A 57,671-nucleotide genomic window follows, 5' to 3' on the forward strand; every position below is an offset into this window, starting at 1 on the left:
TGTCGTTTTCGTTGGCGATCGATGAGATTTCTAGCTTCTTCTCCTAACCGTTGGGATTGTAATAAGATATTATCAGCAATTAAGTCTTCTCCTTCTGCCCTTAAAATAGCTGCTAAACGTTTAATTAAAGGAAGAATATCAGGAGACGGTTGTATGGTTTGACCTGTTTCTGATGCAAACGTTTGAGGATTAGCTGCAACGGAAATAACGTCTTGTTCGGGTATAAATGATTTAACTCTTTCTTTGAGTTTTTGGATGATTTGATTTTCTTCTTCTTCAGTGTAAAGATCCACTTTATTGAAAACTAATAGCGATCGCTTACCAATATCTACCAAAATTTGTAAGGGTTTATATTCTGATTGTCTTAAATCATTATCCACTACAAATAAAAGTAAATCCGCCTCAGTTGCCAATTGTCTGGCCAACTGTTCTCTTTCCGTTCCTTCTATTCCTGCTTCAAGGATACCAGGAGTATCGGTAATTAATATTTCTCTAGATAAACCTTTTAATTTGAGACAATAGGTTTCTCCTATTTTTGTGGTTCCCATCGTCGCTTGAACTTGACCGATAATTTCCCCTAATAAGGCATTAACTAAGGATGTTTTTCCTGCTGAACCTGTACCAAAAATAACAACTTTTAACTCCCCTCTCGTTAAATTTTCGGCAATTTCTTGAGAACGATTTAATAGGGCTTTTTGAGCCACTTTATCTTGAATCGTTTCCAGTTGTCGACGAATTGCATTTAAGTTTTCTTGAGCAGCTTCTGTTTTTTGTTCAGGTAATTTGAGGTTAGTATAACGCTTATTACGATGACGAGACGCTTTACGCGAAGAAAAGATATTAAAATAATAAATAAAGGCATAAATTAGCAGTCCTAATAGTCCCATAATTAGAAAAATGAGAAAATTAGCTAATAGGGGAGCCGTAAAAGAAATTGATATATAAAGTCGATAAATAGAGTTAATTAACCAGATAATTAATCCAATAATTACACTTAAGCCAAGAATTAAAATAATTAAACGAGGAAGGGGCATAAAATAAGACCGACTAATTTATAATTGATGAAGTTAGTTGCTTATTTAGTTTAAATCTCTTCTGATTTATCATTCTTTTTTATTATATAACAAGACTTAAGTTTTTTGTATCAATAAGGAATCTCGATGATAAATTCGGTAATATCAGATGAGGTATTTTGAAGGGTTAACGTTCCTCCATGAGTATCCACAATTTCACGGGTTAATGATAGTCCCAAACCTGTTCCTTGTTGAAGGGGTTTAGTGGAAAAGAAGGGACGAAAAATTTGGTTTTGAATATCTGAAGGAATGCCAATACCATTATCACGGATGTAGATTTTGATCTGATTTCCTAGATTTTCTGTTTTTAGCCACAGTTGAGGTCGATATTCAATATTACTTTCAATACATTGTTGTTTACGTTTTTGCAGGGCATAAAAAGCATTGTCAATTAAATTAATAAAGGCACGACTCATTTTCCCACTAATTAACATAATTGTGCCGATGGTTTGATCATAATCTTTATGTATTTGTATGTTACTGATATTATCCTCAGTATTCTTGCTTTTATAAACTAATTTTAAAGCTTGATCTAATAAGGCGTTCAAATAAGTCGGTTGTTTTTCTGTTCCATTACTTCTTGACTGGGATAACATATCTTTAATGACATTTTCTGCGCGTTGAGCATTATTTGTGATGGTTAAAGCATTTTCTCGAAGCTCTCCTATCAGTTCATTAATATAATCTACTGTTGTTTCGTTAAGGTCAGATCCATTATTTTCAATCTCTTCTGAGAGATCATCAAGTAACTCAACAGAACCTTCTCCATAGTTTTTGACAAAATTGAGGGGATTTCTTAATTCATGAACAATTCCTGCGGTTAAAGCCCCTATTGTTGCTAATTTTTCTTGGTAAATTAATTGTTGTTGCGTTTTATTTAGTCTTTCTAGGGCTTCGGTAAGTTGCTGATTTTTTTGCTCAACGGTTTTAGATAAGTAACGTAACTGTAGATGGGTATTGATCCTTGCTATAACTTCTTCTGTTTCAAAGGGTTTGGTAATATAGTCAACCGCTCCTAAGGATAAACCTCTGACCTTATCGATGGTATCTGAAAGGGCAGTCATAAAGATAATTGGAATATCTTTAGTTTCAGGGTTAGCTTTAAGTTGCTTACAAGTTTCAAAGCCGTCTATTTCTGGCATGAGAACATCTAATAAAATGAGTTCTGGGGGATCATTCGCTACCTGCTGTAAGGCCATTTTTCCATTAGTCGCCACAGCAATATCTAACCCTGCTTCGGTTAAAGTCGTAGCTAAAACTTTTAGATTTGTAGGCTTATCATCTACGATTAAAATGTGTTTTCTCGACAAGTCTAGAATCATGAGTGAACAAAATTAAGAAATGTTAGGGTTAATTAATGAGAAAGTGAAATCTTAAGAAAATCAATAAAATATTTTTTTAAATCTTTCTGCTCTTATTAAAATTTAGATTTTGATTTTCATGATGGTATTTATAATAAATGGTTTTTCTCAATTAGGTTAGAATACTTGTCACAGTTTATAGAGATTAGGATCACAGAAACAATGAATTTAAGCAATATAATCATAAAAAAATGAAAATGATTTCTATTTGAATTGTATCAAATTGCTAATTATTTTGGTTTTGAAAAAAGAGCAATATTCAGCAAATTTACCTAAAACATCTCGTTCAATCTTGCTAAAACTTATCAATAAAATCCAGATCAACCCTTAATTCTTGATTGATTAATGTTATTTTGTTGAGTTGACCGATCCATTTGATCCAACTTTTAAAAGTAAACTAATTTATCAGTGATAATACTGATAATTAAGAATAAATCTTTACAAAATGAGGAAAATTATGCTAAGTATTTTCGATTCTTTTATTACTTTATTATTTTAATAGAGTATTATAATTAAGATTAGGTTAAAATGACTTTTTAAAAACGGGTAAAATTATGACAAAAATGAAGACAGATTCTTCCTTAACTCCCAAAATCTTAGTCGTGGATGATGAAATAGAATTAGAGCGTTTAATTAAACAACGTTTTAGGAAAAAAATTCGTGCCAAAGAATTTGATTTTGTCTTTGTTCATAATGGAGCAGAAGCCATTGAACATTTAACCGAAGAAGATCAAATTGATGTAGTTTTAACAGACATCAATATGCCAGAAATAGATGGCTTAACCCTCCTTGATTTATTACCCGATATTAACCAAACCCTTAAAGCAGTGGTGGTTTCAGCCTATAGTGATCTGAGTAACATTAGAACTGCCATGAATCGTGGGGCTTTTGATTTTCTCACCAAACCTATTGACTTTCAAGATTTAGAAATTACTCTCAAAAAAACCTTACAATATGTTAGAAAAATCAAAGAAACCCAAGAAAAATTAGAAAAAGCTCGGCTAAATTAGAATACGATGCTTTTCACGACGCTTTAACCAATCTTCCCAACCGAGCTTGGTTTGTTAATTTACTCAAACGTAATATTCAGTTGTCTCAACGATATTCTCGTTATTCCTATGCAGTCTTATTTATTGATCTTGATCATTTTAAAGTTGTCAATGATAGTTTAGGTCATTCTGCTGGAGATGAATTGCTCAAACAAGTGGCTCAAACATTGCAAAATCATTTACGAGCTTCAGATACAGTCGCTCGTTTTGGCGGGGATGAATTTGCCATTTTACTCGAAGAAGTAGAAGATATTCATGAAGTGATTCAAGTGACGCAACGTATTCAAGAAGCCTTGTCAGCCCCCTTTGAGTTAAATAACTATGAAATTCGTCCAGGAGGTAGTATTGGCATTGCCCTGAGTGATAGTAATTATAAACATCCAGAAGAAATATTACGAGATGCGGATGCTGCCATGTATCGTGCCAAAGCAGGGGGAAAAAACCGTTATGTGGTCTTTGATCCAACCATGCAAGCCAGCGTTTTAGAAAGATTAGCCTTAGAAACCGATCTACGCAGAGGGTTAGATTCTAATGAACTGTGCCTTCACTACCAGCCTATTTTTTCCTTGGCGGGGGATCAATTACAAGTTAGTAGCTTTGAAGCTTTAGCACGGTGGCAACATCCTGAACATGGTTGGATTTCTCCTGCAAAGTTTATTCCCCTTGCCGAAGAAACGGGATTAATTTCTCCTTTGGGGTTATTTGTTTTACAAGAAGCCTGTGATCAACTTAGGGTTTGGCAAAGTGAATTTGCCCATAATCTTTCATTGTCTATCAATGTTAATTTATCGGCAATTCAACTTAAACAAGTTGATTTAGTGAAGCAAATTAAAACCGTGTTAAAGAATACGAATATTGATCCTCGTTATTTAAAGTTAGAAATTACAGAAAGTTGTTTATTACAAAAAAATGGATCATCAGTGGAATTATTACACAATCTTAAGGCTTTGGGGATTCAACTTTGCGTAGATGATTTTGGGGTGGGTTATTCATCTTTAAGTCGTTTACATGAGTTTCCCATTGATACTTTAAAGATTGATCGTTCTTTTCTCAGACGTACTGAAGAGGCAAAAAATTGGGAAACGGTTAAGTTAGTGATTGCTTTAGCTCATAGTTTAGGAATGACAGTGGTTGCAGAGGGTATCGAAACAGAAAAGCAATTAGAACAACTGAAAGTTTTAGGCTGTGAGTATGGTCAGGGATATTTATTTTCTCCCCCAGTTGATAACCAGGCAACAAAACAATTTTTTGAGTAAAATATCTTTCAACTTTTAAAACCCATTAACAATGGGTTTTAATCAAGCATTTCTGCTAAAAATAAAATATTCTTATGATTTAAACAACACAAATTTTAAGGTTAAAAGTTAAACTAAAGATAGACAATGAAAATACAAATAAATCAGTATGAGAGATCAACCAGTTACCTTAGAAGGTTATCAACTCATTGAAGAAATTTATAATAGTCCCCGAACCCTTATTTATAGAGGTATATCAGAAGCAGACAAAAAACCTGTTATTATTAAACTACTTCATCGAGACTTTCCTTCTTTTTCCGAATTAGTCAGATTTCGTCATCAATATACGATTACGAAACATCTCAATCTTTCAGGGATTGTCCGTCCCCTTCATTTACATCCCTATGGTAATGGTTTAGCAATGGTCATGGAAGATGAAGGATTAATCGCTTTAAAAGAATTTTGGAAACTAGAAAATAATAGTAACTTTTTAGCACAATTTTTAACCATTGCGATTCAACTAGCGAACATCCTCGATGACTTACATCAACAGAGAATTATTCACAAAGATATCAATCCTGCGAATATTTTAGTTCATCCTCAAAGCTTACAAATTAAACTCATTGATTTTAGTATTGCTTCTCAACTTCCTCAAGAATATATTCAACTACAACCTCCAACCAATTTAGAAGGAACTCTCGCTTATATTGCACCTGAACAAACAGGAAGAATGAACCGAGGGGTAGATTATCGCAGTGATTTTTATGCCTTGGGAGTGACCTTTTATGAGTTATTAACAGGGACGCTACCTTTTACTTCTCAAGACCCTGCTGAATTGGTTTATTCTCACTTAGCTAAATCCCCGATTCCTCCTCAGCAAATTAATAATTCTATTCCTAAAATTCTTAGCAATCTGATTCTAAAATTAATGTCAAAAAACCCAGAAGAACGTTATCAAACTGCCTTTGGGTTACGGTATGATTTAGAGAAAATTCAAGCAACCGAAAAAGAGATTAAACCCTTTACATTAGGCGCAAAAGATATCAGCGATCGCTTTATTATTTCTGAAAAATTGTATGGAAGAGAAACAGAAGTTAAAACTTTATTAGCTGCCTTTGACAGAATTACTCAATCTCAATCTTTTGCCAACATAGAATTAATGTTAGTGACAGGATTTTCTGGCATTGGAAAAACTGTCTTAGTCAATGAAATTCATAAGCCCATTTACGACAAAAGGGCTACTTTATTAAGGGAAAATATGAGCAATTGCAACGAAATATTCCTTTTTTTGCTTTAGTTCAAGCTCTAAAAAATTGGGTTGAACAATTAATGTCCCAAAGTCAACAACAATTAAAGCAGTGGAAACAGCAAATATTAGAAGCATTAGGAGATAATGGACAAGTTCTTATCGATTTAATCCCTGAATTAGAACAAATTATCGGTCAGCAACCTGAAGCGATAGAATTAGTGGGAACAGCAGCCGAAAACCGCTTAAATCTATTATTCCAAAACTTAATTAAAGTGATTGCTACAAATGAGCATCCTTTAGTCATGTTTTTAGACGATTTGCAATGGATAGATGCAGCATCATTAAAATTATTTAAACACTTAATGAGTGAGTCGAAAGACTGTCATTTATTGTTAATTGGGGCGTATCGAGATAATGAAGTGTCGAACCTTCATCCCTTAATGTTAGCCATAGAAGAGATAAAAAAAACTGAGATTACGATTAATACCATTATTTTAACTCCTTTATCCAAAACAGCGTTAAATCATCTCGTTGCTGACATCTTAAATTGTCCCAAACGAAAAGCTCAACCTTTAAGCAAATTAATTTATCAAATAACTCAAGGAAATCCCTTCTTTGCTACTCAATTATTAAAATCGTTTTATGAAGATGGATTGATTCAATTTAATTCATCGGAAAGAGGATGGGAAAGTAATTTAGCACAAATTAAACAGTTAACCACCAGTGATAATGTGGTGGACTTTATGGGCAAACAATTAGAAAAGTTACCTAAAGTCACTCAAAATATTTTAAAATCAGCTGCTTGTATTGGTAATCAATTTGAATTAAAAACCTTATCAATTATTAATCAAAAAACAGAACAAGAAACAGCTAACGATTTATGGATAGCTTTAGAAAAAGGGTTAATTTTGCCCATAACAGATACTTATAAATTTTATCAAGATCGAGAGGTGATTTCTCAAGAATCCATTATTACTTCTTCAGTTACCACTTATAAATTTAGACACGATCGCATTCAACAGGCTGCTTATCATCTTATCCCAGAGCATCAAAAAAAAGCTACTCATTTTCAGATTGGCCAGTGTTTATTAGTCAATCTTTCTTCTACTGAAATAGATAACCAAATCTTTGCCATTGTTAATCAATTAAATTATGAAATTTCTCTGATTACTGAATCTGAAGAACGACAACAATTAAAACAATTAAATTTTCAAGCAGCTTGTAAAGCAAAAGAGGCGACTGCCTATGAAACAGCCCTCAATTACTTGAATAAAGGACTAGAACTATTACCCAATAATGCTTGGGAAACCGAATATGATTTGACTAAAAAATTATATGAAGAAACAACAGAAGTTGCTTTTTTAAATAGTGATTTCCAGCAGATGGAGGCTTGTATTCAAATTGTTTTAGACCATACCAATACGGTTATGGAAAAAGCAAACGTTTATACTGTCAAATTGCAAGCCTATCAAATACAAGGACAACACAGTGAAGCGGTTATCCTAGGTCGTGAAATTTTGCAACAACTTGAGGTGTTCCTTCCTAATTCTGTCACCCCTTCAGAGATTTATCAACAAGTTGAAAATACCCTGGCAAGTTTAACAGATAGGGAAATTGAAGATTTACTCAACTTGCCCATGATGGACGATTCTAAAGCATCAACAGCAATGCAAATTATGGCGAGTCTTGTCCCTTCAGTTTATCATGCTGCTCCCTATTTATATCCCATTATTAGTTGTCAAGTAGTTTCTCTATGTTTTCAGTATGGAAATACTCTTTTATCAGCCCCAGGTTATGCGGATTTTGGCATTGTAGTTAGTGCCGTTTTAAATAAATTGGAAGAAGGTTATCAATTTGGACAGTTAGCATTAAAAATGCTGGAAAGATTACCCAGTAAAACTGTCCGAAGTATGACGATGTTTAAAGTAGCAGGATTTCTTAGCTGTCATAAAGAACCGATTAAAAATACCCTTACTGCTTTAAAGAAATCTTACGAATTAGGGTTAGAGACAGGTGATATTCTTCACGCCACTGCATCTTTACGTTTTAAATTACTTTATGCTTATATCATCGGCACAGAAAACTTATCAAAACTATCAGCAGAAATTCAAGATGATTACAATAAGATTATTGCCAATAATAGCTTTATTCGTTGGGGAGCGATTATCAGCCAATCAATTCATAATTTAACAGAATTACGGCAGCACAGTTCAATCCATTTAACAGGACAATATTGTCATGAAAAACAATTACTCCCTGCTCTGATTAAAGATAAAGATAACTTGTCAATTCATATCTTTTTTCTAAGTCAATTAATGCTTAGTTATTTATTGGGAAACCTATCAGAAGCGATTGACTATGCCCATCGAGCAGAAGAACATCTGAACGCAACAACAGGAATGTTATCTGTTCCCATATTTTACTACTATGATTCTTTATGTCGCTTAGCTCGTTATCAAACGACTGCAATATCTCGACAAAATGAATTACTACTAAAAGTCAATAAAAATCAAGAAAAATTGTATTATTATTGTCAATCTTCACCTATTAATTTCCAGCATAAATATAATTTAGTAGAAGCTGAAAAAAATAGAATTTTAGACAATAAAGCAGCAGCTATTGAATATTACGATCTTGCTATTACTGAAGCCAAAAATAATAATCATCTTCAACACGAAGCTTTAGCCAATGAATTAGCTGCCAAATTTTATTTAGACTGGGGGAAGGAAAAAATTGCTCAAGTTTATCTCATTGAAGCGTATGAAGGTTACAGTCGTTGGGGTGCTAAAGCCAAAGTTGAAGATTTAAAACAACGTTATCCTAATTTACTAAATCCTGTTTTTAAGAGCGATCGCTCAATTCTTGAATTCACCAACAACACCTTAACCTTAACCCCAACAGATAGTTTTCGGTTATTAGATTGGTCGGCTCTAATACAATCAGCACAAGCTATTTCCGAAGAACTTAATATTAACGTCTTAATCAAAAAATTAATTAACGTTATTTTAGAAAATTCAGGGAGTCAAAAATGTGCATTAATTTTAGCTAAAGATAATCAATTAACTCTAGAAGCATTAGGTTATGCTTCTGATGAAGAAATCACCTTATTTTCTTCTTTAAAAATTTCTAAAACTCAAGAAATACCCCATAGTATTATTAATACCGTTGCTAACCAAAAACAACCTCTAATTTTAGATGATACGAGCCATAAAATTAAGTTTACTTCCGATAATTATATTATTAATAACCAACCCAAATCCATCGCTTGTTTGCCAATTCTGAAACAAAATAAACTCTTAGGTATTCTGTATTTAGAAAATAATCTCACCCCCCATGCTTTTACCCCTAATCGATTAGAAACCATTAAATTTATTTGTTCTCAAGGTGCGATCGCCTTAGACAATGCTTACCTGTATCAAGAATTAGAACAAAGAGTTGCAGAACGAACTAAGAAACTTCAAATAAGTCAACAAGAACTCTCCGATTTAAAATATTCTATCGATCAATCAGCTATTGTTGCCATAACAGATACCCAAGGAAAGATTACCTATGCTAACGATCACTTCTGTGAAGTCTTCCAATACAACAGAGAAGAACTGATCGGACAAACCCATCATTTGGTCAATTCTGGTTATCATTCTCCCGCATTCTTTCAAGAACTTTGGACAACCATTGGTCAAGGGAAAGTTTGGAAAGGAGAAATTAAAAATCAGGCCAAAGATGGATCTCACTATTGGGTCGATACAGTGATTGTGCCATTTCTTGATGAAGCAGGAAAACCCTTCCAATATATGGCCATTCGCTTTGAAATCACGCAGCGTAAACAAGCGGAAATCGCCCTACAAGAAAGTGAAGCCCGTTTCCGAGTCTTTTTTGAACACGCAGCCGTAGGCATTGCCCTAGCGTCAATGACAGGACAGTTTATCACTGTCAATCAAAAATTCTGTGACATTTTAGACTATCAAGAATCGGAATTGCGTGGCAAAACCTTCCAAGAAATTACCTATCCCGACGATTTACCCGACACTAAAACCTATGCACAGCAGTTAGTTAGCGGGGAAGTTAATGCTTATAGCGTTGAAAAACGCTATGTCAAACGGGATGGACAAATAACGTGGTCTAATACAACCGCTTCCTTAGTCCGAGATGCAACAGGAACCCCTCAATATTTTGTGGGGGTCATTGAAGATATAGAACAACGAAAAATTGCCGAACAAAAACTACAAGCCAGTGAACGCCGATATGCCACCTTAACAGAATTATCCCCCACAGGTATTTTTCGTACCGACCCCCAAGGAAATTGTTGTTACGTCAATACTCGTTGGTGCGAGATGGCGGGACTGACCCCAGAAGATGCCCAAGGACAGGGATGGGTAAACGCATTGCATCCCGATGACCGAGAACGGATGATGCAGGAATGGGATCAAGCAGCCCAAAACCGACAAATGCCTTTTAACACTGACTGTCGCTTTCAGAAGCCTGATGGAACGGTGATTTGGTTAGTGGTACAAGCAACGGAAGAAACCGACCATCAAGGTAACGTTACAGGGTATGTGGGAAGTATCACCGATATTAGCGATCGCAAACAAAAAGAAATCGCCCTACAAGAAAGTGAAGAACGCTTTCGTCAAGCCTTTGACTATGCCTCTATTGGTATGGGGTTAGTGTCGCCAGAAGGACAATGGTTAAAAGTGAATTCTAGTTTATGTGAGATTATTGGTTATTCCGAAGCAGAATTGCTCAATACTACTTTTCAAGACATTACCCATCCCGATGACTTAGACATCGATCTTAATTTCGTCAGACAGATGCTGGCTGGGGAAATTGTTACCTACAAGATGGAGAAGCGATACATTCATAAACAGGGAGATATTATCTGGATTTTGTTAAATGTTTCTCTCGTGCGAGATCATCAAGGAGAACCCCTCTATTTTATCTCTCAAATTCAGGATATCAGCGATCGCAAAGCTGCCGAACAAGCCCTACAAGACAGTGAACAATATGTTCGTACCCTCTTTGAAACTTCTCCCATTGGTCTATTGCTATGTCGCATGGATGGCAATTTTGTGGAACTTAACCCTGCCTTTGCTGCCATCATTGGTTATAGCCTGGCAGAAACCCAGCAATTAAGTTATTGGCAGATAACTCCAGAAAGCTACAGCGAACAGGAGCAAGTGATGCTCAAGCAGTTAGAAGAAACAGGGTATTATGGTCCTTATGAAAAAGAATACATTCATAAAGAGGGTTATTTAGTACCAGTACGTCTTTCTGGACGCATTATTGAACGTCATGGAGAGAAATTTATCTGGTCAAGTATTGAAGATATTACAGATCGCAAAACCGCCGAAAAACAATTACAGGACAGTGAAACCCGTTATCGCGGAATTGTACAAGATCAGACAGAATTTATTTCCCGTTTCCTCCCTGATGGGACAATTCTTTTTGTCAATGAAGCTTTTTGTCGTTATTTTGGAGTCAACGCTTCAGATATCATCGGTCAAAACTATCAACCCGTGATTTATGAACCCGACCGAGAACGGGTCATGCAACAAGTTAGCACTTTAAGCCCAGACAATCCCATTACCATTATTGAAAATCGGATCATCGTTAACGGTGAAATTCGTTGGACTCAATGGGTTAATCGCATCCTGTTTGACGATACAGGTAACTTCCTTGAGTATCAATCCGTTGGGCGAGATATTCAAGCCCGTAAAGAAGCAGAAATTGCGCTGCAACAATTGAACGAAGAACTAGAACAGCGTGTTTACGAACGTACCGAGGAATTAGCCCGATCTGAACAGGATTTACGCGCTATTTTTAACAATGTTTACGATGCCCTCTTTATCTATGATGGGGATGGGACACTCCTGGATGTAAATCATCGCGCCTTAGAATTACATGGTGTCACGCGAGAACAACTTCTCGCAGCTACGATGAATGATTTCAGGACTTCTAATAACGCCCTCGAACTCATTCCTGAATACTTAGAACGGTTACAACAGGGAGAAACAGTACAGTTTGAATGGGAAGGAAGACGGTTAGGCGATCGCACTTTATTCGATGCCGAAATATCCATGCGATCCCTCGCCCTCGGTAATCGTCCCGTGATTCTAGTCGGTGTCCGAGACATTAGCCAAAAGCAAGCAGCCTTCCGCGAACGTCAACAGGCACAAATCGCCTTACAAGAATCTCAAAGGTTCCTACAAACTGTTTTAGACACTTTCCCTCTCAACGTATTTTGGAAGGATCGTCAATCGAGATTTTTGGGGTGTAACCGTACATTTATGTTAGGGGCTGAGTTAGCTTCCCCTGAAGAAATTATCGGCAAAACTGACTACGATATGCCTTGGGCTTCAACAGAAGCGGATTTATATCGTGCTGATGATCGGCAAGTGATGGATTCTGGTCAAGCCAAATTAGGGATTATTGAGCCTCAATTAACGGCAGATGGTTCAACTATCTGGCTCGAAACCAATAAACTGCCCTTGCGTAACCTAGAAGGGGAAGTGATTGGTGTATTGGGAACCTATCAGGATATCAGCGATCGCAAACGCGCTGAAGCACAACTAGCCCAACAAGAACAATTTCTCCGCAGCATTTATGAAGGGGCAGAAATGCCAATTTTCGTCGTTGAAGTTCTTCCTGATAACCAATTCCGTTATGCAGGTTGGAATCTTGCCAGTGAGAAAATGTCAGGCTTGCGGGCTGTTGATGTGTTAGGGAAACACCCCGTCGAAGTTCTGGGAGAAGAAATAGGACAGCATTTTTGCCAAAATTATTGTCGTTGTTTGGAGACAGGGAAAGCCATCCAGTATGAAGAACATCTTGATTTACCCAATGGGGTCGTTTGGACGCTGACCACCTTAAATCCCTTGAAAAATTCAGAAGGGAATATTTACCGCATTGTTGGTACGGCCGTGGATATTAGCGATCGCAAAGAAGCTGAACAAGCATTAGAAGAATCTCGCAATATGTTTAAACTGGTGCTAGACACCATTCCTCAACGGGTCTTTTGGAAAGATCGCCAATCGAGATTTTTAGGCTGTAATCCCGCGTTTGCCAATGACTACCAACTGACCCATGCAGATATTGTTGGTAAAACTGATCTAGAATTACCCTGGGCAAAATGGGGCGATCTCTATCGCGCTGATGATGCCAGGGTGATGAATACACGCACCCCTCAATTAAATTATGAGGAGCCAACCAACAATTTAGCGGGTGAAAATATATGGATACGTAGTAGTAAAATTCCTTTAACCAATACCCAGGGAGAAGTGGTCGGGGTACTAGGTTGTTATGATGATGTCACCGAACGCAAACAAGCCGAGCAAGCCCTCGAAGAAAGTGAAGAACGCCTACGCTTAGCCCTCAAATCAGCCAATCAAGGACTTTATGATCTTAATTTAACCACAGGGAAAGCCATTGTTAGTGCTGAATATGCCACCATGTTAGGTTATGATCCCGCTACATTTGAAGAAACTAATGGGAAGTGGATTGAACGGTTACATCCCGATGATGTAGAAAGAGTGACCAATGTTTATTTAAACTATGTTGCAGGAACGATCACTGATTACCGAGTGGAATTCCGCCAACAAACTCAACAGGGTAAGTGGAAATGGATTTTATCCGTTGGCAAAATCGTTGCTTGGGATGAGTCAGGACAACCGTTGCGGATGTTAGGAACCCATACCGATATTAGCGATCGCAAGTCAATTGAAGAACAGCTAATAAAACGGGAAGAACAGTTGCGTGCAGCGTTAGATGCCTCTGAAACAGGGACGTTTCGCTGGTATATCGCTACGAAGCAGTTGGAATGGGATGATAACCTGAACCGTTTATTTGGCCTGCCTCTGGGAGCAACAGCCCATGAGTTGGATGAATTTATCACTTTAGTCCATCCTGATGATCGTCAGACGGTCATTGACGCTTGTAATCGTTCTCTACAAGAAGGGGTAGATTTTGAAGAAGAGTTTCGGGTCGTTTGGCCCGATGGCAGCATTCATTGGCTTTTTGATAAGGGTAAACTGTTCTGCGATCAGCAGGGTAATCCCTGTTACATGGCGGGGGCTTGTGTTGATATTACTCAACGCAAACAAACGGAACAAGAACTACAAGAAAGCAATATCATTTTGCGCTCAGTGATTGAAAGTACCCCTGATGTGGTTTTTGTTAAAGACTTACAAGGACGAATTGTGGTTGGCAATTCAACCTTTGCCGAAGTGTTTAATCAGCCTATTGAAACCCTTCTCGGAAAGAATAACGATGAGCGTTGGAGTCCTGATATTGCAGCCTACTTAAAAGAAAACGATCAGCGAATTATACAATTGGGTAGGTCAGAAACCTTTGAAGAAACCCTTCCTCATCCCCAAGGAATGCGAACCTATCTCACCACGAAAAGTCCTTGGTATGATCCTCAAGGTCAAATTATTGGTGTCATTGGTATTGCTAGAGATATCAGCGATCGCAAAGCAGCCGAAGCAGCTTTAAAGCGATCTGAACAGGATTTGCGGACTCTTTTCAACAACAGTTACGATGCCCTATTCATCCACGATTTAGACGGTCGTTTCCTCGATATTAATGATCGGGTTGTGGAACTACTAGGCACAAGTCGGGAAAACATCCTGGCTAGGTCCGTGGCTGATTTTGCTGCCGAGGAAGCACCTATTGACCAGTTAGCAGAAATCTTTAACAATGTCGCACAAGGGAAATCTCTGCGATTTGAATGGAAAGGCAAACGGTTTGATGATAATTCAACGTTTGATGCAGAAGTTGCTCTACGCAAAGTTTCGTTAGGAGAAAAAGATGTCATTTTAGCTGGGGTACGAGATATTAGCGATCGCAAAGCAGCAGAAAAAGCGTTACGTCAAAGTGAAGAATATAATCGTACCTTGTTTGAAACCTCTACCATTGGCTTAGTTCTCTGTCGCATGGATGGAACCCTTGTGGATGTTAATCCCGCCTATGCAGCTATTTTGGGTCGCACAGTGGAAGAAACCCTTAATTTAACCTATTGGGAAATCACTCCTGAAACATACGCTGAGGCTGAAGCAGCCCAGTTAGAAAGTATGGCCAAAACGGGACGATATGCCTTTGAAAAAGAATATATTCGCAAAGATGGTTCTTTGGTTCCTGTGGCTTTATCGGGGTTAATCGTAGAAAGAAATGGAGAACAGTATATCTGGTCGTGTGTAGAGGATATTAGCCAACGTAAACAAGCTGAAGTTGCGCTGAAGGAGGCCAATAACCAACTAGAACAAAGAGTGTTAGAACGTACCGCCCAATTGCAACAGGCCAAAGAACTAGCTGAAGAAGCTAACCAAGCCAAAAGTGCTTTTTTAGCCAATATGAGCCATGAATTGCGGACTCCACTCAACGGCATCATGGGTTATGCCCAAATTTTACAACGTTCCCCTCAATTATCCTCAGATCACAAAAGTAATATTCAAGTCATTTATCAATGTGGTTCTCATTTACTGACCTTAATTGAAGATATTTTAGATATTTCTAAAATTGAAGCAGGCAGAATGGAACTTTATTGCCAAGAATTTCCTCTCAATAGTTTTTTACAAGGAGTAGTGGAAATTTGTCGAATCAAAGCGGAACAAAAATCTCTGACTTTTACTTATGAAAGACCTTCGTCTTTACCAACAGTTATTAATACGGATCAAAAGCGGTTAAGACAAGTTTTACTCAATTTACTGGGCAATGCTATTAAATTTACTTCCTTAGGAAGTATCAAGTTTCGAGTTAGTTTCACAAGCTCACGAACTAATCATAACGGCTTTTTACAGTTTGAAATTGAAGATACTGGAGTTGGTATTTCTGCCGAACAACTCGATAGAATTTTTCTACCTTTTGAACAAGTTGGCTCTCTTTCTCAAAAGGCAGAAGGGACAGGATTAGGCTTAGCTATTAGTCAAAAACTGCTACAAATGATGGGGACTCAATTAACGGTTGAAAGTACCTTGGGAGTGGGTAGTATTTTTTCCTTTATTCTTCCCATTGCTTCATGGAGTCAAAATCAAACAATGACTGTAGAAACAGTTCCTCAATCTTCTGCAATTGTTGGTTATGAAGGGGAAAATAAAAAAATATTAGTGGTAGATGATCTGGCTGATAATCGGGCTGTGATCGTTAGTTTATTAGAACTTTTAGGATTTATTTGTGAAGAAGCCAGTAATGGAAAAGAAGGATTAAACAAAGTAATTGAGTGGCAACCTGATCTGATCATTGTTGATTTAATTATGCCAGAAATGAATGGTTGGGAAATGGTTAAACAGCTACGTCAATTACCTCAAGGACAAGATATTGTTGTGATTTCTTCTTCTGCTAATGTTTCTCAGAGCGATCGCCAAAAGTGTCAAGCGGTGGGGTGTGATGATTTTCTTCCTAAACCCATAGAAGCAGAAACGATGTTTCAACAGTTACAAATGCACCTAAATTTACAATGGATTTATGAGTCAAGTCCCGAAGCAAAATCGACTTCAGAATTAATTGTGCCTCCTGTTGAAATTATTAATCAACTGACTGATTTGGTCAATAAAGGACGGATTCTAGTTATTGCTGAAGTAGCCCAGCAATTAAAACAGCAAGATCCACAATGGACAGTCTTTGCTGAGCGTCTCACTGAATTAGCAGAAGCATTTGACCTTGAACAAATTCGTCGATTTTTAGCTCAATATTCGTCTTAAATTTTGAAGCAACTTAATATGATTTCAGGATAACTTTTTTATTAGATAATAAGCCTCGAACAATGATTATAAGAAACAAGATTATTTATGGATACGCAATTGTTTTAGGGATTTGTTTTGCTGAAACATTAATCGGACTTATGGTTGGCAACCATTATCAACAGCAAGCTTTAGAGTATAGAAAAGTTGCTTCCACAGAACGCAAACTCTTAGGAACTTTACAAGTTGATATCTTATATAATCGACCAGCAAAGCAGTTATCGCCCTATCTCAAACAACCCGAAATCTTTGACCAAGAGATGACTGCTTTAATGAGACGGGTTGAGCAAATTCGTCTTTTACTTGTTACATATAATAATTCAGGAAAACCAACTAAACTTGAAGGTTTGCAGGAGGCTTTAAAGCAATACGAAATCATCGTTACTCAATTTGCTCAAAAACTTACAAAATTCTCTAACCAAGTACAGCCTCTAACCACTACTCCAGAAAAAAATCGAGAGGCGGAAGAATTATTAGTCGAATTAGTCAAGAGTCCAGAATTCGTTGCCTTTATTGAATTTCCCGATCATCTAGAAAAATTTTATCACCAGGCTCAACAACAAGAAGAAAACGCTGAAGTTGAGCTTGAGAAAGCAGAAAACCTCCGCACCCAAATTATCATAGTGGGATTGAGTTTATCAATTGCTATTGCGATAATTCTGGCTATTTACACTAGCCAAACTATTGCCAGTCCCATTCAAACCTTAACTGAAATAGCAAAAACGGTAACCCAAGAATCTAATTTTGACCGACAAGCTAACATTAAAACGAAGGATGAAGTTGAGGTATTAGCGGACTCCTTCAATCAATTGTTGCGACGCATGAAAGAACTATTGCAAGAAAAACAGGAGTATACTGAGCAGTTAGAAAAAGCTAAAAAAATGGCCGATGAGGCGAACCAAGCCAAAAGCGACTTTCTCTCTAACATTAGCCATGAGTTGCGGACTCCCCTTAATGGTATTCTCGGCTACGCTCAAATACTAGAGCGCAATAGTAACCTAACCCCTTTACAAACTGATGGCTTAAGGATTATTCATAACAGTGGCAATCATCTATTGACTTTAATTAATGATCTTCTTGACCTATCTAAAATTGAAGCTCGGAAATTAGATTTGTATCCTACAGATATAGATTTTCATACTTTCTTAAATACGGTTGTAGAGATGATTCATACTAAGGCAAGACAAAAAGATATTGTCTTAGTCTATTTACCTGACCCAAATTTACCCAAAGCGGTTCAAGTTGACGAGAAACGATTACGTCAAATTCTTCTGAACCTCTTAGGCAATGGAGTTAAATTTACGGATCAGGGTAAGGTAATATTTAAAGTTCAAGTAACTCCCTTATCTTTAACGATTAATCAAACATTTCGTTTTGAAATTATTGATACAGGTGTAGGTATTAATGAAGAATATTTAGAAACAGTATTTAAACCTTTTGAACAAGTAGGAAATGTTCAACATCGTTCAGAAGGGACAGGTTTAGGCTTAGCTATCAGTAAGCAACTCATTGAGTTAATGGGGGGAGAATTAAAGGTTGAAAGTAAAGTAAATCAAGGATCAAAATTCTGGTTTGATATTGCCTTACCAGTGATAAAAACTAACTTAAAATTTCAATCTGATTTTTTAGAGACTATCAAAGGTTATCGAGGAAAAAAACGAAAAATTCTTATAGCAGATGATAATATTGATAATTGCTTAATCTTACAATATCTTCTTGAACCTATAGGGTTTGAAGTTATAATGGCTTACAATGGTCAACAAGAAGTAGACCTTGCTCAACAAATAAGCCCTGACTTGATTTTAACTGATATTATTATGCCTCTGAAAAGTGGCATAGAAGCCATTCAAGAAATACGAAAAATACCAGAACTTAAATGTATTCCAATTATTGCTCTTTCAGCTAGTGTTTCTAAGATGCAACAGCACGAAAGTTTAGAAGCAGGTTGTAACGAGTTTTTACCTAAACCTGTAGATACTAGATTATTATTATCTAACCTTCAAAAATATCTTCAATTGGAATGGATTTATGAGTCAATATTTAAGCCAGAAGAAACTTTAGAATTAATTGCTCCTCCTGTTGAAATCATTAATCAAATCACTGATCTAGTTAATAAAGGACGAATTTTAGCCATTGCTAAAGTTGCTCAACAATTAAAACACCAAGCTCCACAATGGGCTGTGTTTGCCGATCATCTCAATGAGTTAGCTGAAGCGTTTGATCTTGACGCAATTCGCAAATTTTTGAGTCAATTTTACCTGTGAAATTTTCGGAATGAGAAACTCCTTGCCAAAACTTACCGATTTCTGATATCGAAGTGACGTTAAATTAACTAAATAGGCTTTTGTTGCGATCGCCCTCTTGACAAATTACCCTAGTTCGAGTAATAAATAGAGTAAAGGAAAGTCAGCCTAGTTTCTTGATTCCCAAAATGGGAAGTTAAGAAAGCGGGGGAACCAACTTAGGGGGCGCATTTCTAGGGAAAAGCCATCTAGAAAGGGATAACTCTCAATCCTAGCCCGTCAGCTAACCTCGTCGGCAATGAGAGAGGACTGAAAAATCAGCATTTTGACCAACGGTCAGAGCAGGCTCCGTCGTTGTAAGGCGGAGTAATCTCTGACAAAATGCCTTGATTTCATTCAGTGACTCTGAGTTTGACGCTACTTTAACTTAGATTGTTGTTTTGAAATTGAGGCTAAAGGTATGAGAAGCACATAACAAAAAGAACTTAAAAACAAAATATAGGCATTTTTTAGCGATAGATAGCTGAAACCTATTTTGGTAGCTATTTAGCAAAAGAAATGGACTCAAACCACTAGGGGCGAACTGATGTTCGCCCTTAAAAAATAGGGTTATCAATAAAAATAAAGGATTAGTGAATGAAATTAAGATTTTCTGAGGATATTGAAACTTTACTTCATTGTTTGCTCCTGCATCCTCTGACTGTAAGAGAAATTCTCCTACAAACGTCAGAACGAGGTTTTTGTTTAACCATCAGTTTGCTGGTGTTACCGTTTTTATTTCCCATACCTCCTGGCTTTTCTAGCATTTTGGGGGGAGGTTGTTTACTGTTATCCCTGCAAATGGGTTTGGGACGGCGATCGCCTTGGCTACCCAAATTCGTGGCTAAATTCCAATTTCCTAGAAATTTTACAGCACAATTACTCAAAAATTTGAATAAAGTAACAAAAAACCTAGAAAAAGTCTGCTGTCCTCGCTTTTTCACCGTCGCTAACCATCCCCTTGTCTGGCGAAGCAATGGCTTCTGTATGGCCTGGTTAGCCCTATTACTGATGTTACCTATTCCCTTTACAAACCCTCTACCCACCATCGCTATTTTGATTTTAGCCGTGGCTACCCTCGAAAAAGACGGGCTTTTAATGTGTGTCGGTTATGGTTTAACCCTAGTAAATACCCTATTTTTTGGTTCTCTGGCTTATCTAGCTTGGCAAGATCCCCAATTTTTACCCAAAATCTTTCAATAATACTCTTAAATTAACTTCTATGACCTTTCCTACCACCTCGACTCCCTTATCTCCTGTTTTTCCCGAACTCAGTGACTCATGGCAGACCCTGTCTGTCGAAGTATCCCTAGAAAAATTACAAAGTGATGCTGACAAAGGGTTAAACCAGCAACAAATCCAACAACGTCAACAATACTTCGGTCCGAATGAACTCAAAGAAATGAGTGGCCGTTCCCTTTTAAAAATTTTATGGGAACAATTCACCAATATCATGCTGGTGATGTTGATGGCTGTCGCTTTAATTTCTGCTGTTCTCGATCTACGCAAAGGAGAATTCCCTAAAGATGCGGTGGCTATCTTTGCTATTGTTATCCTTAACGGATTATTAGGCTATTTTCAAGAAAGTCAAGCAGAAAAAGCTCTAGCAGCCTTGAAACGATTATCCTCTCCTAATGTACGAGTTATTCGTGCCAGTGAAATAGAAGAAATTTCAGCCACCGAACTCGTTCCAGGGGACATTATGTTATTGGAGGCTGGTGTCTCTATTGCAGCTGATGGCCGTTTAATCGAAAGCCAAAACCTACAAATTCGTGAATCTGCCTTAACCGGAGAAGCGGAAACCGTCAATAAACAAGCTAATATCATTTTAGGGGAAGGGGTTCCTTTAGGCGATCGCATCAATTTAGTGTTTCAAGGGACGGAAGTGGTTCAGGGACGGGGCAAAGTGCTAGTGACTCGCACTGGTATGGACACAGAGATCGGTCACATTGCTACCCTTATCCAAGGTGTTGAAGCAGAAGATACCCCCCTGCAACGAAGAATGTCCCAACTTGGCAATGTCTTAGTTAGTAGTTCTCTGGTGTTAGTGGTTTTAGTGGTATTTGTGGGGGTTTTGCGCTCAGGATGGCAAAATTTTGAAGAATTATTAGAGGTTTCCTTGAGTATGGCGGTGGCAGTGGTTCCCGAAGGGTTGCCGGCGGTAGTAACCGTAACCTTAGCCATTGGGACTCAGCGCATGGTACGTCGTCACGCTTTAATTCGTAAATTGCCGGCGGTGGAAACCTTGGGGTCCGTTACTACCATTTGTTCCGATAAAACTGGAACCCTAACCCAAAATAAAATGGTGGTTCAAAAGATTCATACAGGAACCGATACCTACGAAGTCACTGGGGAAGGATATGCCCCGCAAGGAGATTTTATCGTCCAGGATAGTGATGAGTATGAAATCAATACAGAATTAGAACAATTATTACGGGCTTGTGTGTTATGCAATGATGCTTTACTGCACAAAAAAGGTAAAAACTGGGAAATTTTAGGCGATCCCACTGAAGGGGCGTTATTGACCTTAGCCGGTAAAGGGGGATTTTATCGCGAAGATTTATGGTTAGAGATGCCCCGAATTGCTGAAATTCCCTTTTCTTCCGAACGCAAACGAATGTCAGTGGTGGTTCAGACGTTTCAAGAGAAAGGAGGAAACTCCTATGTTATGTATAGCAAGGGTTCCCCAGAAATTATTTTAGAACGATGCACCAAGGTTTATCGAAACAATCAAGCGGTTTCTCTAAATGGTGAACAACGAAAGCAAATTTTAGCCCAAAACGATCAATGGGCTGCCCAAGGATTACGGGTGTTAGGGTTAGGGATAAAACCCTTAGAGGAGATTCCCGAAGATAATGATTCAGAAAAAGCAGAAAACGAGCTAATTTGGTTGGGATTAGTGGCCATGATTGATGCCCCACGAAAAGAAGTTAAACAAGCGGTGTTAAATTGCCGTCAAGCTGGTATTCGCCCCGTTATGATTACAGGAGATCATCCCTTAACTGCCCAAGCGATCGCCACTGAGTTAGGTATTTCCCAACCCCATGATTCCATTGTCACAGGCCAAGAGTTACAGGCAATGAATACACTTGAACTGAGAAAAATTGTCTCAGACGTAAGTGTTTATGCTCGTGTTGCCCCGGAACATAAATTGCAAATTGTTCAGGCCTTGCAACACCAAGGGGAGTTTGTGGCCATGACAGGGGACGGGGTGAATGATGCTCCGGCACTCAAACAAGCAGATATTGGCATCGCGATGGGGATCACTGGAACCGATGTCAGTAAAGAGGCCAGCGATGCGATTTTACTGGATGATAACTTTGCTACCATTGTCGCTGCGACAGAAGAGGGACGGGTGGTTTACGACAATATTCGTCGCTTCATCAAATACATTTTAGGCAGTAATATCGGCGAAGTTTTGGTTATTGCTGCAGCCCCCCTCATTGGGTTGGGTGGAGTTCCCCTATCGCCGTTACAAATTCTCTGGATGAACCTTGTTACCGATGGTTTACCCGCTTTAGCCTTAGCCATGGAACCAGCAGAACCCAACGTGATGCAGCGTCCTCCTTATAGTCCCCGTGAAAGCATTTTTTCGAGGGGTTTGGGCTTATATATGGTGAGAATTGGGGTTATTTTTGCTATTTTGACGATTATTTTAATGGTATGGGCTTATGATCACGCTCATCAATCTGGTGATCCTAATCGCTGGAAAACTATGGTATTTACTACTTTGTGTTTAGCCCAGATGGGCCACGGGTTGGCAGTGCGATCGGATAGTCAGTTAACCATTAATCTCAATCCTTTTTCTAATCCCTACATTTTAGGGGCAGTCACTTTAACCACCTCTTTACAAATTTTGTTGATTTATGTTCCTCCGTTACAACAGTTTTTTGGCACTCATGTTTTGAGTTTTTCTGAATTGTTAATCTGTTTTGGATTTAGTGCGTTAATGTTTGTTTGGATTGAGCTAGAAAAGTTAGTTTCTCGGTGGTTTTTATCGAAAAAATCAAAGTCTAAATCTAACTTCAACCGCATTTAAACCAGGCTTTCTAAAATTCCCAGGATAGGCTGAAAACCTTACATTGCCTATCCACTATTCTCTGTTACCTAGGGCTAAGCTCTATAGTTAAATTAATGCAAATTTTTCTAACTGTTTCGATTATTATTATTGCTTTAGTTTTCTTTATATTTGAATGGTTATCGGCTGATTTAACTGCTTTGTCGGTGGCTGTTGTTTTAATTTTACTCAAGTTAGTGAGTCCAGAAGAAGGAATTTCAGGCTTTGCTAATAATGCCACTATTACGGTGATGGCTATGTTTATTTTAAGTGCAGGAATTACTCGTACAGGGGTTATACAAATTGTTCGCGATTTATTGATCAAATGGGGCGGAAAAAATGCCAGTCAACAAATTTTAGTGATGGGGTTAGTTATCGGTCCTATCAGTGCCTTTATTAATAATACGGCTGTTGTGGCGATTTTTTTACCTATTGTTGAAGCTTGGTGCAAACAACAGAAAATATCCGTTTCAAAATTATTAATTCCGTTATCTTTTGTAACTATTTTAGGCGGAATGTTAACCTTAATTGGCACATCTACTAATATTTTAGCTAGTGGGATTTCTAAACAGTTAGGTTACGGAGAATTTAGTTTATTTCAGTTTACAGGATTAGGAATGATTACTTTTGTTATTGGTTTAGTTTATTTAATGGTTTTTGCCCCTAAATTACTACCTGAAAGAATACCAGCAAAAAGTAATTTAATGAGTGAAAATTATAACTTAAAAGATTATGTTACAGAATTGATTATTTTACCGAGTTCTAGTTTAGTCAAACAAACATTAAGGCAAAGTGGGATACAACGTAAATTTGACATTGATGTCTTAGAATTAATCCATAATGATACCCATTTTTTACCCCCTTTTGCTGATAAAAAGTTATCCGTTGGAGACATATTATTAGTTAGAGGAAGTCGAGAAAGTTTACTAGAAATTAAAGATGAAAAAGGAGTCGAAATTTTTGCAGATTTTAAATTTAGTAACCTCGAACAAAATAATAAAGAAAATGAGGAAAAAATAGCGGAAGTTTTGGTCTTATCTAATTCTCGTTTAATTGGTTCAACCCTAAAAGATTTAAGGTTTCGACAACGGTATAATGGTACTATTTTAGCCATTCGCCGAGGGGAAGAATTAGTCAGAGAGAGACTCGGAAAAGTTCCCATTAAATTTGGAGATTTATTACTCATACAAGCACCAAAAGAGAGTTTTATTGGTCTACAAACAACTAGAGAATTATTAGTATTAGAAGAAAGAGACTTAGACACTCTAAGAACTGATAAAGCTTGGATAGCCTTAAGCATTATTTTAGGAGTTATTTTAATTGCTGCTTTTAATATTTTGTCTATCTTAGTTAGTAGTTTAGTTGGAGTGATTTTAATGGTCATTACTGGCTGTTTAAAACCAGGAGAAATTTATGGGGCAGTCCGTTGGGATATTATCTTTTTATTAGCAGGATTAATTCCTTTAGGGATTGCCATGGAAAACTCAGGAACAACTGAATGGTTAGCTAATTTTTTAGTCAATGTAGGAGGAGATTTATCAGGTTACTGGATTTTGACTTGTTTCTATATTGTCACTTCCTTGATGACAGAAATTTTATCCAATAATGCCAGTGTTGTTTTAATGATTCCTATTGCTGCTGAAGTCGCAAAAAGCTTAAGTTTAAATCCTGTGGCATTTATTTTTGCCGTTACTTTTGCTGCTTCTAATAGCTTTTTAACTCCTATTGGCTACCAAACAAACACAATGGTTTATGCACCAGGAGGCTATAAATTTTCAGATTTTGCAAAAATTGGTTTATGGCTCAATTTGCTATTTATGATAGTAACCCCGTTACTGATTACCTTAATTTATGGTCTGTAATTAAACAATTAAGGATGAACAACTATGTACTTACCCGCACTCATTTCTGTTTCTAGTTTTATCGGCGTAATGTTTATCATTATGACCGAAAGATTACACATCACTGCTGCTGCTTTTTTGGGGGCATTAATTCTTGTTTTTACCCATGTAATGACTTTACAAGAAGCTTTTGATTACATTAGTAAAAGTCATGGAACATTAGCCTTATTTTTTGGAGTAATGGTTCTAGTAAGAGCCTTTGAACCAACAAAAGTGTTTGAATATTTAGCCACTCAAATGGTATTAATGGCTAAAGGAAGTGGTAAACTTTTAGTTATCGGAATTATTGGTATTACTACTCCAATTTGTGCCGTTTTACCCAATGCTACAACAGTGATGCTTTTAGCTCCATTAATTCCGCCAATTGCTCAAGAAATCGGTGTGGATTTTGTTCCTTTGCTCATTTTAATGGTATTTGTTGCTAACAGTGCCGGGCTATTAACATTAGTCGGAGATCCCGCTACTTTTATTGTCGGTGACTCCATTAATTTAAGCTTTACAGACTATCTCACTCGACTCAGTTTAGGAGGAGCGATCGCAGTTATCACTATTTTAGTTATGGCCCCGTTTCTTTTTGCTAAAATATGGAACAAAAAATTTACTAATTTAGATCAGTTACCCCACCCAAAAATTAATCATCCCAAAGTATTAATGTTAGGGGGAATTATCATTGCTTTTGTTCTCTTATTCTTTGTCATTGGCGAGTCTTTACCGACTCCTATTCCCCCTGCCTCTGTTGCCTTATTTGGGGCTGTATTAGCTTTGATTTTAGCCCATCAAAGTAAAATTGATACCATCAATAATATCTTTCGAGATTTAGATTGGAGTACCCTATTATTTTTTATGTCCACCTTTGTTTTAATTGGAGGGTTACAAAAGACCGGAGTCACTAGCTATTTATCAAAATTACTCGCTGTTGTCATCGGTCAAAATATCATGTTAGGGGCATTAGTTCTCTTATTTTTAGTAGGAATTCTATCGAGTGTTGTCCCTAATATTCCCCTAGTTGTAGCAATGGTTCCTCTCTTAAAAGAGTATCTGGTTAACATTCATTTAGCCAGTCCTGATATCTTAAATCCTGACTTTTCGGGTCAGTTACCCCCCGAAGTTTTACCCTTATTTTATGCCATGATGTTCGGGGCAACTTTAGGAGGAAATGGTACCTTAGTGGGAGCTTCTTCTAATATTGTGGCTGCAGGAGTTTCTGAACAACATGGTAAACCGATTTCGTTTAAAACCTTTCTTAAATATGGTTTACCTGTAATGATGATGCAGTTAGTTGTCTCTGCTTTATACGTGGTGATTTTCTTGTTAAAGTAAGAGTAAATTGTAGAGGTAACTTATCACTTATCTCTACATTCACAAGATAAGAATAACTATTTTAACCATGTTTCGACCCCAAAAAATTGAACCAAAAGAAGGCCAAGAGTCAGTATGGGACTATCCTCGTCCCCCTCGTTTAGAACCCTGTAATAAACATATCAAAATCATTTTTAATGGTGTTACGATTGTTGATACAAAAAAAGCTTATCGCGTCTTAGAAACCTCTCATCCTCCGTCCTATTATATTCCCCCCGAAGACATCAAAATGGAATACTTACAACCGACGGGAAAACAATCTTTTTGCGAATGGAAAGGGGCAGGAAATTATTACACCCTTACCGTCAATGATAAACAAGCGGTTAACGTTGCTTGGTATTACCCCAACCCCACCCCAGACTTTACCGATATTAAAAATTATGTCGCTTTTTATCCCGATCCAATGGATGAATGTTTAGTGGATGGGGAAACCGTAACCCCTCAACCTGGAAACTTCTATGGAGGGTGGATAACCTCTGATATTGTTGGACCATTCAAAGGAAGTCTCGGTAGTTGGGGATGGTAATTAACTGTAAGTTTACAAAACCTTTTGATTCAAAGCCCAATTTTAAGATTACAATGCGGTCAATGGCAATATTAATGAGAAATTGTATTAGGAATCAATAGATATGGGTGAGTCAGAAAAAATATCAGTGGGAATCATTGGCGCTTCGGGATATGGCGGAGTCCAATTAGTTAGACTATTACAAGAACATCCTTTAGTAGAAATTGTCTATTTAGGGGGTAACAGTAGCGCAGGGCAAGCTTACGCTGAAATCTACCCCCATTTAGGTCATGCAGTAGATTTAACCATTGAACCCATTGATATAGAGGCGATCGCTTCTCGTTGTCAGGTGGTATTTTTAGGACTTCCCAATGGCCTCGCTTGCGATATTGCTCCTCCATTAATCGACAAAGGATGTAAAGTATTAGACTTATCAGCCGATTATCGCTTCAAAAATCTAGAAACCTATAGCAGTTGGTACAATAAAGACCGTAATGACCTAGATACAGCCAAAAAAGCGGTTTACGGACTCCCAGAATTATACCGCGAAGAAATTCAATCCGCTTCCCTCATCGGATGTCCCGGCTGTTACCCCACTGCTAGTTTAATGGCGTTATCTCCCTTACTCAAACAAGGGTTAATCTTACCCGAAACGACGATTATTGATGCTAAGTCAGGAACCTCTGGAGGCGGAAGACAGGCTAAAACCAATCTCTTACTAGCAGAAGCAGAAGGATCATTCGGGGCGTATGGGGTTGCTAAACATCGCCATACCCCAGAAATAGAGCAAATTTCGTCCGATTTAGCTGGCCATGAAGTTAGAGTCCAATTTACCCCCCATTTAATCCCAATGGTTCGAGGTATTTTGTCAACCGTTTATGCCACTCTCAGAGATCCAGGTCTGGTTAGAGACGATTTATTGACGATTTACAGTGCTTTTTATCGTTCTTCTCCTTTTGTCAAAATTTTGCCCAACGGCGTTTATCCGCAAACAAAATGGGCTTGTGGGACGAATTTGTGTTACCTGGGTATCGAAACCGATCCCCGTACCGATCGCGTTATTGTACTTTCTGCCATTGATAACCTAATTAAAGGCCAAGCTGGGCAAGCCGTGCAATGTCTGAACATTATGATGGGATGGGAAGAAACCACCGGATTACCTCAACTGTGTTTTTATCCTTAAATATTATTTCTTAACCCACATAATCCGGCGTAGGCAATAGCGATCGCATCGACACTATCATCGATGGGTAATTTATCTAAATTGAATAAAGTTGCAATCATTTCGGCAACTTCTTTCTTCTTAGCTTTTCCATTCCCTAAATGGCATTTCCAACTCGCTTGATGAAGAAAAATCGGCTCAATTTTAGCCTCTCGATAACAAACTAAATTAATCACCCCTAACCCTTGCATAACACCCCCTGCTGCTTTAATAGTGCGGTTAAAAAAGGGCATTTCGATGGCGATACCTTGAGGTTTAAATTCTGTTAATAATTCTCCTAAATCTTCTTCTATTTCTAAGAGTCTTTGGGAGGTAGATAATTGTTTATTAGTTTCAATGGTTCCATAGTCAATAATTAGAGGCAGTTGTTGCTCACTTTCTTGTAATATTGCCCATCCGACTATGGCTAATCCTGGATCAATTCCTAACCAAGTTTTTTGAGACATTTTTTATCATAAAAAATAACTGTTCACTGATTGCTGTTCACTGATAAATTCTAATCCCATAAAAATCGTGGAAATCGTTCCAGCGACACAAATTTCTCCAGACATAATTTTATCAATAACATCTGTCATCGGAACTAAAACCACTTCAATTTCTTCTGTGACATCTAGATCTATTTTTCCTGTTTTTTCAACATTTAATCCTAAAAAAATGTGAATTTTATTATCATCTTTAACAGGATTATCATAAATAGTTTTCAGAAAGAGCAATTCTTGAGCAATATATCCCGTTTCTTCTTCTAATTCTCGTTTCGCTGCCGTCAAACTATCCTCTTTTTTCGGGTCAAACGTCCCTGCTGGTAGTTCTAATAAAATTTCTTGCACCCCATGCCGATATTGACGTACAAAAACAATTTCTTTGTTAGGAGTAATCGGTAAAATCAAAGCAATTTCAGGACGAATATTAACAAAATAATCATCAATAATCGTGCCATCAGACAATTTAACCTGATCTTGTCTCACCCGACACCATTGATTGTCAATAATCAAATCAGACTTGAGAATTTTCCACTTTTGAAGCGTCATATTTTTAGTAATCTTTCTAGTGATGAAGATATTAAACAACAAAATTTCATCAAATTCTTAAATTAATGTTAAAAACTAGCATAAGTCAAAATACTCATGCTAGTTTCTAGAGGGAATTAAAGAGATGTTTTAACCATTAAGACTGACGCAAAATATTCTGTTGACGATTAAATTCTCTTTCTTCTAATGTCAATACTTGAGACTCAATCGGGGGTCGCATATCCCATTGTAATTCCGCTAATAAGAATAAACAACCCGCCATAATTAATCCAGTCAAGAGAAATTGCCATTGAACAAAATAGGTTAACAATTGTATTCCCAATAAATGAATCAATCCACTAATAATAAACGTTTGCGAACTCATCCCGATTCCCATGACAATATAGCCAATTGCACTTAATCCTAACCAAAGAGGACAAAGATTGATTAAAATAACCCCAATTCCCCCAAAAATGCCGACATTGGTGAGGACTAACCCCATTATCATTAATCCTATCCAGAAATAGACTATCCAGCGTAACCGTTCAACCGTGACCCAAAAATGGGTTAAGCAAGCCATAATAATACTACCAACTAGGGTAAGAATAGACCACAAGATTGCTTGAGAATGCCAACTAATAGGGAAAAAATGAGCCGTCATGAAAATAATACCTGTAATAATTCCCCACAGTAGAAATACTTGATCGATTCGTGTATAAAATCTATAAAATAGTGTTTTTTGACCAATTCGCCCGTAAATCTTTAAAAGTCCGCACAAGTCTTGAATATCGAGGTCTTTCTGTTTAAAACGAAGAATAGGTTGAGATATTTTAAACAAGGGCTTTTTTATTGAAATCAACTTTAATTATGCTTATAGTGTAACATTAATTTATGATTCTTAACATACAGTTCATAAAAAATACCGCCTATTATCACTAACAGGCGGTTATTGAAAAATCATCTTAAAGTTTTCAACTTCAGATAATAACGATCAACTTCTACATAGAAGATCCAATGCCAGCATAAGCACCGTAGAAGAAAAGACCAAGAACGGAAATGGCTCCCATACCAGCAATTAAACCGACAAGCCAAAGGGGAATTCTGCCTTCTGCAAACATGATTTTACCTCCTAGATAATACCCAAAAAAATGAATTAGTTAAAGAAATAGCTCGAAAAGAGAATACCAAGAACCGCAATTAAAAGTAATCCTAGATATAAGGATGTACGGTTCAGTTCTACGGGTTGACGGTTGGGGTTTTGATTTCTGTCCATAAATAAACTCCTATCTTTGAATGAACTGCATAGCAGCGATCGCACCAACAAAAAATACAGTAGGAACGGCTAAGGTATGAACGGCTAACCATCTTACGGTGAAAATGGGGTAAGATGTAGGCTGATTAGGGGTGTTGTTTACCATTGTTTTAAACCTCTTCTAGACTAAACTACTTATTAAATTCTTTGATTTGGTTTTTGGCTTCAAAACGGTCTTGAATAATGGGTAATTCTTGACGTTCTTGAGTAAAATACTGGTCAGGACGAGGAGTCCCGAACACATCATACGCTAAACCAGTGCTAACAAATAGCCAGCCAGCGATAAATAACATGGGAATGGTGATGCTATGAATAACCCAGTAACGAATACTGGTAACAATATCTGAAAACGGACGTTCTCCGGTAACACCTGACATTTTAAGTTTCTCCTCTGAAATTAATGACGAATGGCAAAATCTAGTCTACTACGATTTGCGAAACAGTTTTAAATAGGGAAGAATTAAGCTGCTTCGGATGTGGGTTCATATTTGAGTAAGATACCATCTTGTCCTAAGATAAAACCCTTTTCACGATTAACAAAAACGATTTTATAAAGGTTAGATGGAACGCTTTCAATGGCGCGGTCTTTCTTCCAGGTTTCCCCGCTATCAGAACTTACCAATAAGTTGCCACTACCACCGGCCACCCAAACTTCTTCGGGGGTGCGATAGGCTAAATCGAGTAAACCCCAACTGGTAGAGGGTTCAGGATAAACTACCTCTTGCCAGTCTTCTAAATCTTCTGGAGGCGTAAATTGAAGTTGACCCCCTCTGGCAATTAACCACAGACCTCCTTTTTCACTGTAACCCACCGCTTGTAATCTTCTCGATGAATTGCGGTTATGGGGAGTCCATTCGCTTTGTCCAGGTTCCCAGGTGGAATAGAAGTTACCCCGTGCAGAAACAGCGACGTAGCGACCATCAGGCGATCGCTGAATGTTACGGGCAACCCCAACAGCCCCCTCAACTAAGGCCGACCAAGTTTTTCCGCCGTTGTCGGTTTTGTAAATCGCACCTAGGTTGGTGACTATTTCAGCCGTTTCAGGTCCTAGGGCAATCACCCCATCGGGTGCGCCGGGCAGCTTTTCGCTTAGGGGAATGCGAGCCCAGTTTTCGCCACCATCTTCGGTATGTAATAGGATAGCAGGTTTTCCTGTGATCCAACCTTCATCCCCATTGAAACTTACCCCAGTGAAACTAACTTTTTCGTCACCGAGGTCGAGTTTTCGTGCTTCCCAGGTATCTCCGCCGTCGTTGGTTTCAAAGAGGGCTGCTTTTGTCCCCACTAACCAACCATGATCGGGATCATCGGTAAAGGCGATGTCGGCAAAGGTGACATCAGTTTCTAAGGAAAGGGTTTTCCAGGGATTATTAAGGGTAGACGGAACTTGACTGCAACTAATGCAAAATAAGGAAACGGCTATTAATATTACAAATTGTTTCAGTTTTCTCATAAACACAAGGTAAATAGGCTGATAAAAGTTCGATTTTGTTGGTCAACTCTGTTTAAAACAGTATTGAGGCAAGGGTTAACCTAATCCGTATAAACTGAGGAAAAACAGGAAACCTAAAGCCAATCCTCCAAAAATTAAGAGGTTTTTTTGATTCGGGGTCAGATTATTGACACCAAAGCCATAGTTTAGGTTTTGTTGAAACCCAGACGGGGCGTTGGTTGCGCCAATATTGACGAACTGATTGGGCTTTGCGCCACAGACGGGGCATTTCCAGCCATCAGGGAGTTCAGAAAAAGGGGTTCCAGGGGGAACGTTTCCCTTGCCATCGCCTTTGCTTGGCTCATATACATAGCCACAGAGACGACATTCGTGGTTAGCTGGTGCGAGTTCAGCTAGGGTTTTTTCTTCGGGTCGTTCAGCCATTGCTGTACTTTAAGCAAATCTTAATATCTATGTTACAAATTATCCCATAAACTTAACAATCTGAACAAATCTTGCTATAGAAAATGAGAGGTTAGGGGTTAAGAATGGTTAGAAAGAGAAGTTACTATTAATGAGTTAATCACATTTTCATCGAATAACCTGGGAAAAGAAACCGCTAATTTCTTTTCTATTAAGAAATCCAATTTGAGGTCAAATCGCTGGAAGTGTACTTTCATCAGATATTTAGCGATCGCAGTCTCCGAAAGTGACAAAAGAGAGATACATAAAAATCCTCAAAACTACTTCTCGGTTGTCACAAGAGATTCTTTATTGCGGTGAGCAGTTACTTTGTGGGTTGGGTAATTCAAGGAGGAAGCCTAAAACCTTAGTCAAAACTAATGTTTTTTCTAACTTTCCCTAATAGTTCTATTATTATTCTAGTTTTTCGGAGAGAATATCATCGCAGAGATGTCGATCGCTTTCACTAAGATTAGCACTGGAGTTATGTAAATAAGTCCATACCTTTTCACAACTGCGCTCTATTAAAGAGTTTAAATCTATATCCCAGAGTTTTATACTTTGATCGTCACTACCAGAAGCTAATATATTGCGCTTAGGGTTAAAACTAACGCCATTAACCGAATCAGAATGGTTGTTAAAACTATAGATTGAGTTTCCAGTATTTGAGTCCCAAATTTGAACTGTATTGCTGTTGCTATTACTACCGGAGGCTAGTATTTGACTATCTCGACTAAAATTTAGGCTAAGAATGGTTAAAAAAGTTTCAATAGCTCCTACGTTTCCATATGTTGTTATAGAAAAAATTTCTGTAAAAGATTCTTGTTTTTTGTTGCTCTTCCAAAGTTTTATGATACCTTGATCACTGCCAGAAGCTAGTATTTTATTATCAGGACTAAAACTAAGGCTTTGGATTGCAGTATCATGACCTACAAGAGGCTCAAGATATTTTTGTGTTTGAAGATTCCATATTTTGATAGTTTTACTATTTATCCCAGAAGCGGCAAGTAATTTACCGTTAGGACTAAAGCTAATGCTTACAATTGCCTCATTATAAGGATTAAGGGTGTGAATTAATTGTCCTTTTTCAACATCCCAAAGTTTAATAGTTCCGTCATCACCACCAGATGCTAATATCTTCCCCTCTGGACTAAAATTGATACGTCTAACCAAGCCAGTATGGTGATTAAGAGTATTAAGTAGTTCTGTTCTTTTCACATCCCAAAGTTTGATAGTTCCATCATCACCACTAGATGCTAATATCTTCCCATCTGGATTGAAAATAATATTCCAAACCGAGCCATTATCATGGTTAAAGGTATGGATGATTTCTCCTTTTTCGACATCCCAAAGTTTAATCGTTCCATCACGACCACCGGATGCTAATATCTTTCCATCTGGATGAAAACTAACGCTGTAAACTCCGTTGTCATGAGCTTTAGTGATAGAAACTGGTTGTCTGAGTTGTACATTCCAAAATTGAATTCTTCCATCATCACTACTAGATGCTAAGGTTTTGCTATCGGGACTAAAACTGACGCTTCTAACTCTGTCATTGTGTCCTTTAAGGGTCCGGATAAGTTCTCCTGTTTCAATATCCCAAAGTTTTACTGTGTTGTCATCACTACCAGAACCGGAAGCAAGGCTCTTGCCATCGGGACTGAAACTTACACTCCAAATTGTAACCTCTCGATTTTCAAGATTTTTAATTATTTGTCCTGTTTTGATATTCCACAATATTATACTTCCATTTTTACTTCCGTTACTCCCAGACGCAAGGAGTTGGCCATTTGGACTAAAACTAAGGCTAGTCACAAAACCAGAGTCATTGTGTCCTTTAAGAGTACGGATAAGTTCTCCTGTTTCAAGATTCCAAAGTTTTACTGTGTTGTCATCACTACCGGAAGCAAGGATCTTGCCATTGGGACTGAAACTTACGCTACTAATTGGCTCATTGTGTCCTTTAAGAGTATGGATAACTTCTCCTGTTTTGACATCCCAAAGTTTTATAGTGTTGTCATTACTACCAGAAGCAAGGGTCTTACCATCAAAACTAAAACTGACGCTTTGAACCCCTTCATTATGTTCTTTAAGAGTACGGATAACTTTTCCTGTTTCAAGATTCCATATTTCAATAATATTGTGATTTATACTGCTTGATGCAAGGATCTTGCTATTGCCATTAAAACTAATACTACTAATAGTATCATTTTGTCCTTTAAGAGTACGGATAAGTTCTCCTGTTTCGAGATTCCAAAGTTTAATAGTTCCATCACCACCACCAGATGCTAATATTTGACCGTTTGGATGAAAATCAATATTCATGACCCAATCACAATTACAATGGAATTGATTTTTTTCACTTCCTTCATAAACAGTCCTTATTAAAGCCCTCATTACGTCAGGATCGTTTATTTTGTGTTTTTGTAAGATTTTTCTAGCCCGAATCGCTTCTACGAAAGCATCCAATTCTTTTCCTTCATCAAACAAAGATAAAGACAAACGACCAAGGGAATTAGCTTTATTTAGTTCTGCAAATTTTTGCTGAGTAAGTCCAGCACCTATCAATCCACTTAACACTAACATAACTGCGATCACAATCCGTACTCGCCAACTACCATTTCGTCGCTTTTGTAGAACACTTGCCTGTATAAATTCTCTTTCAGCTTTATTTAACCAATTATCCTCTTCTTTAATTTCTTGATCCAAAACATCCAAATAAGGATTACTATTCCAAAGAAATTGTGTTGGTAATCTTCTTTGTTGTTCTTGAGAACGTTGTAACCGTCTTATTAAATAACCAGGTAATTTAAACAATAAATTTTCAACTAATAAAAATCCCCGATCTATACCATTAATAACTGGATTTGCCTTGTCAAACAGTCCTGTTTGATAATTTTCTTTTACTTGCTCCCATTCCATCGCAGCAGGAGTTAACCGTCGTTGCAAAATTAAGGTTTCTTCCTCTTCTTTTTTCCAAGTTAGTAACTTATCCCAACCTGTTACTAACGCATCATGTGCTGGTTCAACATACTCCCCTCTTTCGTCTTGATCGCTAATTAATAACCTCACCTCATCAAAACGCTTAATAAATGTCTTAACTCGTCCATATTCTGGTTCAGGATAGACTAACTCTTTTTGATAAACTCGTCGTCTTGCTAATTCTCCCCCAATAGCTACCATCCGCAGCATCACGTGACGGATAGTGATTGCATACGCAGCATCTTCTTTGACTAAAGCATTATATTCTTCATCGGCACGACGGGTTAAAGATTTAATCACACCTCCTAACTGATCATAATCTTGCCAAGTTATGACTCTATCAACTGTATCCCCTGTTTTTTGTCCTTCTAGGTAACGATGGGCTAATTTTAGATATAATTCGCTCAAAGCGAAAGATAATAAAGGTAAAGCTCCCGGCATATCCGCCACTTCATCAATTAAACGATCAACTAAATAGCCTTTATCTTCCAAAGATTCAAAATACACCATTTTTGCTGATGCTGGTTCTTCTATCACTTCCCGTAAGTCATTACGACTCATCGCAGGAACAATAAACCGTCCCTCTTGCCAATAGTCTGTTAAGAGTGTATTGCTAAACTGGGATTCAAAATCTGATCGCAATGTGATAACTATTCTTAATTGATTGTCATAAGTTGTTGCAAGATTGGCTAATATCTGCAAAAATTGTTCTCTTTCGCTTTCATCTCGACTCAGAGTAATTAATTCTTCTAATTGGTCAATTACCAATAATAATTTCTGATGAGGATGATTTCTAGACCAATTAGCGATCGCTTGATGTAAGGTTTTTGAATTATCGTCTAATTCCTTGATCAAAGTATTTAAACGATTTAACGGAAACTCCCCTGGACGAATGGGGGTCAAGGTTTTCCATTGAGGCAATGGGTCTAAATAAGCCATTAATCCGGCTTTAACTAAACTCGATTTTCCTGAACCAGATGCACCGAGAACCACAGTCAACGGACGAGCAGAATGACTAATAAATTCATAAAGTTGCTTAATTAAAGCGGTTCTACCAAAGAATAAATTACTATGTTTCTTTTCATAAGATTTTAAACCCCGATAAGGATTATTTTCTTCTAAATTATCTAAAGAGGGTGCAAAGGGTAAGTTTAAAGGATGACCAGGAATTAGGAAAATAAATTCCCCTTTATCATGCTTCTTTAAACTCCAAATTTGGGGAGTTTGACGCTTTTTTATAGCATAAGTAGGAACTTCTACGGAATCTCGTAAGTATAAATAAAGTTCTGTTGCGGTAATGATGCCATCGCCGGCAGGTTTTCCATTTTTAGCAGGGGGATAAACATCGGCATTTCCCCGTAATGCTTCCATTAACGCTGTAGCAAAGGGAGAATGGTTCGCCTGGTTTTTAGCAATTCCGCGATCGTTTTTGAGGTCTAAATTATCCAAAGCCGTTTGATCGTAGCCGGCGGAGGTGATTATTTGCCAGGCTGGATCTTGTATAAAGCGATCGTAACGTTCTTTATAGATCACTTCTGGTATAACCCCAATATCACGGGTACTAGACCAACGAAAAGCACCGGCAAAACAGCAATCTAAGATAACAAAACAATGACGACAAGAAAGCTTGCTTAAGGCTGCTTCTACTGTCTCCATAGGAAGATAAGTAGAAACATCCCCTAATTTGCCATCTTGGGGGATTAAGTAGCCTTGGGGACCTTCATCTCCATTGAGTGCAATACCATGACCAGCAAAGTAAAAAATAAGGCGACTAGATGAGGTTTGAATTAAGTTAGGTAAGTCAATGTTTAATAATTGTTCTAACTGTTGTTTTGTGGGTTGATAGTCAATAATAGGGTGCAGTTTATAATGATAATCTTGTTCTAAAATATCAGCGATCGCTATTGCATCTTGTTGGGCAGTTCCTAATGGGGGAATACCATTTTGATAGTTATTAATGCCAATAATAACAGCTATATTTTGTGTAAATTCATATTGAGACATTTGATTATTGCTTATTTTTACTCTTAATTTTCCTAAACTGGAGTTGAGACTCACTCCACCAAAATCATATTGTACAGTCGAGTCTAAGCAAAGATGGTATTTTCTCCCTTTTTCTTTAAGGCTAGTGAAGCTTATCTAAAAGGCTGCTTCTTGCTTCTAAGATATTCCCTATTGCACCCCCTACAAGCTAATTAAACCTATAAAAAAAAAGAAGCATCTTAAATTTAAGATGCTTCTAAAAACTATTCTAAGATAGTAATTACTTAGAATCAGACTCTGAAAATTCAGCATCAATGACATCATCGCCACCGTCAGAGGAACCACCACCAGGGGCTGCACCACCAGCACTATCCGTAGGTCCAGCACCGGCACCAGGCGCGCCACCAGCTTGTTGATAGACACTGCTACCAATACTGTAAAGCAGTTGTTGTAACTCTTCGGTTAAAGACTTGATTTGATCGTCATTATCTTGGGCGATCGCATCTTTGAGGTCTTTAATTAACCCTTCAGCCTTGGTTTTATCTCCAGCAGGAACTTTATCCCCTAACTCATTGAGTTGTTTTTCAGCTTGATAAACTAAAGAGTCAGCTTGGTTCTTACGGTCGATTTTTTCTCGACGTTCCTTGTCTGCGCTGGCGTTAGCTTCTGCTTCTTGCACCATGCGATCAACTTCGGTATCGGGTAAAGTAGAAGCTCCAGTAATACTGATAGACTGTTCTTTACCAGTTCCTTTGTCTTTGGCGGTAACGTTGAGAATACCGTTAGCATCAATATCAAAGGTTACTTCAATTTGAGGAACACCACGAGGTGCAGGGGGAATACCATCTAAGCGGAATAACCCTAAATCTTTGTTATCTTTGGCCATTTCCCGTTCCCCTTGAAGAACGTGAATTTCTACATTACTTTGACCATCAACCGCAGTCGAGAAGACCTCAGATTTTTTGGTAGGAATGGTGGTGTTACGAGGAATAATTTTGGTCATAACACCGCCGAGGGTTTCCACACCAAGAGACAGAGGGGTTACATCTAAGAGAAGGATATCTTTTACTTCACCGGCTAAGACACCCCCTTGAATGGCTGCACCCATCGCTACCACTTCGTCAGGGTTAACCCCTTTGTTGGGTTCTTTTCCTAAGATTTTTTGGACTAATTCTTGAACCGCAGGAATACGAGTTGAACCCCCAACTAATACCACTTCATCAATGTCGCTGTTGCTGAGTTTAGCGTCTTTCATCGCCTTTTCAACAGGGATGCGAGAGCGATCAATGAGATCAGAACAGAGTTCCTCAAATTTTGCCCGTGTTAAGGTTGTATCGAGGTGTTTGGGACCTTCTTGGGTAGCGGTGATAAAGGGTAGGTTAATCTCGCTTTGGGTAACGCTAGAAAGTTCAATTTTAGCTTTTTCGGCTGCTTCGGTTAACCGTTGCAGTGCTTGCTTATCTTTGCGAAGATCGATCCCTTCATTACTTTCAAATTGTTTAGCGAGAAAATCAACAATTTTTTTATCAAAGTCGTCACCCCCTAGGTGAGTATCTCCAGAAGTAGCCAATACTTCAAATACACCGTCACCCACTTCTAGGATAGATACGTCAAAGGTTCCACCCCCTAAGTCAAATACCAGGATAGTTTCGTTACTCTTTTTGTCTAACCCGTAGGCTAAAGACGCTGCCGTAGGCTCGTTAATAATCCGTTTTACTTCAATTCCGGCGATTTTACCTGCGTCTTTGGTTGCTTGACGTTGAGAGTCGTTAAAGTAAGCAGGAACAGTAATTACTGCTTCGGTAACGGTTTCGCCAAGGTATTTACTAGCATCTTCAACTAACTTACGTAATACCTGCGCTGAAATTTCTTCAGGTGCAAATTGTTTGCTTTGAGCAGGACAATCTAATTTAACATTACCGTTGCTGTCCCGTATTACTTTATAAGAAACTTCTGTTGCTTCGTTAGTGACTTCTTCGTGTTTGCGACCAATGAAACGTTTAACTGAATAAAAGGTATTTTCAGGGTTCATCACCGCTTGACGCTTAGCAATTTGTCCTACCAAGCGATCGCCATTTTTGGCATAAGCGACCACCGAAGGGGTGGTACGAAAGCCCTCTGCGTTAGCAATAACAGTAGGTTTACCCCCTTCCATTACCGCGACACAAGAGTTTGTAGTTCCTAAATCAATTCCGACAACTTTTCCCATATCCTATACTCCGTAATTACTATATGACTTACTCAATGCTGTTAGTTCAGCCTAAGTATTAATAATGGGTTTCTCTGAGTATTTTTCACTCATATCTATGGTGACGGGATAGGGGTTTTATAGGGTAGTGTAGGTTTCCGAACCTAGGGATGACGGTTTGAAGATTATTGTCACCTAAGTTAGAGGAAAATAAGAGATAATAAAGTCATTGATAAACTTCATTTTTATCAAAATTCTTACTGCTAACTTTTTCATCTTCTATTTTAATTTCTTCCAAAAGTTTATTAACAAGATTATTCATCAATTAATTACTATAATTTTTAGAAGCAGCCCTTTCAAGGTATTGTGATTATTCCCAATTTATAGTTAGGTAAAAGAATCTCTCTTGCTAAGAAAGGGAAGTAGGGAGAATGATTCTAGGGCAGGTATTTGAGCGTTTTGTTGAAGAAAGTCCAGCGTCGGTTATGGTTCGTGGACTGCTCGAAAAAATCTTATACCCTCAAAAACTCGACGCATTATTTGAGAGAAGTCCAGAAAATCAGTACACAAGAGAATTACTATTTTCTAGAGTAGTAGAGATGATGTCTATTTACATCACAGGTTTGGTAGAACCGAAAATTATAATTTTTTTGTAAGTGATGTTCTAATTCTCGTATGGTTTTAGGGAATGCAGTTGGGTCTGAATATGCTACTTTAATTTTCAAAGATATTGATAATGATGGGATTTCTAAATCTATTGTTTCTTCCGAGTTTTGGGGTAAATATGGGTTAGAATCTTGTGCAGCAGATCCTTGGGAAATAATAATTAAAGTTAGACTAAATAACCCACCAACTTTTGACATTGTAGAGATTAGAGATTTATGGGTAGATACATAACCTAGTAAAATAGATGAAGTCTTCAACTGTTCTACTTATGACTTCATCTCGTTATAAAGTTTGTATTACCCTTGGAACCCGTCCCGAAGCCATAAAACTTGCTCCTGTGATTCAAAAATTTCGTGACTCAGAGGCATTTGAAACCCATGTTATCTTAACCGGACAACATCGGGAAATGGTAGAACAGGTCATGCAACTGTTTGAAATAACAGCAGATGAAGACTTGAATATTATGCAGCCAAAACAAACCCTCACGGACATCACGTATCGCAGTTTACAAGGGTTAGAAAGCATTTTTAAAAGAATACAACCCCATTGTGTGATTGTCCAAGGGGATACCACAACAGCCTTTGCTGCCACTTTAGCTGCATTTTATCAACAAATTCCTATCGGTCACGTAGAAGCCGGTTTACGAACGGATAATATTTATAACCCCTATCCAGAAGAAGCTAACCGTCGCCTTATTTCCCAACTGGCCCAGTTACATTTTGCCCCGACTCAGTTGGCTGTAGAAAATTTAAACCGATCTAGTGTAACAGGAGAAGTCCATTTAACAGGAAATACCGTCATTGATGCGTTGTTAACTGTTGCTGATAAACAGCCTGAATGTAATGTTAAAGGGTTAGATTGGAATCAATATCGGGTGCTATTGGCTACCGTACATCGACGAGAGAACTGGGGAGAGCCTCTACAAGATATTTTAAGAGGGTTTCACCTCATTTTAGACAAATTTCCGAATACAGCCCTGTTACTGCCCATGCACCGTAACCCAACGGTAAGAGAACCAATAAAAGCATCTTTAGGCAACCATCCGAGAGTCTTTTTAACTGAACCCTTGGACTATGGGGAGTTAGTCGGTGCGATTCAACGCTGTTATCTATTATTAACCGATTCTGGCGGTTTACAAGAAGAAGCTCCTAGTTTGGGTAAACCGGTGTTAGTCTTACGGAAAACGACGGAACGCCCTGAAGCAGTGGACGCAGGAACGGCTAAATTAGTAGGTACAGATTATCAAGATATTGTTAGTAATAGTAGTGAATTATTAAGTAATAAAGTAGCTTATGAAAAGATGGCGAATGCAGTTAACCCTTTTGGAGATGGTCAGGCAAGCGATCGCATTTTAGAAATTGTGCAACATTATTTAGGAGAAAACCATTAACAATTTTGACTCATATTGGCGAACTAATCACAATAGATTCTAATAATAATCGTCAATTTTCCTTATTCACGCGCGGGGAAACCGCGCGTAGTAACCTCCGTTGCTTTTTTAGCAGAAATCCTGTCTAAGCAAGTAATCTTTAAGGATCAAGAATCCTCCACTACAACGTCAGCTTAGTGGTGGGAGTCAATTATCTTTTAACCAACTAAACATAGCCCGTAAATCTTTACCCACTTCTTCAATAGGGTGTTCAGCTTCTTGACGGCGCATTGCTGTAAACCCTGGTTTACCCGATTGATTTTCTAGAACAAATTCTCTTGCAAATTGACCGGATTGAATTTCCCCAAGAATTTGTTTCATTTCGGCGCGAGTTTCATCAGTGACGATACGGGGTCCCCTGGTTAAGTCTCCATATTCTGCCGTATTAGAGATACTATCGCGCATTTTAGCGAGTCCACCTTCTACGATCAAATCCACAATTAATTTGACTTCGTGCAGACATTCAAAATAAGCTAATTCAGGCTGATAACCGGCCGCGACAAGGGTTTCAAACCCTGATTTTATGAGTGCCGATAAACCACCGCAGAGTACCACCTGTTCCCCAAATAAATCCGTTTCGGTTTCTTCTCTGAAACTGGTTTCAAGAATACCGGCGCGAGTTCCTCCGATTCCTTTAGCATAGGCCATGGCGCGATCGCGAGCTTGTCCACTGGCATCTTGATAAACGGCGAATAAACAAGGAACCCCTTCCCCTTGTTCATAGGTACGGCGTACTAAATGTCCCGGTCCTTTGGGGGCAATCATTACCACGTCTACAGTTTCAGGGGGAACAATTTGACCAAAGTGAATGTTAAAGCCATGAGCAAAGGATAAGACCTTTCCATCCCTTAAATTGGGTTGGATTTCTTCTTGATAGACTGTTTTTTGAACTTCATCAGGCAACAAAATCATGATCCAATCAGCAGCACTGGCAGCATCGGCTACGCTGAGAACTTTTAGCCCTGCATCTTCAGCTTGTTTCCTTGATTTACTGCCTGGATACAGCCCCACTACCACATTGATGCCACTGTCTTTTAAATTAAGGGCGTGGGCATGACCTTGAGAACCATAACCAATAATGGCCACGGTTCTATCTGCTAATAAATCAAGGTTGGCATCTGCATCGTAATACATCCGAGCCATGAGGCTGTCTCCTAACTTTCTTACAAACTTTCCATTATATAATCTATAGTCCCTAAGGTGCGGATTTGGGGATTTTGTAATCTTTCTTTTGTCTTTGAGAATGAGAGGACTTTATGTCTTGCCATTAACTCGGATTGACCCACATTAAGGTTTGACCATATTCTACTGGTTCGCCGTTGGCTACTGCAATCTCCATCAGTTCTCCTGTAACTTCGGCTTCAATTTCATTCATCAATTTCATTGCTTCGATAATACAGACGGTTTGGGTATTACTGACGCGATCGCCCACGTCCACAAAGGGCGGTTCATCGGGGGCGGGGGCGCGATAGAAGGTTCCTACCATAGGAGAAGTAATGGCCACCCATTTTTTTTCTGCTGGAGATGGGGTTGTTTCTGGGGGTGGGGTGGGTATCGTAGGGGCTGATGAAGGTTGGGCTAAGGTTTCCGAAGCTATAGGGGCTACAGTTTGACCCTTGGTGGTAACGTCTCGGCGGACATTTAACTCAAACGTTTCTGTTTTTAGGCTAACTTCGGCAATATCAGTATGAGCGATCGCCCCTAATAAATCTCGTAGTTCATTAAAATTAATTGACACAGATTACCTATCCCATAATCGTTGATCAAATAGAGGTTGTCTCCCTAGGGACAACTCTTCAGGCTTTAATTTTCTCGTCCTAAATAGGAACCATCACGGGTATCGACTTTAATTTTTTCTCCAATGGAAATAAACAGAGGAACCATTACTTGCGCTCCGGTTTCGACAATAGCGGGTTTGGTTCCCCCGGTTGCGGTATCCCCTTTTACCCCTGGATCAGTGTCAGTTACTTCTAAAGTAACTGAGGTTGGCAATTGTACCTCTAAGATTTGATCGTTCCAGAAGAGGACATCAGCTTCCATTTCTTCTTTGATATAATTAACCGTTGTTCCCATTTGTTCAGGGCTTAAACGCACTTCTTCAAAGGTTTCCATATCCATAAAGACGTATTGTTCGCCTTCTTTATAGGTATGTTGCATGGTGCGTTTTTCTAGGTTCGCTTGAGGAACGGTTTCCCCTGCGCGAAAGGTTCGCTCAACCACGCTGCCAGTTTGAGCATTTTTTAGCTTGGTTCGTACAAAGGCAGAGCCTTTTCCCGGTTTAACGTGCAGGAATTCAACGACGCGCCACACTGAACCATCTAATTCAATGGTGACACCGCTCCGAAAATCATTACTAGAAATCATGAAAGGCTTTTAGAGCTTTAGAAAGTCAAGATTTATTTTACAAGAGTTTGGCAAACCTGAGGTTAATTACCTCATATCTATTAACATTATTGACATATTCTTGCTACGATCGCCCGATGACGGGGACTGATAGGGGTTATTTTCGGGGTGTCAAACCCTGCTTTTTCTAGGGCTGTTTCTACATCTAAGGCGAAATATTGATCGAGGTAGGGTTCGGTACTTTTGAGTAGAGTTAAGATGTAGGGAGGCATTTTTTCATAGGCTTCGGCGCGGGGATTCATGTCCATCATGGTGAAGTATCCCCCAGGTTTAAGGAGACGACGAGCTTCTTTGAAGATAGCGATCGCTGCTGTTTGGGGAAGTTCGTGGTACAACAAAAAGGCTGACACGAGATCAAAGGAGGTAGCTGGTAAGTTAGTTCTTTCGGCTGCCCCATGTACCCAGTCAATAGCTAGGTTTCGTTGTTGACTTCGGTACTGGGCGACGGCTAAATGATAGGCAGATAGATCTAATCCTGTTACCTTTGCGTTGGGGTAGAGTTCTTGTAGAGGGAAGGTACTCATACCGACACTACAACCGATGTCTAAAATTGTCTGGGGGGTCAAAGATAGTTGTTGTTTAAGAATTTCATGATAATTGTGCCGTAAACGGGGATCTCCCTTGACTCCAGCCGATGGCCAAATGCTCGCATGAACAGCATAAGCAGCAGATTCAACTTCTAGGGCAGATTCCCAACTCAAGTTGCCTGTTTCATAACCATGAAAGGAACAAACATAATAGTCAGGGTAGATAAGGTTCTGATTTTGAACTTTTTCTAGTTCTTCTTCCCAGTTATGAGCTTGCAGTTGGCGAACATTATCGCGCCAGGGAACCCCTATTTTTTCTGCTCGATTAATAATCATCTTTCGGGCTTGATATTTAGCTAGTTTCGCTAGAGGTTTGATAGATAAAATTCCATTGATGAGACGGGAGGCCAAACTGGGTTGGGATTTATAGGAGGTAACAGTCATACAATTCTCTTGATGTCGATTCTGACAGTAACCAAGTCGTATCGATGGTTACTCACTTGTTATCGTTCTTGATTTTACCAGTGAATAGTTAACAAAAGAAATAAAGGTTAGGTAAATTCAAAGTTCATACACTTCATCAATGGCAAGTGTCAATTGTTGGGTTGCTGTGACAGCTAAGCGATCGCATTGTTCATTTTCTGGGTGGCCTGCGTGACCTTTTACCCAGACAAATTTTACTTCATGTTTTTTACACAAATCTAACAGTTTTTGCCATAAATCAGGATTTTTTGCAGCTTCTTTGTTATTTCTTTTCCAACCGTTGGCTTGCCATTTTTTTGCCCATCCTTTAGTGATAGCATCAACTAAGTAACGAGAGTCTGTGTATAATGTCACCTCACAGGGGGTTTTTAAAGCTTCTAAACCAATGATAGCGGCCATCATTTCCATGCGATTATTAGTGGTTAAGCGATACCCTCCTGATAGTTCTTTTCGGTGTTCGTTATAGACTAAAATGATGCCATAACCCCCTTTTCCGGGATTACCAGAACAAGCCCCATCTGTGTAAATTTGTACTTTTTTCATCACTCACTAGATTGTTTTTAATTCTAAAACGCAAAATACAATTCACTGTAACTATAGCAGTATTAGAAACAATTAAAAGGGACGAAAACCTAAAGAATAAGTAATAGAAGAATGATCTCAATTTTAAATTATAAATCAAATAAAAATAGGTGAACTCTTAAAGCAATCATCTATTAATATTCAAATCAAGCAAGAATTAGGAATGTAGAAGGAACAAAAAAAATCAGGTTTGGTCATTAATTGTACTTTTTTGCTTTCTTTAGAATAAGGGTATGAAATTGATTAACGATTTCTTGTGTTAATTCACTTTCTGGTTTTACTGATTCTCGCTTCGATAAAATTTCCTTTATTTGAGTGGTTGATGTTTGACACAATTCAACTAACACTAATAAATCTTTGAATTATTGCTCTTGTTGCGCTTTATCTAGTTCTGATTTAATAATCATTTTATAGTTAGAAGCTATTTGATAAGTGAGGGCATAAATAATGTACTGATTAAGAGATGCCCCTTTAAAAAAAACTTTTACATTGATGATACGAATGCTCAAATTTATATTTGGAAAGTTGGAGAAGGTTATCCTATTTTACACCAAATTATTGATAGTAATAACAGTTGGGTAAGAGCGATCACCTCGACCATATGAGAACATAGATATTACAGGAGTCACTGGTTTAAACTCAGCACAAAAATACGCTTCAAAGAGTTTAGGTGCAATAGAAATGTAAAGAAATTTATAGATTATCTGTACATAATACAGTTATTAATAGTGATTTTTAATAATCAATCATTAAGCTATGGTTTATTTTAAGTTAAATAAGTTTTAACTCTAGCTTAAAATTTTTCATTATGGATAAAATATTCATTTTTATTCTTAAATTTTATAGAATCTATATATAAAAAATGATATAATCAGTGAATATACTGAACTAATTTAAAAAATTATTGTAAATTCCCTAAAAATTGGGATGTTATGACAAGGTAACTAAGACATAATTTAAGCATGATGTAACACTTTAAAAGGAGCAACTCAATGATTGGAAATATTCAAGAACGCCTTTTAGAATATGTCAGCAACGGACAAGAACTAAAATACATAGCTGATTTTTTAAATTTATCCAAATTAAGTTTAAAAAAGGAAATAGAAAACCTCGAAGAACGAGGATATTTACAAGTAGCAAACCATATTGATGGTAGTATTTATTCTTGTTGGTTGACCGATGAAGGTTGGTTGTATTTAGATGAACTATTTTAAAAAGAGTTATAATTTAAGCATTTTACTTAACAAGAATAAAAGTGAAAAAATAACACATCGTTGTTATCTTTATACGATTCTTCTCTATTCTCTGGGTCTTAATGACCCATTTTTTCTCCTTTAATTTTTAATCAAGTTAATATTTCTCCTCCCATTAACTTTTGATAACGGGTTTCTAATTCTTTTTTCAGTGAAGGTAAACTTCCTAAATTTTTATCGGCTGCAATAATTTTTTCTGCTGCTACTCTTGCTAATTCTAACACTTCTTGATCTTCTATTAAACTTGCTAAAGCAAAGTCTGGTAAACCTGATTGACGAGTGCCTAAAACGGTTCCTGGCCCTCTAAATCTTAAATCCATTTCTGATATAAAAAAGCCATCTTGAGACTGTTCTAACACGCTTAATCTTTGTCTGGCATCGGGGGTTTTACTACTACTCATCAACAAACAATAAGACTTATGAGAACCTCTTCCAACTCTACCTCTTAATTGATGTAACTGGGAGAGTCCAAAACGTTCAGCATTTTCGATTAACATGACAGTTGCATTGGGAACATCTACCCCGACTTCTATAACTGTTGTTGAGACAATAATATGATATTTATTGTCCCGAAAAGCAGTTAATACTCCATCTTTTTCTACGGAACTCATCCGTCCATGTAACAGTCCAATATTGAAGTCTGGAAACACTTTATCTGAGAGTTTTTTGTGTTCTTCTACTGCTGCTTTTACGTCCAATTTTTCTGATTCTTCAATCATAGGAAAAATAATATAAACTTGTCGTCCTTGAGCAACTTCTCGGCGAATTAAATCATATGCTTGTGTCCTTTCTTTTCCAGTCAATACTGTGGTTTGAATAGCTTGTCTTCCAGGGGGTAATTCGTCAATTTGACTCACATCTAAATCCCCGTGTAAGGTTAACGCTAAAGTCCGAGGAATGGGAGTTGCTGTCATGGTTAAAACATGGGGGGATTTACCTTTTGCTAATAGTTTCGCCCGTTGTTGTACCCCAAACCTGTGTTGTTCGTCGATAACAACTAAACCTAATTTTTGGAAGTTTACCGTGTCTTGAATTAAAGCATGGGTTCCTACTAAAAGGGGTAATTCTCCTGTAATTAATTGACGATGTATTTCTTCTCTTTTGGCTTTTTTAGTAGAACCTGTTAATAGTTCTACGGGTAAATATAGCTGATTAAACCAAGGAATTAATTTTCGATAATGTTGTTCTGCTAAGACTTCTGTGGGTGCCATTAATGCAGCTTGATAACCGGATTGTAAAGCAGCTAGTACAGCAAAGACAGCGACAATTGTTTTTCCTGCACCTACGTCTCCTTGTACTAAGCGATTCATAGGCGTTACTGAGTTCAAATCTTCTAAAATTTCATTAATAACCCGTTGTTGTGCATTAGTTAAACTAAAAGGTAATATATTATCAAACTGTTCTATTAATCTTCCTTTGGGAGTAAAAACTGTACTATTATGAATTTGTTTTTGTTCTTGACGACGTTGCAGAAATCCTAATTGTAAATAAAAGAATTCATCGAAAACTAAACGCCGTCTTGCATGGGCTAACAATTCAGAAGTTTCGGGAAAATGAATATTACTAATTGCTTCTTTTAATCCCATTAATCCATATTGTTCTCTCAATACTCTAGGTAAAGGATCTCGAAGTTGTTTAATTGCCTCTAAACTAACAATAATAGCTTTACGAATTAAGTCGGCTCCTACTCCTTCAGTTAAAGGATACACAGGTAAAACTCGACCAATTTTAATGGACTCAATACTTGAACCAACACTATCTAAAACTTCAATTTCTGGGTTATCTAATGTAATTCCGTAGCGGTTTTGTTTCACTAACCCTGATGCTGCTACAGTTGAACCTAACGGATAAATTCTTTTCTGTCTTTCTTGCCATCCTCTACTGGTAAAACGAGTCCCTGCAAAGAAACGATTCAATTTAATTTGTCCTGTATGATCTCTTAAAATTAACTCAAAAATACTCAATTTTTTATTTTTGGGACTGGTAAAACAATTGCAGCGTTTTACCGTTCCTACAATGGTCACAGTTTCCCCTGCAACTAAATTATTAATAGTGACTTGTCGAGCATAATCAATATGATCACGGGGATAATAAAATAGTAAGTCTTTAACTGTATAGAGACCTAATCTTTTCAGTAATTCTGCTCTTTTATAACCTACTTCTGCTAAGGTACTTAAAGATTGCTCTAAACTAATAGGACGTAACGAAGCTTTTTTATCAGTAATAGCTGTGGTTTTTGGTAACTTTGGTGGTTGTGGTTCGGAAGGAGTTTCTAATGTCTTTCTAAGTTCATATAAAAATTGACGAGTTTGACTAATTAAGGTCTTTCTTTGTGCTACACTTAAGTTAGAATAATCAGCATATTGGGCTGCAAAATTTTGCCACTTTCTGCGATCGCTTGTTGGAGTCCCATTCGGAGGACTATTACCAAAATTAAGGCACAAAAATTCGTTAAACTGATATTGATTACCCTGTAAATTGGTAAATCCTTTTTCTGCTTCAACTGATAAAGCTTTATCTAAACGTATCCAGTCAATGTTTCCTGAGGCCATAGTTGTCTAGGGAGTGAACACTGGACTTTTTATTGTGACACATTTCCCTATTATTTTGTTGTCAATTGTTTAATGATAATTAATTTAATTTCAAGCTGTCACTTTAACCTTATCAAAAGTTAGTAGAGGCTTAATAATGTTAAGCCTCTAAAAATTTTATTATTAGACTATAAATTGATGATTTCTGCTTAATTTTCTATCAAAATTTTGACTAAGATTTTTACAGTTTCTTCTAATTTTTCGACTCTTTCTTCTAAAGAAATCGGTGGCGATAATCCTTCAATAGCTTTCAAGAAATGCTGCCAGCCTTTTCTACATTTTATCCCATAAGCTTTCTTATAAGTAGCATAAGCATTATTATAATTTCCATAACGCTTAATTAATTCTTCTTTTGTTATTTTGCTTTCAGGAAGAGCTTTACTAGAATTTTCAACAGTATTTAATAATTCATGTAAACGAGTAGATAACGTTGCTGTAATTGAAAAAACTTTGGCAGAATTTTTAATATCCTGTTGTTGTAAATCTTCTAACTCTTCGATTAATTTACTAAATCTTGACATTAATTTTACCTATACTATTAACTAATTATCTAATAAATTTTTACCAATATCAGCAGGACTGGTTCCCATTTGAGGTTTATCAGGATCAGGCTCAGGTGTATTCTCTATCTTGCCATAATCTTTATGATGATCCCTGAAAAATAAAGATTGAATCAACGTCCAAATAATACTAAACTTCTCGAATAAATCATTAGTTTGTTGTACTTTAATAGTAGCAATTTCTACCTCAGTTTCAATTTGTTTTAATTCAGCAACTACCCTATCTCTTTGGACTATCATTCTTCGTTTTTCTTCAGTTAATTGTGTCATTTGTTCATTAATCTGTGTTAACTCAGACTTCAAAGAAACAATATTTTCCGATTTTAATCTTATTTGCACTTCTAATTCTTGGTTTTCTTTTGATAGTGTAATAATTTCAGCTTTTAATTGTTTTTTATCTATTTTATGTTGGTCACTCCAATGTGCTAATTGACCTTGAGAACGCCGTAACGTTTTAACCACCCCTACTGCTTCCTGTAAGTGTCCATTATCAGGATAGGCTTTTGCTAATTTATAAACACTTTTTACACGAGTATCAATATCAACAGTCATCTTTAAAATTGTTTTATAGTTCGGTAACATTAATTATAATAATTTGGCTCAAAAACAACAGTGAGACTGATCACATGATTAACCATAAGTTAATCAAATTTAATAATAATAAACTTAAGTTTATGTAAGTCGAAGTTTTGCTATGATTAAAACAAGAACAAATGCCACACTTTACCGACTAATATTATGGTGAAAAAAGGTACATTTTCCCTCATAGACTGGTTAGAAACCCATTGGACAACCCCTGCCTTTAGTGGCTGGTTATTAGGCGTATTAGCCTTATGTTTCTTCGGTGCAGCAACTAATACCATGGCCGGATGGTTATATGTCTTAAGCGGTACTATTTTGGCATTATTGATATTATCCGCTATTTTATCGGTGCGATCGCTTTCTAAAATAGAAGTTCGTCGCAGTCCCCTTAACCCTGTAAGTGCAGGAGATGATCTCACTGTCGAAGTGATCATCGAAAATAAGTCAAAATCTCCTAAAACCTTACTGCAAATTTTGGATATCGTCCCTGTAGTCTTGGATAAGCCTAAAAACACCGCTATTGAAGCCATTGAACCTCAAGGAGAACACCATTGGACTTATTACCTAACCACTCAACAAAGAGGGGTCTATCATTGGCATGAGGTTCAGTTACGTAGTGGTTCGCCGTTAGGACTGTTTTGGTGTCGTCGTAGTCAGGAAGTCCCTGCTAAAGCAGTAGTTTATCCTCAGATATTGCCCTTAAATCATTGTCCTTTAATTGATACCATAGGACAGGAAGAAAGTGACCAAAAACAAAGTGATCGCCGTTTTCAAGCAGCCAGTGAGGGAGTTACGAAAGCGTTACGGCCTTACCGTTACGGTGATCCCATGCGGATGATACATTGGCGTACCAGTGCTAAATACGACGAGTTTCAGGTAAGGGAGTTAGAAGTGGTGACAGGGGGAGAAGATATTATTATCTGTTTGGATAGTGGTTCAGTCTGGAAAGATAATAGTTTTGAACAAGCGGTTATTGCAGCAGCTTCTTTATACTTTTATGCCAGTCGCGCCCAGTTAAATGTTAAATTATGGACAGCAAAAACAGGACTTATTTATGGTAACCGTACTGTATTAGAGACGTTAGCAGCCGTTAATTCAGAAGAAGATAATAAAGAGCATATTTTACCTAAAATACCCTTAATTTGGATTACAGAAAATACGGCTAGTTTTGAGCATTTACCGTTAGGAAGTCGTTGGCTTTTATTCCCTCAAGAGGCTGAGAAAATTCCGAGTTTTTTGGGTCAAACTTTAAGGGGTTTAGTCATTAGTTCTGAGCAATCTTTACAAAATCAATTACAAAAAATTCCACAGTAAAAAATTGTAAGGTGGGCATTGCCCACCTTACTACGAGATTTTAAACTTTTATTGTACAGAAATAACTTTTCGATTACGCATTAATAAAGCAAACCCTGCGCTAGTAAGAAACATCAGTAAACTATAGATACCAGCAGGAATCGCCATAGTTGGTGAATCTAACAAAACGCTGGCAATCGTAATCGCTAATGTTCCATTTTGTATACCTACCTCAACGGTGATAGTTTTGGTACTCTTTTCGTCAAGTTTAGCGATAGTAGCCATAGTATATCCAAGAAACATAGTAACCAAATTTAAGCTTAAAGTGACTCCTCCAACTTGTAAAAAATTGGGTAGTAAATCAGCACGTCCCTTAACTAATAAACCAAAAATAATTAATCCTAAAAAAGACAAGGATAACCATTTAACAATTTTTTCAATTTTCTTTGCTAACTTGGGGTGATAGTGGTTGACTAACATCCCTAAAACAATAGGAATAAAGATAATAATCGCAATTTGAAGAATGGTTTTCAAGATAGGTAACTGCAAGGCTGTATCGGTTGCCATAAATGTCTGCATTCCCAAATTAATCACCAGAGGAATAGTAATAATAGTAATCAGACTACTGATAGCGGTTAAAGTAATCGATAAAGCGACATTACCTCGTAGTAAATAACTGATTACATTAGAAGTTGCGCCTCCTGGACAAGCAGCTAAAATAATCACTCCAACGGCTAACTCTGGGGTCAACGAGAACATTCCAGCTAACACAAAACCAATAATAGGTAAGATAATCAATTGAGCAATTAAACCAAACAATACCCCTTTCGGTTCAATCAAAATGCGCTGAAAATCAACAATCTTTAAGCCCAAACCCATGCCCATCATAATGATAAATAAGGCAAGGGGAAGAAAAACCGCCGAAAGAACAGTCGACTCCATAAGAACTCCACACACAAAACTTTTAGTTATCTTACAATAGTTTGACAAATTGGGTTGGTGTTGGCAAGAAGTACCTTAATTGATCTCTTATTATGGACTAATTATAATTGTAAAAAAAATGCCATCATCTTGTAAAGAATCACCTCCTTGGAACAGTTCCTTTCCTAACGGATTTGCCCAGTCAAGACGAGCATTAAAAAAATCGCCATACCGTACTTGTAAACCGACACCAACCGAAGCTAATTCATTAATAGGGGGATCAGTTTCTTCTCCACTATTCCATCCTTGCCCATAGTTTAAAAAAGGAACAAGTTGTACCACAACCCTATTTTTAGGAAGACGATAAACAGGAAAACGTAACTCTATTCCAGTAAAAATACCATTATCCGTTAATAAAGAATTTTGACGATACCCTTTAACGTTTCCTAGACCACCTAAAGAAAATTGTTCTAAAGAAACAATAGGACGATCCGCAAGCTGCAAATCACTTCTAAACACAAATAAAGTATCATCCGCTAATAATTTAACCCATTGGGCTTGGCCGCGCCATAAAAAATAGTTACTATAAGGAGCATCAGGATTCACCGATAAATCAAAGGGGATAGTTGTTCCGAAAGCTTCAATTCCCCAATCAAATTCTGATCTTGCTGATAATACTTGCGTTGCTGATCTTCCTACCCATTCTTGAGAAAATCTAATGGTAGAAATGTGGGTTCTTCCGTTAGTATCAGAACCTCTAGAGGGAAAAGCAAGACCATCTAAGTAGAGAGTTTTACTCTTTTGATGATCAACATCTAGCCCTAAGGTAAATTCTTGTGATGGAGTTTGAATAATGGGTTGTCGAAAGCGAAAAGAATACTTTTGATAATCAGAATTAATTTCTAAAATATCTAAGGGTTCCTCGATAATTTCCCCGGTTAAGCTTCTATATCCTACGGCAATCGTTCCATTATAAACATTAACAGGAACTTGATAAGTAACTTCTACATCGTCACTGGCATCTGTATTAAAATAACTGAACTCCGCTTTATCGCCAATACCCCATAAATTCCTTTCAGTTAAATTAAACCCCCGACGAATTTCTCCTACTTGCGGGTTACGGCCATTATCAAACAGAAGACTCGGATAAAAGGAACGGGCCGAAACAACTTCGACCACTAAAATATTATTACCGGGACGTGGACTCGGTATTAATTCTGCCGAAATACTATCAATAATGGGATTTAATTGTAATAGTTGTAAAGATTCTACTAAGCGAGAAATATTTAAAGGGGTTTGTCCTCCTAAGGCCAAGCGATCGCGGACATAATTAGGATTGAGTTTACCTTCAACAGTAACTTTAATTTCTTCTAATTGGCCTTCAACAATTTCAATGGTAACAATGTTATTTTCGATGGTTTGGGGAGGAATATAAGCCCCAGAGGTAACATAACCCCGATCTACATAATACTGAGTAATAGCTGATCGCGCTTCTAATAACTCCGCAAAAGTCAAAGGGCGATCAATAAATGTCTCAATAACTTTGGTTAATTCGTCTGTGTCAAAAGCAGTGTTTCCCTCAAAACGAAACTCTTTAACCGTAATGGTTCCTGGAATGTTTGGGGACACTTCTTCTGTGGGAACAGGGGCAAGAATAGGAGGGTTTAAAGGAGTTTGGGGTAAAGGAACAGGTTGGGGTAACTCAGGGACAGAAGTGGGAGGAATAGGACTGTTATCAAATGATTGCGCCATTAATTTAGCAGCAAATATAGAACTCAACCAGAAAAAAGACAAAAAACAACAAAATAGGTTAGGGAGACGAGTTACGGGTTGACAAATCATAACAGGTAGCAGGGCTTAAACCAGGACTGTGAGGAGTCACAGTGGGTGCTTTTGCTGTTAGTACGAAATTACCATCAGCATTAATTATCCATCCTTGTGCTTCAACAAGAGTAGGTGTGTGTGTCTCACTTTTATTAGGATTTTCCTCAGAATTAGGAGAAGAACGATCTTGCTCTGAAGGTATAGCATTCGATGAATCAGTATTAGGATAACCTAATTCAGTTAATCCTGTGGGGTTGTCTACTCCTTCGTTGGGGTTAGAGGGTAAACCACCCCGTCCCGTAATGGTAAATTCGCCTCTAGTCAAAGCCCCGCCCGGACGACAAGCATCGACAATGACGTTACTTGTGTCTACCACTTCATCAGGTAGTTTAACTAAGCTTCTCTGAGGATCAACATCAGGACGGTTAAGACCAATATTTCCCACTTGACCAAACTGAGAACTTGCGGTGATATCACTGAGAGGAGTTAATCTTTTCCGTTCTTCGATACCAAAAATCCCGGCAGCATCAATATTAATATTTCCTCCTCGTCCTAGAAACGCATTAGCAATAATATCGCTGTTTTCTGTGGGAACAGCAATGATAAATAGGGTGTTAATATCGATGTTTCCTCCATTCCCTAGTCCTTCTGTAGTTCCTGCGGTAGTGGAAATGGTGCTATTTCGACGTAAAATTAAATTTTGATCCACATCAAGAGTAATATTTCCCCCTTCTCCTGATGCGGTTTCGGCGGATAAGCGACTACTATTATCTAATAAGATATCTCCCGCCTCAATATTAATATTTCCGGCATCTCCCACACCAAAACTACTAACAGTTACTTCTGAATCATTATTAATAGTGAGATCATCGGTGGTAATACTTAAACTTCCTGCATTGGCTAAAGAAGCATCCGTTTCTAATAATTCTGGTGCAATGCCCAATTCTACTAATTCTTCAATATTTTCTGGCGTTAAGAATTCGTTAGTAGCAGTTAGTTGACTTTTATTATCTACAAAAATAGACCCTGCATTGATAGTCAAATTACCCCCTTGACCTAAACCAATGCTTCTAACTGCTACTTCTGATTGATTCTGAACTGTTAATTGATTGGTGTTAATACTCAAATTCCCTGCATTACCGGTTCCTTCAGAAGAAGCGGTGATCACTCCTTGATCTAAAATAATTTGATTGGCTTGAATATTTAAACTTCCGGCTGTTCCTTCTCCTAAACTAGCAGCAGAGATAATCCCTCCATTAGCTACCATCAATTGGTCGGTATTGAGATTAAGATTTCCCCCTTGACCAACACCTAAGAATCTGATGTCACTAAACCCCGATTCAACAAAAATGGCACTGGGAACTGGCCCTGCTTCTAAAAAATCAGGAATAACTTGGCTACCACTAATTCGTACTGACTCAGAGGCATTAATAGTAACGGTTCCTCCTTGACCAGTAGCCATATTGGGGGGGGTTCCTGGAATAACGATGGTGGCAGCAGAAATCAGTCCCCCGTCTTGCAAGCTTAAATTTTTGGTGTTAATCATTATTTCGCCTCCATTTCCCGAACTTGCCGTACTTGAAGCGATGGTGCTATTTGTAAAAAATCCTACTCCAATAATCTCTACTGAATCGGTGGCATTAATTGCTATAGTACCCCCTTGTCCTGGACCGGATACTTCTGATGAAATTAATGCTCCGTCACGCACAATTAATTTTTGAGTATTAATAATAATATTTCCTCCTGCACCTGTTACACCAGGGTCAACACCAGCAGACAAACCACTCAGAATAGGTTGGGTTTTAGAACTACTTATTTCCACAGATTCAGTTGCATTAATAAAAATATCGCCGGATGCTTGAGAACCTTGAGAACGACTAGATATTCTTGCATTGCTATCCAAGGAAATTCTTCGTCCTTGTAGGTTAATTGAGGAATTGAATCCTCTGATCAGTTCTGCTCCGTGTGTCAAAGAAATATCCTGAAAATTCTTAACCCTATCATAACCGAGTCGAAATCCATCGTTAGTCTCGGTAATTTGTACGATACTATTGTTGCCGACGCTTCCTAACTCAATACGTCCATCGGTAACTTGTATCCCTTCAGTTCCATTTTCTGGATTAGTTTCTCCGATTAAACGAATATTTCCCCCTACCAAAGCCAAAGTATTACCAGGAGTAACACTTAGATCAACTACCTGATTAAGGGTTATATTGCCAGGATTAGAACCAAATTGTAACCCCACAGGAACACTCATGGTCAAAATAGGATTGGGTTGTGTATTTCTTGCGCTAAATCGAACGCCATCCGCAAATTCTATGGACTCTGCGCTACTAGCTACAAAAGACCCTCCCATATTCAGTTGAGCATTAGGTCCAAAAATTATACCATTAGGATTAATCAAAAAGACGTTAGCTGTTCCATTGGCACGAATTATTCCTTCAATCTGAGAAATAACTCCACCAGTGACACGACTGATAATATTATTGATATCGTTAGAATTCTGAAAGTATGCCTCGACATTGTCAGGAACAGAAAACTGATTAAAACTATGAAATAAATTTTTCCCCTGTTGTGTTCCCCCGGTAATAACTAATTGATTATCCGTTGGGGTTACTTGGGTATTTACAGTTCCATCACTAGAAACTTGTCCTAAGGCTGAAGAAACAACCGTGATGTAATTAATAGGGAAAATGCTAATAAAGATGAGAAATTTCTTAGTTATAAAACAGCTATTGGTCATCGTTGCAGATTAGTTTAGGTTTAAATATCTGGGTTGATAAGTCTGAAATTACAGACGATTCATTGAAACCGACCCTTGAATTATAAACTTATTTCTAAATCTAATGCCTTTATAATTTTTTCTTGGAAAACCTGCTCTCAATCTCTCAACACCCGTCTTCTGTTAGAAGTCCGTTTTTTGGGGTGTTATTCTTTTCTAATAGATTGTAGACAAAGTCTTAAAATAATCAGTCTTATCTACATCTGTGACACCATTTAGTCTGGGTAGTTTCGGTAACAGAATTATTATTTTCTGTTTGGGTTTCTTGTTCGGTGGGAACATTAGCCATTGCAGAAATATTAAGACCAGCAGTTAAAGCAACGGTTAAGATAGTCACGAAGGTTTGGTTAAATTTCATTGGTTTGATTCCTGTTTTTTTCTAATAA

General features: G+C 37.7%; 41 protein-coding genes and 1 riboswitch. Of the genes, 16 read left to right on the forward strand and 25 right to left on the reverse strand.

What is annotated here, in order from left to right; all coding sequences use genetic code 11:
• Both CY0110_RS13480 and CY0110_RS13485 read right to left on the reverse strand, forming a co-directional pair.
• The coding region (locus CY0110_RS13480) for an Era-like GTP-binding protein (protein WP_008276000.1) at nucleotides 1-1,034 on the reverse strand (1,034 nt) is incomplete at its 3' end.
• Between the two features lie 110 nt (nucleotides 1,035-1,144).
• A complete protein-coding gene (locus CY0110_RS13485; RefSeq protein WP_008276001.1) occupies nucleotides 1,145-2,395 on the reverse strand; it encodes a sensor histidine kinase in 1,251 nt (416 codons plus the stop codon).
• A 593-nt stretch (nucleotides 2,396-2,988) separates the two neighbouring features.
• Here CY0110_RS13485 and CY0110_RS29280 point away from each other — a divergent pair.
• The 11 genes from CY0110_RS29280 to argC all read left to right on the forward strand — a co-directional run bounded on the left by CY0110_RS29280 (nucleotide 2,989) and on the right by argC (nucleotide 27,984).
• Nucleotides 2,989-3,444, forward strand: a complete 456-nt coding sequence (locus CY0110_RS29280) for a response regulator (RefSeq protein WP_008276002.1) — start codon at nucleotides 2,989-2,991, stop codon at nucleotides 3,442-3,444.
• Nucleotides 3,420-4,739: a putative bifunctional diguanylate cyclase/phosphodiesterase gene (locus CY0110_RS13495; protein ID WP_157464576.1), complete on the forward strand. Its 1,320-nt coding sequence runs from the start codon at nucleotides 3,420-3,422 to the stop codon at nucleotides 4,737-4,739. Before CY0110_RS29280 ends, CY0110_RS13495 begins: the two co-directional genes overlap by 25 nt.
• 148 nt (nucleotides 4,740-4,887) lie before the next feature.
• Nucleotides 4,888-6,015: a serine/threonine-protein kinase gene (locus tag CY0110_RS31400; protein WP_008276004.1), complete on the forward strand. Its 1,128-nt coding sequence runs from the start codon at nucleotides 4,888-4,890 to the stop codon at nucleotides 6,013-6,015.
• Nucleotides 5,985-16,658, forward strand: coding sequence for a PAS domain S-box protein (locus CY0110_RS29955; protein WP_008276005.1), 10,674 nt, complete (start codon nucleotides 5,985-5,987; stop codon nucleotides 16,656-16,658). Before CY0110_RS31400 ends, CY0110_RS29955 begins: the two co-directional genes overlap by 31 nt.
• Nucleotides 16,659-16,720: 62 nt before the next feature.
• A complete protein-coding gene (locus CY0110_RS13505) occupies nucleotides 16,721-18,961 on the forward strand; it encodes an ATP-binding protein (protein ID WP_008276006.1) in 2,241 nt (746 codons plus the stop codon).
• A 134-nt stretch (nucleotides 18,962-19,095) separates the two neighbouring features.
• Nucleotides 19,096-19,252: riboswitch (cyclic di-AMP (ydaO/yuaA leader) on the forward strand.
• Between the two features lie 324 nt (nucleotides 19,253-19,576).
• A complete protein-coding gene (locus CY0110_RS13510) occupies nucleotides 19,577-20,182 on the forward strand; it encodes an exopolysaccharide biosynthesis protein (RefSeq protein ID WP_008276007.1) in 606 nt (201 codons plus the stop codon).
• Nucleotides 20,183-20,201: 19 nt separating this feature from the next.
• Complete coding sequence (locus tag CY0110_RS13515) at nucleotides 20,202-23,018, forward strand: cation-translocating P-type ATPase (RefSeq protein ID WP_008276008.1); 2,817 nt, start codon at nucleotides 20,202-20,204, stop codon at nucleotides 23,016-23,018.
• A 95-nt stretch (nucleotides 23,019-23,113) separates the two neighbouring features.
• Nucleotides 23,114-24,898: an SLC13 family permease gene (locus tag CY0110_RS13520; protein WP_008276009.1), complete on the forward strand. Its 1,785-nt coding sequence runs from the start codon at nucleotides 23,114-23,116 to the stop codon at nucleotides 24,896-24,898.
• Nucleotides 24,899-24,922: 24 nt separating this feature from the next.
• Nucleotides 24,923-26,257 (forward strand): ArsB/NhaD family transporter, encoded by a 1,335-nt coding sequence (locus CY0110_RS13525; RefSeq protein ID WP_008276010.1) that lies wholly within the window; start codon nucleotides 24,923-24,925, stop codon nucleotides 26,255-26,257.
• Between the two features lie 67 nt (nucleotides 26,258-26,324).
• Nucleotides 26,325-26,822: a DUF427 domain-containing protein gene (locus CY0110_RS13530; protein WP_008276011.1), complete on the forward strand. Its 498-nt coding sequence runs from the start codon at nucleotides 26,325-26,327 to the stop codon at nucleotides 26,820-26,822.
• A 103-nt stretch (nucleotides 26,823-26,925) separates the two neighbouring features.
• Entirely contained in the window at nucleotides 26,926-27,984 is a 1,059-nt protein-coding gene (gene argC / locus CY0110_RS13535; RefSeq protein ID WP_008276012.1) for an N-acetyl-gamma-glutamyl-phosphate reductase, read from the forward strand.
• Here argC and CY0110_RS13540 read toward each other — a convergent pair.
• The 11 genes from CY0110_RS13540 to dnaK all read right to left on the reverse strand — a co-directional run bounded on the left by CY0110_RS13540 (nucleotide 27,981) and on the right by dnaK (nucleotide 39,410).
• Entirely contained in the window at nucleotides 27,981-28,469 is a 489-nt protein-coding gene (locus tag CY0110_RS13540; protein WP_008276013.1) for a crossover junction endodeoxyribonuclease RuvC, read from the reverse strand. The genes argC and CY0110_RS13540 overlap by 4 nt on opposite strands.
• A 6-nt stretch (nucleotides 28,470-28,475) precedes the next feature.
• Nucleotides 28,476-29,051, reverse strand: a complete 576-nt coding sequence (locus tag CY0110_RS13545; protein WP_008276014.1) for an NUDIX hydrolase — start codon at nucleotides 29,049-29,051, stop codon at nucleotides 28,476-28,478.
• A gap of 136 nt (nucleotides 29,052-29,187) precedes the next feature.
• A complete protein-coding gene (locus tag CY0110_RS13550; protein WP_008276015.1) occupies nucleotides 29,188-29,868 on the reverse strand; it encodes a hypothetical protein in 681 nt (226 codons plus the stop codon).
• A gap of 160 nt (nucleotides 29,869-30,028) precedes the next feature.
• The gene (locus CY0110_RS13555; RefSeq protein ID WP_008276016.1) at nucleotides 30,029-30,148 is read right to left on the reverse strand and encodes a photosystem II reaction center protein J; all 120 of its coding nucleotides are present in this window, start codon (nucleotides 30,146-30,148) and stop codon (nucleotides 30,029-30,031) included.
• A 35-nt stretch (nucleotides 30,149-30,183) separates the two neighbouring features.
• Nucleotides 30,184-30,303: a photosystem II reaction center protein L gene (locus tag CY0110_RS28625; protein ID WP_009544126.1), complete on the reverse strand. Its 120-nt coding sequence runs from the start codon at nucleotides 30,301-30,303 to the stop codon at nucleotides 30,184-30,186.
• Nucleotides 30,304-30,313: 10 nt separating this feature from the next.
• Entirely contained in the window at nucleotides 30,314-30,448 is a 135-nt protein-coding gene (psbF, locus tag CY0110_RS28630; protein WP_008276017.1) for a cytochrome b559 subunit beta, read from the reverse strand.
• 25 nt (nucleotides 30,449-30,473) lie between these two features.
• Nucleotides 30,474-30,719 (reverse strand): cytochrome b559 subunit alpha, encoded by a 246-nt coding sequence (gene psbE, locus CY0110_RS13560; RefSeq protein ID WP_008276018.1) that lies wholly within the window; start codon nucleotides 30,717-30,719, stop codon nucleotides 30,474-30,476.
• Nucleotides 30,720-30,802: 83 nt separating this feature from the next.
• On the reverse strand, nucleotides 30,803-31,795 hold the full coding sequence (locus CY0110_RS13565) for a photosynthesis system II assembly factor Ycf48 (RefSeq protein ID WP_008276019.1): 993 nt from the start codon (nucleotides 31,793-31,795) through the stop codon (nucleotides 30,803-30,805).
• Between the two features lie 75 nt (nucleotides 31,796-31,870).
• Entirely contained in the window at nucleotides 31,871-32,218 is a 348-nt protein-coding gene (locus CY0110_RS13570) for a rubredoxin (RefSeq protein WP_008276020.1), read from the reverse strand.
• 432 nt (nucleotides 32,219-32,650) lie between these two features.
• A complete protein-coding gene (locus CY0110_RS13575) occupies nucleotides 32,651-37,222 on the reverse strand; it encodes an nSTAND1 domain-containing NTPase (protein ID WP_008276021.1) in 4,572 nt (1,523 codons plus the stop codon).
• A 259-nt stretch (nucleotides 37,223-37,481) separates the two neighbouring features.
• The gene (gene dnaK, locus CY0110_RS13580) at nucleotides 37,482-39,410 is read right to left on the reverse strand and encodes a molecular chaperone DnaK (RefSeq protein ID WP_008276022.1); all 1,929 of its coding nucleotides are present in this window, start codon (nucleotides 39,408-39,410) and stop codon (nucleotides 37,482-37,484) included.
• A gap of 410 nt (nucleotides 39,411-39,820) precedes the next feature.
• On the opposite strand from dnaK, the gene CY0110_RS13585 reads away from it, so the two are divergent.
• Genes CY0110_RS13585 through wecB form a run of 3 tightly spaced genes read left to right on the forward strand, consistent with a single transcriptional unit; the run spans nucleotide 39,821 to nucleotide 41,445 of the window.
• A complete protein-coding gene (locus tag CY0110_RS13585; protein WP_008276024.1) occupies nucleotides 39,821-40,045 on the forward strand; it encodes a hypothetical protein in 225 nt (74 codons plus the stop codon).
• Between the two features lie 19 nt (nucleotides 40,046-40,064).
• The gene (locus tag CY0110_RS13590) at nucleotides 40,065-40,286 is read left to right on the forward strand and encodes a hypothetical protein (RefSeq protein ID WP_008276025.1); all 222 of its coding nucleotides are present in this window, start codon (nucleotides 40,065-40,067) and stop codon (nucleotides 40,284-40,286) included.
• Nucleotides 40,287-40,323: 37 nt separating this feature from the next.
• Nucleotides 40,324-41,445, forward strand: a complete 1,122-nt coding sequence (wecB, locus tag CY0110_RS13595) for a non-hydrolyzing UDP-N-acetylglucosamine 2-epimerase (RefSeq protein ID WP_008276026.1) — start codon at nucleotides 40,324-40,326, stop codon at nucleotides 41,443-41,445.
• 186 nt (nucleotides 41,446-41,631) lie between these two features.
• Here wecB and ilvC read toward each other — a convergent pair whose 3' ends face one another.
• The 5 genes from ilvC to rnhA form a co-directional block, all read right to left on the reverse strand.
• On the reverse strand, nucleotides 41,632-42,627 hold the full coding sequence (gene ilvC / locus CY0110_RS13600) for a ketol-acid reductoisomerase (RefSeq protein WP_008276027.1): 996 nt from the start codon (nucleotides 42,625-42,627) through the stop codon (nucleotides 41,632-41,634).
• 124 nt (nucleotides 42,628-42,751) lie between these two features.
• Nucleotides 42,752-43,222: an acetyl-CoA carboxylase biotin carboxyl carrier protein gene (accB, locus tag CY0110_RS13605; RefSeq protein WP_008276028.1), complete on the reverse strand. Its 471-nt coding sequence runs from the start codon at nucleotides 43,220-43,222 to the stop codon at nucleotides 42,752-42,754.
• A gap of 65 nt (nucleotides 43,223-43,287) precedes the next feature.
• On the reverse strand, nucleotides 43,288-43,848 hold the full coding sequence (gene efp, locus CY0110_RS13610; RefSeq protein WP_008276029.1) for an elongation factor P: 561 nt from the start codon (nucleotides 43,846-43,848) through the stop codon (nucleotides 43,288-43,290).
• 86 nt (nucleotides 43,849-43,934) lie between these two features.
• The gene (locus CY0110_RS13615) at nucleotides 43,935-44,858 is read right to left on the reverse strand and encodes a class I SAM-dependent methyltransferase (protein ID WP_008276030.1); all 924 of its coding nucleotides are present in this window, start codon (nucleotides 44,856-44,858) and stop codon (nucleotides 43,935-43,937) included.
• Between the two features lie 117 nt (nucleotides 44,859-44,975).
• Entirely contained in the window at nucleotides 44,976-45,440 is a 465-nt protein-coding gene (gene rnhA / locus CY0110_RS13620; RefSeq protein WP_008276031.1) for a ribonuclease HI, read from the reverse strand.
• Between the two features lie 1,031 nt (nucleotides 45,441-46,471).
• Between rnhA and CY0110_RS13625 the strand changes: the two genes are divergently transcribed.
• Nucleotides 46,472-46,693: a hypothetical protein gene (locus CY0110_RS13625; RefSeq protein WP_008276033.1), complete on the forward strand. Its 222-nt coding sequence runs from the start codon at nucleotides 46,472-46,474 to the stop codon at nucleotides 46,691-46,693.
• Between the two features lie 131 nt (nucleotides 46,694-46,824).
• On the opposite strand, the gene recG is transcribed toward CY0110_RS13625, so the two are convergent.
• From recG to CY0110_RS13640, 3 genes are all read right to left on the reverse strand, one after another.
• A complete protein-coding gene (gene recG / locus CY0110_RS13630; protein ID WP_008276034.1) occupies nucleotides 46,825-49,284 on the reverse strand; it encodes an ATP-dependent DNA helicase RecG in 2,460 nt (819 codons plus the stop codon).
• Between the two features lie 188 nt (nucleotides 49,285-49,472).
• On the reverse strand, nucleotides 49,473-49,844 hold the full coding sequence (locus CY0110_RS13635; protein ID WP_008276035.1) for a hypothetical protein: 372 nt from the start codon (nucleotides 49,842-49,844) through the stop codon (nucleotides 49,473-49,475).
• Nucleotides 49,845-49,865: 21 nt separating this feature from the next.
• Entirely contained in the window at nucleotides 49,866-50,465 is a 600-nt protein-coding gene (locus CY0110_RS13640; protein WP_008276036.1) for a DUF3450 domain-containing protein, read from the reverse strand.
• Nucleotides 50,466-50,621: 156 nt separating this feature from the next.
• On the opposite strand from CY0110_RS13640, the gene CY0110_RS13645 reads away from it, so the two are divergent.
• A complete protein-coding gene (locus CY0110_RS13645; protein ID WP_008276037.1) occupies nucleotides 50,622-51,779 on the forward strand; it encodes a DUF58 domain-containing protein in 1,158 nt (385 codons plus the stop codon).
• 48 nt (nucleotides 51,780-51,827) lie between these two features.
• On the opposite strand, the gene CY0110_RS13650 is transcribed toward CY0110_RS13645, so the two are convergent.
• The 4 genes from CY0110_RS13650 to CY0110_RS13665 all read right to left on the reverse strand — a co-directional run bounded on the left by CY0110_RS13650 (nucleotide 51,828) and on the right by CY0110_RS13665 (nucleotide 57,643).
• On the reverse strand, nucleotides 51,828-52,700 hold the full coding sequence (locus CY0110_RS13650) for a bile acid:sodium symporter family protein (RefSeq protein WP_008276038.1): 873 nt from the start codon (nucleotides 52,698-52,700) through the stop codon (nucleotides 51,828-51,830).
• A 90-nt stretch (nucleotides 52,701-52,790) separates the two neighbouring features.
• Nucleotides 52,791-54,521, reverse strand: a complete 1,731-nt coding sequence (locus CY0110_RS13655) for a ShlB/FhaC/HecB family hemolysin secretion/activation protein (RefSeq protein WP_035799410.1) — start codon at nucleotides 54,519-54,521, stop codon at nucleotides 52,791-52,793.
• Complete coding sequence (locus CY0110_RS13660; RefSeq protein ID WP_008276040.1) at nucleotides 54,490-57,246, reverse strand: beta strand repeat-containing protein; 2,757 nt, start codon at nucleotides 57,244-57,246, stop codon at nucleotides 54,490-54,492. Before CY0110_RS13660 ends, CY0110_RS13655 begins: the two co-directional genes overlap by 32 nt.
• 232 nt (nucleotides 57,247-57,478) lie before the next feature.
• Nucleotides 57,479-57,643, reverse strand: coding sequence for a hypothetical protein (locus CY0110_RS13665; RefSeq protein WP_008276041.1), 165 nt, complete (start codon nucleotides 57,641-57,643; stop codon nucleotides 57,479-57,481).
• Nucleotides 57,644-57,671 lie beyond the last annotated feature (28 nt).

The sequence above is a fragment of the Crocosphaera chwakensis CCY0110 genome (genome assembly GCF_000169335.1).
In the GTDB taxonomy this organism is placed as follows: domain Bacteria; phylum Cyanobacteriota; class Cyanobacteriia; order Cyanobacteriales; family Microcystaceae; genus Crocosphaera; species Crocosphaera chwakensis.

Coding starts and splice junctions, on each gene's coding strand:
- CY0110_RS13485 (WP_008276001.1), bottom strand. CDS start 2,395: ATGATTCTAGACTTGTCGAGAAAACACATTTTAATCGTAGATGATAAG.
- CY0110_RS29280 (WP_008276002.1), top strand. CDS start 2,989: ATGACAAAAATGAAGACAGATTCTTCCTTAACTCCCAAAATCTTAGTC.
- CY0110_RS31400 (WP_008276004.1), top strand. CDS start 4,888: ATGAGAGATCAACCAGTTACCTTAGAAGGTTATCAACTCATTGAAGAA.
- CY0110_RS13505 (WP_008276006.1), top strand. CDS start 16,721: ATGATTATAAGAAACAAGATTATTTATGGATACGCAATTGTTTTAGGG.
- CY0110_RS13510 (WP_008276007.1), top strand. CDS start 19,577: ATGAAATTAAGATTTTCTGAGGATATTGAAACTTTACTTCATTGTTTG.
- CY0110_RS13515 (WP_008276008.1), top strand. CDS start 20,202: ATGACCTTTCCTACCACCTCGACTCCCTTATCTCCTGTTTTTCCCGAA.
- CY0110_RS13520 (WP_008276009.1), top strand. CDS start 23,114: ATGCAAATTTTTCTAACTGTTTCGATTATTATTATTGCTTTAGTTTTC.
- CY0110_RS13525 (WP_008276010.1), top strand. CDS start 24,923: ATGTACTTACCCGCACTCATTTCTGTTTCTAGTTTTATCGGCGTAATG.
- CY0110_RS13530 (WP_008276011.1), top strand. CDS start 26,325: ATGTTTCGACCCCAAAAAATTGAACCAAAAGAAGGCCAAGAGTCAGTA.
- argC (WP_008276012.1), top strand. CDS start 26,926: ATGGGTGAGTCAGAAAAAATATCAGTGGGAATCATTGGCGCTTCGGGA.
- CY0110_RS13540 (WP_008276013.1), bottom strand. CDS start 28,469: ATGTCTCAAAAAACTTGGTTAGGAATTGATCCAGGATTAGCCATAGTC.
- CY0110_RS13545 (WP_008276014.1), bottom strand. CDS start 29,051: ATGACGCTTCAAAAGTGGAAAATTCTCAAGTCTGATTTGATTATTGAC.
- CY0110_RS13555 (WP_008276016.1), bottom strand. CDS start 30,148: ATGTTTGCAGAAGGCAGAATTCCCCTTTGGCTTGTCGGTTTAATTGCT.
- CY0110_RS28625 (WP_009544126.1), bottom strand. CDS start 30,303: ATGGACAGAAATCAAAACCCCAACCGTCAACCCGTAGAACTGAACCGT.
- psbF (WP_008276017.1), bottom strand. CDS start 30,448: ATGGTAAACAACACCCCTAATCAGCCTACATCTTACCCCATTTTCACC.
- psbE (WP_008276018.1), bottom strand. CDS start 30,719: ATGTCAGGTGTTACCGGAGAACGTCCGTTTTCAGATATTGTTACCAGT.
- CY0110_RS13565 (WP_008276019.1), bottom strand. CDS start 31,795: ATGAGAAAACTGAAACAATTTGTAATATTAATAGCCGTTTCCTTATTT.
- CY0110_RS13570 (WP_008276020.1), bottom strand. CDS start 32,218: ATGGCTGAACGACCCGAAGAAAAAACCCTAGCTGAACTCGCACCAGCT.
- CY0110_RS13575 (WP_008276021.1), bottom strand. CDS start 37,222: ATGTCTCAATATGAATTTACACAAAATATAGCTGTTATTATTGGCATT.
- dnaK (WP_008276022.1), bottom strand. CDS start 39,410: ATGGGAAAAGTTGTCGGAATTGATTTAGGAACTACAAACTCTTGTGTC.
- CY0110_RS13585 (WP_008276024.1), top strand. CDS start 39,821: ATGATTCTAGGGCAGGTATTTGAGCGTTTTGTTGAAGAAAGTCCAGCG.
- CY0110_RS13590 (WP_008276025.1), top strand. CDS start 40,065: ATGGTTTTAGGGAATGCAGTTGGGTCTGAATATGCTACTTTAATTTTC.
- wecB (WP_008276026.1), top strand. CDS start 40,324: ATGACTTCATCTCGTTATAAAGTTTGTATTACCCTTGGAACCCGTCCC.
- ilvC (WP_008276027.1), bottom strand. CDS start 42,627: ATGGCTCGGATGTATTACGATGCAGATGCCAACCTTGATTTATTAGCA.
- efp (WP_008276029.1), bottom strand. CDS start 43,848: ATGATTTCTAGTAATGATTTTCGGAGCGGTGTCACCATTGAATTAGAT.
- CY0110_RS13615 (WP_008276030.1), bottom strand. CDS start 44,858: ATGACTGTTACCTCCTATAAATCCCAACCCAGTTTGGCCTCCCGTCTC.
- rnhA (WP_008276031.1), bottom strand. CDS start 45,440: ATGAAAAAAGTACAAATTTACACAGATGGGGCTTGTTCTGGTAATCCC.
- CY0110_RS13625 (WP_008276033.1), top strand. CDS start 46,472: ATGATTGGAAATATTCAAGAACGCCTTTTAGAATATGTCAGCAACGGA.
- recG (WP_008276034.1), bottom strand. CDS start 49,284: ATGGCCTCAGGAAACATTGACTGGATACGTTTAGATAAAGCTTTATCA.
- CY0110_RS13635 (WP_008276035.1), bottom strand. CDS start 49,844: ATGTCAAGATTTAGTAAATTAATCGAAGAGTTAGAAGATTTACAACAA.
- CY0110_RS13640 (WP_008276036.1), bottom strand. CDS start 50,465: ATGTTACCGAACTATAAAACAATTTTAAAGATGACTGTTGATATTGAT.
- CY0110_RS13645 (WP_008276037.1), top strand. CDS start 50,622: ATGGTGAAAAAAGGTACATTTTCCCTCATAGACTGGTTAGAAACCCAT.
- CY0110_RS13650 (WP_008276038.1), bottom strand. CDS start 52,700: ATGGAGTCGACTGTTCTTTCGGCGGTTTTTCTTCCCCTTGCCTTATTT.
- CY0110_RS13655 (WP_035799410.1), bottom strand. CDS start 54,521: ATGATTTGTCAACCCGTAACTCGTCTCCCTAACCTATTTTGTTGTTTT.
- CY0110_RS13660 (WP_008276040.1), bottom strand. CDS start 57,246: ATGACCAATAGCTGTTTTATAACTAAGAAATTTCTCATCTTTATTAGC.
- CY0110_RS13665 (WP_008276041.1), bottom strand. CDS start 57,643: ATGAAATTTAACCAAACCTTCGTGACTATCTTAACCGTTGCTTTAACT.